We start from the raw sequence: 55,091 nt of genomic DNA on the forward strand, positions 1-55,091 counted from the left end.
TACTTAGGCCCTAAACCTACAGCACCAGCATAAACGGCGCGATCGCCTAGTTCATCTTCAATTCGCAGCAAGCGATTATATTTAGCTACCCGTTCGCTGCGACAGAGGGAACCTGTTTTGATTTGACCGGCACGGGTTGCTACAGCTAAATCAGCGATCGTTGTATCTTCCGTTTCACCAGAACGATGGCTAATTACTGAACGGATACTGTTACGAGTTGCCAAATCAATCGTTTCCAAGGTTTCGGTAAGAGAACCAATTTGATTGAGTTTAATCAAAATGGCGTTAGCGGCTTTTTCCTGAATGCCTCTTTGCAAGCGTGTGGCGTTAGTCACAAATAAGTCATCCCCTACCAATTGCACCCGCGAACCTAACTTTTGGGTGATCAATTGCCAACTTTGCCAATCTTCTTCGTGCAAACCATCCTCAATCGAAACAATTGGATATTGATCGACAAGTTGTCCTAAATAATCAATAAACTCAGCCGGGGCGTGAGGTTTACCATCGTAAACATACTGACCATTTTTGTAAAATTCGCTAGCGGCTACATCCAAAGCCAAAGCTACTTCTTCTCCTGGCTTGTAACCAGCTTTTTTAATAGCAGCAACCAGCAATTCCAAAGCCACCTGATTAGATTCTAGGTTCGGGGCAAAGCCGCCTTCATCGCCTACACCAGTAAGCAAACCCTTTTCATCTAATACCTGGCTGAGGGTAGCAAACACTTCTGCACCCCAGCGCAATGCTTCCCGGAAGGAAGCTGCGCCAATTGGGACAATCATAAACTCTTGAAAATCTACGTTATTTGATGCGTGTGCGCCACCGTTAATCACATTCATCAACGGCACTGGGAGCAAATTCGCCAAAGGGCCGCCCAAATAGCGATATAGAGGAATATCTAGAGATTCAGCGCCAGCTTTGGCTGCTGCTAGGGAAACCCCCAAAATCGCATTAGCCCCCAAACTGGATTTGTTAGGAGAACCATCTATGGCGATCATCGTGCGGTCTAGGAGTTCTTGGTTGAGGGCATCCAAGCCTAGTAATTTTGGTGCAAGTGCTTCCTTGACGTTTTGGACTGCCTTGAGTACGCCTTTTCCCCCATAACGGCTTTTATCGCCATCACGCAGTTCGTGAGCCTCAAAAGAGCCAGTAGAAGCACCACTGGGAACCTGCGCTAGTCCGACAACACCATTGGCTAAATGCACTTCGGCTTCAATTGTCGGTCTACCGCGTGAATCAAGAATTTCACGGGCTGCGATCGCCTCAATTGCAGTATCTAGAAATTTACTCATCTGTAATTTATCCTTTATTGGAGTGTGTTACGCACCCAGTCCAGTTACCTAACTCAATCGCTAGCTTATGCTGTTAAGAGACTTTATTGGCTGAGATTAAAGAAGATTTCCATTGTATGGATAGGGAGCAACACCAGAAATGGTTAAGGGAATGTTTATTTAATTCTTCCCCTGATGGCATTTCTACCTGAAGACTGTCAGCTAGGTAAAATGTTTGCAGAGAATAACACTAAATCAATTACACAGAAAAGGTCAATATGCGATTACTACATACAATGCTGCGAGTGGGCAACCTGGAAGAATCCTTAAAGTTCTACTGTGAACTTCTGGGAATGAAATTACTCCGCCGAAAAGATTATCCAGGGGGAGAATTTACCCTAGCTTTTGTTGGCTACGGTGACGAAAGCGATAACGCGGTAATTGAACTAACCTACAACTGGGGGGTGGAAAAGTACGAATTGGGTAATGCTTACGGTCACATTGCCCTTGGAGTTGATGATATTTACGCTACCTGTGAGGAAATTCGCAATCAAGGCGGTAAAATAGCACGCGAACCAGGGCCAATGAAACATGGTTCAACAGTAATTGCTTTTGTGGAAGATCCAGATGGATATAAAATTGAACTGATTCAACTAGGATCTCAAGGATCGGCAGCTAAACAGGAATCACAAGAGCAACTTGTGAGCCAGTGATTCTTATAAAGGATTTCCCAAAAAATAAATTATCGTTAGGGTGGAATTTCACTTACTTAAGCTGGATTTAGATCCCCGACTTCTTGAAGAAGTCGGGGATCTGGGCAGCAAGTTTTGCTTAAGAGCAAGACGCGCGAGACTTTTCGCTTTTTGCCTCCGCTTTTTAGGCGGGTTAGGGCATATCCTCCGTATTCCTAAGAGCGTAGGCGTAGCCGTCGTAGGGATCGCTCCAATAACATCATCAGGCAAAGTCCGTTCATAACAGTGATTTAGTTTTAAATTAGAAAATAGGTAATGGATTAAACTATCACAAAATTACTAATCCTAAAATTGCCACCAGAGATACACGCGGATATACGCTGAGAATGTTTGGATAATTAAGAACTGGGGACTGGGGAAGAAGCAAGGGAGCAGGGGGACAAGGAGAATAACTATACCCAATTCCCAATTCCCAATTCCCAATTCCCAATCTCCCATTCCCAATCCCTAAACTAAAAATCAAAGTTCCAAAATTCTAAAGATGCAACCTACAGATCCAAATAAATTTACTGATAAAGCCTGGGAAGCAATTGTTAAATCTCAGGATATAGTCCGTGCTTATCAACAACAGCAACTAGATGTTGAACATTTAATTATTGCCCTGTTAGAAGAACCCACAAGTCTAGCAATACGTATTCTGGCTCGATCTGAGGTCGATCCAATCCGCTTCCAACAGCAGCTAGAAGCCTTTACCCAACGTCAGCCCAAAGTTGGTAAAAGCGATCAGCTTTATCTTAGCCGTAGTCTAGATGTTTTACTAGACCGAGCCGAGGAAGCTAGAGTCAGGATGAAAGATTCCTACATATCCGTGGAACACATACTTTTAGGCTTTGCTGAAGACGATCGCATTGGACGAAAGATCCTCAAAAGCTTTAGTGCGGATGCAGCTAAACTAGAAGCTACGATCAAAGCCGTTCGCGGTAGTCAAAAGGTAACAGATCAAACGCCAGAATCGCGCTATGAAGCCTTACAAAAATTTGGTAGAGATTTAACAGAACAAGCAAAAGCTGGAAAACTCGACCCAGTAATTGGGCGAGATGACGAAATTCGGCGGGTAATTCAAGTATTATCTCGTCGGAGCAAGAATAACCCCGTCTTGATTGGTGAACCTGGCGTAGGTAAAACTGCGATCGCAGAAGCTTTAGCACAACGGATGGTAAACGGTGACGTTCCCGAATCTCTGAAAAACCGCCAACTGATCTCTTTAGACATCGGTAGTTTAATTGCTGGGGCAAAATTGCGAGGAGAATTTGAAGAACGCCTGAAAGCTGTCCTCAAAGAAGTTATGGATTCTAACGGCCAAATTGTCCTATTTATCGACGAACTACATACCGTAGTCGGTACAGGTTCCAGCCAACAAGGGGCTATGGATGCCGGAAATCTGCTCAAACCAATGTTGGCGCGGGGAGAACTGCGTTGCATTGGCGCAACTACCCTCGACGAGTTCCGCAAACACATCGAGAAAGACGCTGCTTTAGAACGTCGCTTTCAACAAGTATTTGTCGATCAGCCAAGTGTGGAAAATACTATTTCCATTTTGCGGGGTTTGAAAGAACGCTATGAAGTGCATCACAACGTCAAAATTTCTGATTCGGCTTTGGTAGCAGCAGCAACCCTGTCAGCGCGTTATATTAGCGATCGCTTCTTACCAGATAAAGCCATCGATTTGGTGGATGAAGCCGCAGCACAGTTGAAAATGGAGATTACCTCCAAACCAGCCGAATTGGAAACCATCGATCGCCGCCTCATGCAGTTAGAAATGGAAAAGCTGTCATTAGCTGGCGAAGAAAAGGGTACTGCCCAAACTAAAGAGCGTTTGGAGCGCATCGAGCAAGAAATCGCCAATTTAACCGAAAAACAGCAAATATTTAATGAGCAATGGCAAGGTGAAAAGCAGATATTGGAGGCGATAAGCGCCTTAAAGAAAGAAGAAGATGCGCTGCGAGTGCAAATTGAACAGGCGGAACGTGCTTATGACTTAAATAAAGCTGCTCAACTGAAATATGGCAAATTGGAAGGAGTACAGCACGAGCGCGAAGCCAAGGAAGCGAGTCTTTTAGAAATTCAAAACCAAGGTTCCACGTTGTTGCGAGAACAAGTTACCGAAGCCGATATTGCGGAAATCGTCGCCAAATGGACAGGAATTCCCGTCAATCGCTTATTGGAATCAGAACGGCAAAAATTGCTGCAACTAGAAAGTCATTTACATCAACGAGTTATTGGGCAAGAAGAGGCTGTAGAAGCTGTAGCAGCAGCCATTCGCCGCGCCCGTGCGGGGATGAAAGATCCCTCGCGTCCCATTGGTTCATTTTTGTTCATGGGCCCCACAGGAGTGGGCAAAACCGAACTCGCCCGTGCTTTAGCTCAGTTTCTCTTTGATTCTGATGATGCCTTGGTACGCTTGGATATGTCTGAGTATATGGAAAAACACTCAGTTTCTCGGTTAGTGGGTGCGCCTCCAGGATACGTAGGCTATGAAGAAGGTGGTCAGCTTTCCGAGGCAGTTCGCCGCCGTCCTTACTCAGTGGTGCTGCTGGATGAAGTGGAAAAGGCGCACCCCGATGTGTTCAATATTTTGTTGCAGGTTTTAGATGATGGGAGAATTACTGACTCTCAAGGAAGGACGGTAGATTTTCGTAACAGCGTTATTGTGATGACCAGTAACATTGGTAGCGAACATATTTTGGATGTATCTGGTGATGATTCCCAGTATGAAACGATGCGGAAGCGGGTAATGGAAGGTTTGCGATCGCATTTCCGCCCAGAATTTCTCAACCGCGTCGATGATATTATTCTCTTCCATACCCTAAATCGCACCGAAATGCGGCAAATCATCCGTATTCAACTCAAGCGAGTAGAAAATCTCCTGCGCGAGCAAAAAATCTTCTTTGAGATATCCCAAGCAGCTTGCGATCACCTTGTAGAATCAGGTTATGACCCAGTTTATGGTGCGCGTCCACTCAAACGCGCAATTCAGCGAGAAGTAGAAAACCCCCTCGCCACCAAGTTATTGGAGAATACTTTTATCTCTGGAGACACGATTATCATTGACAAAAATGAAAATGGTCTGTCTTTTAGCAAAAAAGTGGTGTTGAAGGTGTCAGTGCCACAGATTGCTACATAGTCAGAGGAGGCGATCGCTACATGAGTTTATATTTAGTAATTTATGTGCGATCGCTATTAATTTAAGCTGCTTAAAATTGAGGCTTAATATACAAATCCCATACTTCTTTTAAGCACCTTGCATCTGATTCAGAAACTTGCCCGATCTTGGCTAGCAACAAAGATTGGTCTAGACAATCCAATCGAGATAGACGCACAGTTGAAGCAACACGCAAACCACTTGCAGCCCAATCATTCAAAGGTACATCAGTTTGTGTGCGAGGTTTGACAGATGTGACTACTGCGGTTACTACATCATTTCCATCTAACCACAACACAAGTATTGGACGTTTTTTAAAACCTCCACCGCTAGTAAATGGAATATCTGCTACCCAAAATTCACCGGCTTGGATAGTCGTCATAAAGTCCTTCGTCTTGTGGTGCGTAGCCGTTCAAAAAAGCATCATGGCTGCGGGTGCTTTTGGTTTCTTCCGCTTTTTGTTGGATGGTAATTACCCAGTGCCCTGTAGTTATATTTTCCAGTATTGATTCTGGGAGATTCAATTTTTCCCCTGGTTTTAGTTCAATTTCATAAGTCAGAGTAGTCAATTCATTTTGCATAACTGCTAGTTAGGATTTTCATAATGTTAGTGTAATTTAATTTAGGAGCGATCGTTGTTGATTTTAGTTAGTCTTTTCAGTCTAAATGAAAAGGCGATCACTATTGGAAAATTGCTTAGAATAATGTTTCTATCAGCGCTGATGTTGTTAATGTTAAAGACATGAGATCAGCGTCTAATACCAATCACCTTCAATAAACCTATCCAAGCCTGAGTTAATTTCTCCCATCCGAATTTTTGCAACATACTGTCAATAACTTGTTTGTTCTGAGATTTGGACATATCTATCACAAATTTAGGATTGATTTCAGCAGCTTTATTGATACTGTCAAATCCTTCTTTACGACGACCCAATTTTGTCAATATAATGCCTCGATTGTACCAAGCCTCGTGTTTATCTGGTTTAAATTTCAGTGCTTGTTCGTAGGATGCGATTGCTTCTTCATACCGTTCTAAATTCATTAATGCATTGCCCCGATTGTTCCAAGCTTGATGGTAATCTGATTTAAATTTCAGTGCTTGGTCGTAAGATGCGATCGCTTCTTTATTGCGTCCTAATTTGTCTAGCGCATAGCCCATATTGTACCAAGCATCTTGATAATCTGGTTTAAATTTCAGTGCTTGGTCATAGGATGCGATTGCTTCTTCATACCGTCCTAAATTTCTTAATGCAATACCCCGATTACTCCAAGCTACATAATCATCTGCTTGAATTTTAAGTACTTCGTCAAAAGAAATGATTGCTTCTTCATAGCGTTGTAGATTATCACATAGAACAACACCTCTGTTGTTCCAGGCTTCACAATAATTAGAGTTAATTTTCAGTGCTTGGTCGTCCGATGCAATTGCTTCTTCATACCGTCCTAAATTCCTTAATGCAATACCCCGGTTACTCCAAGCGTGGTATTCATTTGGTTGAAATTCCAGTGCTTGATCAAAGGATGCGATCGCTTCTTCATTACGTCCTAAATCCTTGAGCGCAATGCCGCGATTGTGCCATATTGTGTGATCATCTGGTTTAATTTGCAGTGCTTGGTCACAAGATGCCAGCGCTTCCTCATAGCGTCCTAAAGTCCATAACACACTGCCTCTGCTATCCCAAACTTTGCCCTCATCTGGTTTAATGTACAGTGCTTGGTCATAAGATGCCAGCGCTTCCTCATAGCGTCCTGAATTCTCTAGTGCAATGCTTCGGTTGTACCAGGCTTTGTCGTCATCTGGTTTAAATTTCAGTGCTTGGTCGAAGGATGCGATCGCTTCTTCATAGCGTTTTAGGTAATCACATAACACAGCGCCTCGGTAGATCCAAGTTTTGTAGTAATTAGGTTGAATTTTGAGAGCTTGGTCGTAGGATACGATCGCTTGTTCATATTCCTTAGCAGCAAATAGTAAATTTCCCAGTTCAAATAGTAAACTTGCCCGGCGATTCTCTGGCTGATTTTTTTCAGTCAGCAAGTCTTGAATTTCTATGATTTTCTCAATTCTTTGTTCTGGGCTGAGTTTCAAATATTTCTCATAGTCTCCTTCCAACAGCAAGCGATTTGATTCTTGTTCTACTACTTCTGGCGTTGTCGGTAATTCAAACACCCCAGAACGCCAATCAAAAAAATCTGGTGAGCGATGAATAAAATAGTTGATAGAAAATGAACGCAAAAGAAAAACAAAGCTAATGGGAAAATCATCTCTAAAGCGTTCTCGCTGTTGGTTTAAGTGATTTAAAATATGCGGAACACTGGTTAAATTACTAAATTGTCCTTCGGTAATTTCGCCAAAACTTCTTTTTTCATATTTGTATAAAGAATATTCCAGACCTTTAATCAATAAAATATCAACTTGCTTGTCTTTAACAAACTCTGCGACTGGCTGATATAAATTATCAATCGCTTCAACTAACGGCAAAACGGCAATATTTTTTTGTGGAATCTCCTGGGGAAGTTTGACAATGAACTTGTCTGCTTCCCCAGGCGTACATTGGACAAAAAACAAACCAAATCCTGATTTTCGCCTCAGTGCGCGAAGCAAATCTTGATAAGCTTCTTCTGGTTCTGCGGGTAAATCATCATCCCAATCACTTAAATTTGGGTTCATGCAAGTTTCGCTACGGCTTCTTTAAATTCTGGAATTCCTTGAATCAATGGATGAATATCATACCAACGCTGCATTTCTCCATCATCATCCAAATAGCGGTATTCTAAAAGACAACGGTTATACATCAAACTCCGATACAAGTCATCATTAATAATGCGCTTAGAACAAGACACTTCCGCTAACAAACACCATTGATGATTTTCCACAGCGCGGCGATAAGTATCTCTGGCTTGAGTAATTGCTCGTCGCACTGCCTTTTCTGAAACAGGTAACTCTTCAGTGCGTCCAAAGGCATCTTGAGTTAACAATAGCAAATTCCTCACATGACCTCCACTCATTAAACAAAGTCTGTCTAAGGTTTGGGGACTGTCGAAAATTTCCGTTTCTAGTGATAGTTCTGGTGCAATTTGCCGGACTCGCTTGTTAATTACTTCTTTAACTTTTTTGAGTCCTGGCTGGTAAACTTCGCCCTTGAGAGTGTTTACCATAATCATTGGCAAAATTTGGGGGTCGCCGTAGATATCTCTGAGGTCTGTTGCCCTTGTAGAATAGACCATTGAAATAGGGACTGTGTAAATCAAATGGCAATCTAAAGCTTGGAGTTGTTCGCTACGGTCTAAAAAGACTTCTTCATAGTTGGTGCGTTCTCCGTCCTTGACTAACACCATCCGGTCTAAGTTATCGACAATTACCGCCAGTTTCTTGTAACCATTAGGTAAGTGCTGTTTTGCATCCACCAGAAACTCATTTAACACTTGAATTAAAGTGACGGTGTAAGGATCGATTTTTTGGCGAATCTTCTGGCGTAATTCAGGAACAGCCCTTAAATTTGCGGTCAATTTGGCAAATTGAGTTAGCTGTGCTTCTACTCCCAGACTTTCAAATTCTATGGGAGTTTGCGCCAAATCTTTCAAATCTTCCCAACGACCTTTCAACCAGTCGAGTATAGGACGAGGACTAGCAATCTCTTTTAAATCTTTGAGCAAACGGCGGGTGCAGGCGAGGAGTATATCTGTATATTGGGCATCTTCCGAATCGATATCTTCTTCATCAGCAGCAAAATACACAACATAAAATTCCCGATTTTCTAAATATTTCTTTAATCTGAGTAATTCTGTAGACTTCCCCGCACCCCGATGGCCAGAATACAATTGGCAAGTATTTGTATCTGCTAATCGCATCCGATTTCCCAACTCTTGTTCAATATCCGCATCTCCGCGCACATCCTGACAATCTACATATTTTGGGTCGCCTGCGGGTAAGGGTTCAAAGGGGTTAAAGGCATTGTAGAGTTTTGCGAGTAAGTCAGAACTATTAACCATAGGTAAAAAATATAGCAATGATGCTCATAATAATGGAGATTATAAAAAATTGAGGTGCTTGGCAAAAGAACAAAGCATTAAAGGTATAACCTAGCACTAGTAAGGCTTTAGCCATCGAAGCAAGGTGCTGTTATTTTCATTAGTTTTGCGGGAATCCTAGTAATTATATACCCACCAAATTAATGAATCCATCAGGTTAGGTAGGCAGTATTTATGCAACTCATCACCTCCTTAGATATTAGAAATTCGGAATATTTATCAAAAAATCGGCTGATTAGTTATCACCACCAGTTGCGTCTAATTTTTGCGCTGGGTACTCAGGTAAAAAATGTTCTGGAAATTGGGATTTTTAATTCTCTGTTAACAGACATGTTGAAGAACAATGGATACAACGTCACTACTGCTGATATCGATCCCAACCTGAAGCCACAAATAATTTTGGATTTGACCACAGATTTTTCATTACCCAAAGATAAATTTGATGCGATTGTCTTGTTTCAAGTGCTGGAACACTTACCTTATGAACAGTCAGAAGAAGCGCTGAAAAAACTCGCAGAAGCAACAAATAAATTTTTGGTGATTTCGATTCCTTATTGCACTCAATACTTGTCAATTCAGATCAAAACCTCTTTCTCAGGCAGGCCAAGGCATTTGTTATTCAATGTGCCAAAATTCTGGAGTACAACGCCAGTATGTGACGAGCATTACTGGGAAATGGGTTTGAAAAGATATCCCAAAGAGCGGATTTTAAACTCTGTTGCCAACGCTGGGCTAACTGTCAAGCAAGAATTTATCGATCCTAATTATCCGTATCACTATTTTTTGGTGTTGGAAAAAAACTAACAATACTTAAATGGCAGTCTCAACTAGGCTGATTAACCTGCGTTGAAAATCGGGAGTAGGGAAATCCGAATCAGAAAATGGGGGCAAACAATCCTCAAAAAAGGTGCGATCGCCTAAGCTATGCTTTTAAAATCCTAATTGGTATCATGCCCTTCTGTGTTCTCCGGGTTTATCCTGGAAAGCAGAGGGCTAGGTTGTATTAGCCACTATCATCATTTCAGATACTAACATCGGAAATTACCAATTATGCTAGAACAAGGCACTATCAGTATTCATACTGATAATATTTTCCCGATCATTAAGAAGTCTCTTTACTCAGATCACCAAATCTTCTTGCGGGAACTGGTATCCAATGCTGTAGACGCTATCCAAAAGCTGAAAATGGTATCCCGCGCCGGAGATTACGCTGGAGAAATCGGCGAACCGGAAATTGAAATTGCCATTGACAAAGATAAAAAAACTCTCTCCATTTCCGATAACGGTATCGGGATGACCGCAGATGAAGTTAAGAAATATATCAATCAGGTTGCCTTCTCTAGTGCTGAAGAATTTATTCATAAGTATGAAGGCAAATCAGATCAACCCATAATTGGCCACTTCGGTCTTGGTTTCTACTCTTCCTTCATGGTGGCGCAAAAGGTAGAAATTGATACCTTGTCCTACCAAGAAGGAGCGCAGGCGGTTCACTGGACTTGCGATGGTTCTCCAGCTTTCACCCTAGAAGATTCGTCCCGGACAACTCGCGGTACTACTATTACCCTCAGCCTGGAAGGAGAAGAGGAGGAATTTCTAGAGTCTGCACGGATTAAGAATCTTGTCAAGACTTATTGCGATTTCTTGCCAGTACCAATAAAACTCGACGGTGAGGTAGTAAATAAGCAAAAAGCACCGTGGCGAGAGTCTCCAAGTAATCTGAGTCAAGAAGAGTATTTAGAGTTTTACCGCTACCTGTATCCTTTTCAGGAAGAACCTCTGTTGTGGGTGCATTTAAATACTGACTATCCCTTTATCATCAACGGGATTCTGTATTTCCCCAAAATGAGGCCGGATGTAGATGTTACTAAAGGGCAGATCAAGCTATTTTGCAATCAAGTTTTTGTCAGTGACAACTGCGAAGAAATTATTCCGCAATTTTTGATGCCGATGCGGGGTGTGATTGATAGTACCGATATTCCGCTAAACGTATCGCGGAGTGCCTTGCAAGGCGATCGCACCGTGAAGCGAATTGGTGACTACATTGCTAAAAAAGTAGGCGATCGCCTCAAAGAACTTTTCCGCGATAATCGTGAACAATACATCAGTGCTTGGAAAGACCTCGGAACCTTTGTAAAATTCGGCGTTCTCAACGACGATAAATTCAAAAAGCAAATCGAAGATATCATCGTCTTTCGCACCACCGCCAAGCTGACAGAAAAAGTTTCGGTTGAAACTCCAGTGGTTGAAGTCCAGTCTTCAGACGGCGATGCTTGGCAAGATGTGACTCCTTCGCCCAGTGCTGAAAACTCAACACCCACCGCACCTTACACCACACTGAAAGAGTATCTAGAACGCAACAAAGAACGTAACGAAAACCGGGTTTTCTACAGCACCGATGAAACAACCCAAGCTACATACATAGAACTACACAAAAATCAAGGCTTGGAAGTCCTATTTATGGACTCCTTCATCGACACCCACTTTATCAACTTCCTAGAGCGGGAATATCAGGATGTCAAGTTTACGCGGGTAGACTCAGATTTAGATAATACCCTGCTAGAACAAGATAAAGCTACGGAAATTGTCGATCCCAAGACGAACAAAACCCGCAGTGAGACGATTAAAGAGTTATTTGAGAAATCTCTCAACAAACCCAAACTCAACATCCGTACCGAAGCTTTGAAATCAGACGATCCTCAAGGTACACCTCCTGCGATGGTGCTTTTACCAGAGATTCTTCGCCGCCTGCGAGAAATGAACGCCATGATGCAACAGGGGACAGCAGAGTTTCCTGAAGATCACATTTTGCTGGTGAATACTGCTCACCCGCTAATTCAAAATCTGGCAAATCTGAACCAAGGTAGTATTATCCAAGGTGACGGTCAATCAACTACCGATCAGTTAGTGAATTTGATTTGCCAACACGTCTATGATTTAGCGCTGATGTCTCAGAAAGGCTTTGACGCTGAAGGAATGAAATCTTTCGTCGAGCGATCGAATGAGGTACTAACAAAGCTGACGGAACAAGCTAGTAAATAGTTGGGAATGGGGAATTGGGAATGGGGAATTGGGAATGGGGCATGGGGCATGGGGCATTGGGAATTGGGAATTGGGAATTGGGAATGGGGCATGGGGCAATAATTCTTCTTCCCCTGCTCCCTGCTCCCTGCTCCCTGCTCCCTGCCCCCTGCTCCCTGCTCCCTGCTCCCTGCTCCCTGCTCCCTGCTCCCTGCTCCCTGCCCCCTGCCTCTTCTCCCCACTTCTGTTGTCTAAGACATAGAATGGAAAGGCTGTATTAAAATAACAATCTGGAGATAGTTGCTATGTCTCGTCGCTGTGAACTAACTGGTAAGAAGGCAAATAACGCTTTTGCTGTTTCCCACTCCCACCGTCGCACAAAACGCCTTCAGCACGCCAATCTGCAAGATAAGCGGGTTTGGTGGGAAGGCGGAAATCGCTGGGTAAGATTAAAGCTATCTACTAAAGCAATCAAAACCCTACAAATTAAAGGGTTAGAAGCAATGGCAAAAGAAGCTGGTATTAACCTGAATCATTACTAAGTAACGTGGGATTTTAGAACCGGAGACTATGTACGGGAGACAGGATAAGCGGCTTTGGCCGCTGTTCATCCTGGTTCCCTACGAATATCACACTGAAGTTAGGCGGCTCATTACCCAAAATTAATTACGAATTACGTACAGCCCTTTGGGCATGAAAACCGCGTAGCGTGCCGGAGGCTCTATTACGAATTACGAATTATTCCTGTTGTATCTGCTTTTGTACCCAAAGACGAAAAGCTTTGAGGGTTGAATTTCTGCCTGCTGTTGTACTTTGCTCAAGATATTGGGGAATCGCCTCAACTAGGTTAAATCTAGGAAAATTCAGGCTTTGCTGAGACTCTACATAATGCCCATCTTGCAGAACATTAATTTGGAGCTTTCCTTTATCAAAACGCCAAAGCTCAGGTACTTTTAAAGCTTCATAAATATTAGGATGAGTACGAGAAGTAATATCAATTTCTAGAGCTAAATCTGAAGGAGGATCTACTGTTAAATCTAGTCGCTTCTTGCCGCGAATCTTAGATTCATTTTTTATATAAAAACACTGATCTGGTTCTATACCTTGAGCCGTTGCTTGGTTTTTGAAAGTGGTAGAACCAAGGCATCTAAACTCAATATCTAATTCTTCCAGAAGCGCTTTGACTAAATCGCTAATAATTTCTTTATCGTCTTCATGTTCTGGCAGTGGTGCCATAATCTCCAATATTCCCCTGTCATAAGCAATTCGTGCTGCACGGTGTTCCCCCAAATCTTCTAGAATTGTTTCCAATTCCTGCCAGGTTACATCTCGCAATAACACTCTTTGTCCTGGTGGAACATGGATGCGCTTTAATTCCAACAACATCATCTTCACTCCCAGTAGCTTATACCTGCATTTAGCTTACTCTAGTTGACTAATGCACTGCGACAATTTTTGCTGCGATATCGCCACAGTTTAAAGAAAAAACCTCTGGAATCCCCAGAGGTTTTGGTTCCTGATTTAGTTTCTAGTTGTTACTACAATTTGTCCTTAGTCATTTCCCGATAAAGAAGCAAATTATTTTATTTGACTAGAGACGCGATAAATTGCGTCTCTATTTATCGTTACGATCGCAGTTTGTGATTAATTCTTCACCCGTGGTTTCGAACCAGGAATCGTTACATCTATTGGTATCACCTTTGTTGCTAGCTGTGTCAATGGCGGTTGAATGGCGGCTTGATTCCCGACTACTAGAGTCACAATCTTGTCGGGCTTGAGGTATTCTCGTGCTACCCGTTGCACGTCAGCTGCTGTGGTGGCGGCGACGGCTTTTTGATAGCGAAAGAGAAAATCAGCCGGATAGCCGTAATATTCGTATCGCATCAACCTTGATAAGGTTTGGCTGGGATCTTGAAAGTTGAATACAAAGGAGTTGAGTGTAGATTCTTTCGCAAAAGCCAGTTCTTTTGCTGGCACTCTTTGAGTTTGAATCCGCTTGATTTCAGCTTGTAAGGCTTTGACAAACTGCACGGTAGCATCCGATCGCGTTTGTCCACCAGCAATAAACATGCCAGGATAGTCGTAGCGGGGACTCCACTGGCCATAGACAGAGTAAGCTAAACCTTGACGCGATCGCAATTCATTAAATAAGCGTCCACCAAATCCATTTAACACTCCATTCAATACATCCAGCGCGGCATAATCGGGACTGTCGAACCGTCCGCCTAAATGGCCGATAAGTACGCTACTTTGGGTTAATTGTGGCTGATTGACAAAAAACACTCCACCTGTATTAGCTGCCGAAACCGATGGTAATTTGGGTTTAGCAATACCTGGGTTGCGGTTCCAATCGCCAAACTTAGCTTGAATGAGCGATCGCATTTTCTTAGAGTCAAAATCCCCCACAATCCCCAAAATCATATTGTTGGGGTGGAAATATTGCTGATAAAAGTTGATCAAATCCTCACGCTCAACGTTATCCACCGTTGCATACTCTATCGTGCGAGAGTATGGACTATCTTTCCCATAAATCAATTTCTTAAATTCTCGACTAGCAATGTCATCTGGATCGTCATTGCGACGAGCAATGCCACCCTTAGCTTGCGTCTTAGCCAAGTCTAGCTTTTCTTGAGCAAATACTGGCGATCGCAGCACCTCGGCAAATAACCCAAACACCGTTTCTAAATCTTCACTCAACGCATCAAAACTAGCACTACCAGAACCTTCGCCAATACCAGCTTCTACAGATGCCGCCCGTTGTTCCAACATCTCATTGAGTTCATCAGCCGAATGTTGCTTAGTTCCCCCAGTTCGCATTACTGCGCCTGTAAAACCAGCTAAACCAACTTTCTCCATTGGTTCCAAGCGATTTCCTGTCCGCACAAACGCCGTACCATTCACCAACGGCAATTCGTGATCCTCCATCAAATAGACAACCAAGCCATTTTGGAGAACAAACCGCTCATATTTCGGTATCTTAATCTCAGGTAACGGTGGCAACTGCAACTCACTATAATGCTTTGCCTCAGTCGTCGCCGCCAGAGAAAAATTACAAGTTAAAAGTAAACACGCAAAAACAGCAACCAAAGCATAAATTAAACCCTTCCCATTTTTGATTTTCAACCCCATCCACCTTTTACCCTTCACCTTGTACCTCTGCATATCTTTTCTTCCTTCGCGCCCTTTGCGCCTTCGCGGTTCGTTTCTCTTATCCTTCTTTCGACAACAACTTACCAATCGTGCGATTCCCCGGCGTAAACGTCTCTTTCGCCACTCTTTGAATATCAGCCGTTGTCACCGCCGAAATATCATCCAACTGCTTAAACAAATTCCGCCAAGAGCCAGTTTTCACCTCATATTCCAACAATTGTTGAGCCATCCCCATATTGGAATCAAGGGTACGTAACAAACCCGCCCGTGCTTGGGTTTTCACCCGTTCCAAATCAACCGCCGCTACAGGCTCAGTTTTTAATTTGTCAATTTCTTGGCGCAAAGCCACCGCCACTTCATCAACTGTATGACCAGGAGCCGTGAGAGCATAGAAGAATATCAAGTTTGGGTACTTATCTCCAGGAAATCCACTGTAACCTTGAGCATTTAGCGCCAAACGCTGCTTTTCTACCAAAGACTTATACAACCGCGACGTGCGCCCATCGCTTAATAAACTGCCAATGATTTCATAGACTGCATTATCTGGATGAGTAACAGCCGGACGATGATAACCTTCTAAATACCAGGGTTGAGAAGGTAGTTGTAAAGTAACTTCCCGTGTTTGTTTTTGTGGCGGTTCCACCGGGATTTGTGCAACAGCTTTGGTTTTTGCTTTATAGCGGCCAAAATAAGTTTGCGCCAGTTTTTTCACTTCAGCCGGGTTTACATCTCCGACAATTGCGATCGCTAAATTACTTGGTACATAGTGAGTATCAAAGAAATTCTGGACATCATCTGGTGTCAGATTGCGGATATCTTGGTCATAACCAATCACCGGACGCTTGTAAGGATGGACTTTGTAAGCAGTATCGATAAACTTTTCCACCATTTGTCCAATAGGTGAATTCTCTACCCGCATCCGTCGTTCTTCTAAAATTACATCTTTCTCTTTATAAAATTCACGACGAATTACCGGATCGAGAAATCGTTCCGACTCCAGCGACATCCACAGTTCCAGCTTATTGGCAGGAAAACTGTAAAAATAACGGGTAGCTTCGGTAGAAGTATTGGCATTTAAACCTACACCTCCCGCTTGTTCGACGATTTGCCCCAATTCGTTTTGCTTGACAAGCTTACCTGCTTGTGATTCTACTTGCTTGAACTCAGCTTCTAACCGCGCAACCTCATCTTTTTTGCCATCGGCTTTGGCTTTTTTAATTTGAGTATCTAACTGCTCCAATCTATCTAGCAGAGGTTTTTCTGCCTTGTAGTCTTCTGTGCCAATGCGCGTTGTACCTTTAAACGCCAAATGTTCTAGAAAGTGAGCTACACCAGTTTTACCATCTGGCTCATCCACACCACCGACATTTGCATAAGTCAGGAAGGAAACCACAGGCGCTTGATGCCGTTCTAAGACAAGGAATTTTAAACCATTGTCGAGGCGAAACTCCGTTAACTGTTTAATGACTCGATCCAGATAAGGTTGGATTGAACTTTGAACTGGTGGAGTTTGAGTTTTGGTTTCTTGAGGAGGTGCAATTTGAGTTTGAGCCAGAGCAATTTCTGGTAGCAATCCCCACCAGAGGACGATCAAAGCCAACAAAGTGACAAACAACCGCCGTAATAAATCCAAAATTGACCGACTGATCTGGTTCATAAGCAAAAATTAAGATAAAGTTACACTACCTGAGAAACAGGATACTTAGCAAAAGGACGTTAATGTTGTATTAAGCTTGTTGAGCTTTTTTACTTGACGTTAGACAATAATGCTACAAATCGTGTTCCGCACATTTCACCATAACTGTTATGCGAGTTTTTAATTCTTCCCCACCTTCAGAGGCTCAGACGCGCACCCGAATTTTACAAGCAGCACAAAGGTTGTTCGCCTCTCAAGGATTTGACGGCACTACCACCCGTGATTTAGCGCAGGCGGCAGGTGTAGCTGAAGGCACTTTATTTCGTCATTTTCCCAATAAAAAAGCAATTTTAGTAGAAGTAGCCACGAGTGGCTGGGTAGAAATTCTAACTGATTTGCTGACAGAATTAAGTGAAATGGGCAGCTATAAAGCCGTAGCTCAAGTAATGCGTCGCCGGATGTGGAACTTTCAAAAAAATGCCGATTTGATGCGCGTTTGTTTTATGGAGGTGCAGTTCCACCCCGATTTGCGCGATCGCATTCAATTAGAAGTCATTACCAAAATGACCGATGTGGGCGAAGCATTTTTCCAAACAGCGATGGATAAAGGCGTTTATCGCAAAACGGATGCCAAGCTAGTTGCGAAAGTTTTCTTGGGAATGTTTGCGATCGCAGGTTTTTCTAACAACACCATTATGGAACCTGACGCTTCCCCCCAACAAATGCAGGAAATGGCCGAAGGACTCGCTGATATCTTCCTCAATGGTGTCTTAGTTAAAGATTAGAGAATTGGGCATTGGGCAAAGACTTACTCCAACTTCCCCCCATTCCCCATTCCCTATTCCCCATTCAGCACTATTTTCGCTTGCTGACTCCACTGTTGTACTAGCTCAATTGCTGGACACAAATCTCGTCGCTGCATTGTTGCCACTTGCAAGCGCATGATTTGTTGATGCAATCTGTGAGTGGGAGTCTGTGCTAACTGGGTTACAGAACCAATACCTGCGTGAAGCAATAAACCACAATATTGCACGCCTACGCTGGGAATACGCGCTAAGTCAGCTAAAGCCATCCATTTATTTACATACTGAAGATGAATTTGTAATTTATTTGCTAAGGCCAGCCGCGCCTCTAGAGTCTTGCCTTGTTTGACTAGCGCTACTGTGGTATCGATCCCACAATTTTGCAGTTGTGATTGTTCTTCGTTGGTCAGTCCAGGTAATTGCTCGATTGGCCAGTCACGAGATGCAACCAGATTTCGATTATTTGTATTTTTAGTAGACATTTTAAAACTAAATATTGCCATTGCATCGACTGACAATGTGATTGTTTTGATTAACAATGTTATTGCATAGACTAACAATGCGATTGTTTTGACTAACAATACCATTGCATCGACTGACAATCTCATTGTATCGCCTGACAATGCGATTGTTTTGACAAACAATGCCATTGCATCGACTAACATTAAATAAAGATGGGCGTGATAGTTAAAATCTAGTTACTTCATAGTGGATTGCACGAAGTTCATGACACCAATTCCGAAAAATACAGCCCAGTTGTATGAAATAGACTTTGTAGCATGGACAGAAAAGACTGTACAACTCATTCGTGCTGGACAATTTGAACAGGTAGATTGGGATAGTGTGATTGAGGAAATTGAAAACTTGGGACGGTCTGAACGGCGAGAATTGAAAAGCCGCCTGGAAGTATTATTACAGCATTTGCTAAAGTGGCAATATCAGTCCATTATGCGAAGTGGCTCGTGGCGAAATACGATTAATGAGCAACGCAACCGGATTGCAGATTTGTTGCAAGAGAGTCCCAGCCTCAAATCATATCCAGAAGAAGTTTTAGCCCAATGTTACGATCGCGGATTAAAAGCTGCTAGTAACGAAACTGAACTACCAATAAATACCTTTCCAGTGGAATGTCCTTATCTCATTGCCCAAGTTCTCGATGCTGAGTTTTTGCCGGATGCGATTGATTTGTAATCTAGGCTTATGCGTTAATTAACTCACCTTGCATAACAGTTACCGCTTGTCCAGCGAGAAAGACGCGATCGCCTCCGGTATAGCGGACTTTTACGACTCCACCGCGACTGGATGCTTGATAAGCCAATAACTCATCTTTGTGTAAGCGATCGCGCCAAAAGGGAGCGAGACAACAATGAGCCGCCCCAGTCACAGGGTCTTCATCAATCCCTAAACCCGGTGCAAAGAAGCGAGAGATGAAATCATATTCAGAATCAGAATCGGTAAGGCTGGTGACAATGATTTCAGAAGTAGGCAATGTTTTCAGTATTTGGAAATTTGGCTGTATTTGCCGTACCAAATCTTCAGATTCCAATTCCACTAAATAGCCCAAGGAATTCAAGTAAACAGATTTGTAAGGTACACCCAAAGCAACTTTGAGTTCTTGCGGGGCGACTGTTTCTTTTGAGTGATTGACAGGAAAATCTAACTCAATCCACTCACCTTGTAACTTAGCAATCAGCACTCCGCTTTTGGTATAAAAACGCGCAACTTCATCAGGTGACAAATGCCCTTCTGACCAAAGGACATGGGCGCTAGCTAAAGTTGCGTGACCACAAAGCGGTACTTCTACCGTCGGCGTAAACCAACGCAGATTGAAGCCATCATCTTGTCTAACTAAAAAAGCCGTCTCAGATAAATTCATCTCCTGCGCTACGTTTTGCATCCAACGTTCATTTTGGCGAGTGGGCAGAACACAGACAGCAGCAGGATTTCCTGCGAAAGGTATATTGCTAAAAGCATCAACCTGAGTAACGGTTTGTCCCATTAGAGTCACCTTAAAAGTTAAACAGCAATATATTTATCAAGAGTGTATTAGAGATTTATGCCGTTAGTTAACAATGCTGTTACATCCAAACCAGAACCGCCATATACAGTAACCTTATAAATTAGGAATACAATTTTGTTCAAGCAAAACGGGAACATGAGGATAAAAAGCTTTAGAAGCATCTTTGCTGCTGTCAACTTAGCGTTAATTTTTGGAGGATTAGTTAGTTGTGCTGTTGAAGTACCGCAACCACTTGCACCAACTGAGCAACAAAAACCAGTCCTGCAACCCAACCAGAACGATAATGATGATGATGATGATGGCGATCGCAGAAATCGCAATGATGATGACGATGATGATGATGATGGCGATCGCAAAAATCGCAAAGACGATGACGATAATGACTAAATAAGTAGATGGGCGTGAATAAATGTCATTGCGAGCAAAGCGAAGCAATCACAAAGTCTCTGGGATTGCTTCGCTTCGCTCGCAATGACATCTTAATATTTAATTATGCCTACCTAAATAAAGGCAAAACTATAACCTGAAGTTTCTATTTATGCTTATTCCACAAACTTCTACTTCCCTCGTCGATAATTTACGCCTCCGACGGCAACGACTAGCCAAACTCATTGATTTTCCCGTAGTTCTCTGGTCAGGTAGCAACAGTCCGCGCAATTTTCCGGCAAATCCCTTTCCGTTTCGCGCTAATAGTCATTTCCTCTATTTTGCCGGACTGCCATTATCAAATGCAGCAATTCGTTTAGAAGCAGGCAAGCTAGAACTATTCATCGACGATCCATCACCCAGCAGTGCCCTTTGGCATGGAGAAACGCCAACGCGCGAGGAGATAGCGCAGAAGATTGGGGCAGATGTAGCAAGGCCAATGGCAGAATTAGAATCTTGGCTAGAAGATGCCGTCACACTTGCCGTACAAGATGCAGCGACATGGACGCAACAATCGCAGCTATTAAATAGATGGGTTTTACCCCAAAGTCCTCCCCAAGGAATTGATTTAGATTTAGCTAAAGCGATCGCTTCTATTCGCCTCACCCACGATGAAGCTGCATTAACTGAGTTGCGAAAAGCTGCTGCTGTAACTGTTCAAGCACACAAAGCTGGGATGGCAGCAACACCTCAAGCCAAGCTAGAAGCAGAAGTTCGTGCAGCGATGGAAGGAGTAATTATTGCCCACAATATGACCACTTCTTACAACAGTATTGTCACTGTTCACGGCGAAGTTTTGCATAACGAACACTATCACCACCCATTGCAACCAGGTGATTTACTCCTTGCTGACGTTGGCGCTGAAACTGAGATGGGTTGGGCAGGTGATGTTACTCGCACGTGGCCAGTTTCCGGTAAGTTTTCATCTACCCAAAGAGATATTTATGATGTGGTACTGGCGGCTCATGATGCTTGCATTGCCAAAATACAGCCTGGTGTAGAGTATGAAGATATTCATCTACTAGCTGCCACGGCGATCGCTGAAGGTTTAGTGGAGTTAGGCATTTTACAAGGAAATCCCCAAGATTTAGTAGAGATGGATGCCCACGCGCTGTTTTTCCCTCATGGTATCGGTCATCTACTGGGTTTAGATGTCCATGATATGGAAGACTTGGGTGATATAGCTGGGTATGAAGAGGGACGTTCTAGGAGCGATCGCTTTGGCTTAGGCTACCTGCGTTTAAATCGTCCCCTGCGCCCAGGAATGTTAGTCACAATTGAACCTGGTTTTTATCAAGTACCAGCAATTTTAAATGATACCAATGTTCGCTCAAAATATCAAAATGTAGTTAATTGGCAGCGTTTATCTGAATTTGCCGATGTGCGCGGAATCCGCATCGAAGATGATGTTTTAGTTACAACAGAAGGTAGCGAAATTTTAACAGCTGCATTACCAAATGATGCTGATACTATAGAAAATTTAGTAGGTCGTTAATCTGTGCATCATGGCTTGCTAATTGATAGCGTAAACACATAGGATGTTTCCTTATGAGAAAAAAAACCATAGGATTACTACTCAACGGAGTTATTGTAAGCTTCGGACTATTGCCATTATTAGCTCAAGCACAGCAGCCAGTAGCGGTTTCTGATACCCAAATTGCAGCGATGGTAGAGTCATTGCGACAGGCTGCACCGCAGACAAAAAATCCCAACGATGGATATTACAGCGAATGGCAAGTGAAACCAGAAACCCTCAAAGGTTGGTCAAGAACTTGTCTCAAACGAGAACTAACACCGACGCAGTTTGAAAACAATCCTGCGATCGCTCGCCAAGTTGTCTCTTGCATTACCCGCCGGGAGTTAAGCAATCAGTTCCGCGCCACTAACAATAATGAAATTGCATCTGTGCGTGGTGCAGCTTGTTGGTGGATGACTGGTAGCTATACAGGTTGTAACAAAGGTTTCACTGCTGAGTATGTGCAAAAAGTTGTCCGTTTTTATCAACAACAGCGTTTAAAACCGACGACTCGTTGAGAAAGAATTAAGATAATTGCTTTACCTTTTCGACAACCCAATCAACGCGATCTTTTCCCCAAAATCTCTCGCCTTCGACTACCCAAGTCGGGACTCCGGGACAGCCAAACTGTTCGTATTCTGCCAAAGCTGCGACTGCTGCAAGTTTGGCTGCTTCCTTGTGGATTAACTTAAGAATGCGATCGCCATTCAAGCCGACATCATTATTTTGATATCAAATTTGGCTTTTAACCCATTGGCGAAATTCTTTAACTAATTCCAAATAATCTTTTTCTTCCACCTGCTGTAAAAAATTAGAAATTTCTGTTAATGGCAAATTAGGAAATGCTAAACTTTGGTCAACAGCTATATATTGGTCATCTCGTAATATATTTATACTAAAAATAGTGCCATCATAACGCCAAATCTCTGGTACACCCATATCAGCATAAACTTGAAAACGATTTTGGGAACTGCTGGTAATATCAATTTCTACTACCAAATCTGGCGGCGGATCTTGTTGCAAATTAATTCTTTTTTTGCCCTTAATGAACTTGACATTTTTAATATAAAAGCATTCATCTGGTTCTGCGCCACTCAGTTCTGGACGTTTGAAAGTAGTAGAACCAAGGGGCTGAATCCTAACTTTTAGTTCTTCCGCTAGAGTTTCGACAAATCGACCCACAATTTTTTTATAACTTTCATGTTCAGGTGAAGGAACCATGATTTCTAAAGTACCTCGATTGTAAGTAAGCCGGAGGCGGCGACTAGCGCTAAGTTCAGTTAGCAAGTTTTCATAAGTTTGCCAACTGATACCCGATAGGTGGACGATTTCTGTGGGTTGAAGCAGTGTGTTGCTAGTCATAGCGATATGTGATGTAGGTTCTCGCTGTACAATAGCCTTTCTTGCCTTCATTGTACTTTAAGCTCAATCTTCTATAAAGCTAGGTATCTGGTTGCTACAGTCGCGGTGAAAACTACTAAGCTGGTAAATAGCACGTTTAAAATTTAGCGGAAATTCGGAATCGCATTTATCGGCGGTTCAAGATTCCTCATTGGCGAACTACCTGTAATTACATTATGTTTGATGCTCTATCTGACCGTTTAGAATCCGCCTGGAAAAAACTGCGGGGACAGGACAAAATTTCTCAATCCAACATTCAAGATGCATTGCGCGAAGTGCGCCGCGCCTTGTTGGAGGCAGATGTCAATCTCCAGGTAGTCAAAGATTTTATTAGCGAAGTCGAAGCCAAAGCCCAGGGAGCCGAGGTGGTTACTGGCGTGCGACCTGACCAACAGTTCATCAAAATTGTCCACGATGAACTGGTGGAGGTGATGGGAGAAGAAAATGTTCCGATCGCAGAAGCCCAAGAAAAGCCGACTATTGTGTTGATGGCTGGTTTGCAAGGTACTGGTAAAACCACAGCTACGGCTAAGTTAGCCTTACATTTGAGAAAATTAGATCGTAGCTGTTTGTTGGTGGCGACAGACGTATATCGCCCAGCCGCGATCGACCAGTTGCTGACGTTGGGTAAGCAAATTGATGTACCAGTATTTGAACTAGGAAGCGACGCAGATCCCGTAGAAATTGCAAGGCAAGGTGTAGAACGCGCTAGGGCAGAAGGTGTAAACACAGTAATTATTGATACTGCTGGTCGCCTGCAAATTGACGAAGATATGATGGCGGAATTAGCCCGCATCAAAGCAACTGTCCAACCCCATGAAACTCTGTTGGTGGTGGACGCGATGACTGGTCAAGAGGCAGCAAATCTGACTCGCACCTTCCACGATCAAATCGGAATTACTGGGGCGATTCTCACCAAAATGGATGGTGATAGCCGTGGTGGTGCTGCGCTTTCGGTGCGAAAGATTTCGGGAGCGCCGATTAAATTTGTGGGCGTGGGTGAGAAAGTCGAGGCACTGCAACCCTTTTATCCCGATCGCATGGCATCCCGAATTTTGGGAATGGGCGATGTGCTAACCCTGGTAGAAAAAGCTCAGGAAGAATTCGATTTAGCCGATGCTGAGAAAATGCAGGAGAAAATCCTGTCAGCAAAGTTTGACTTTACAGACTTTCTCAAGCAGTTGCGGATGCTGAAAAATATGGGATCTCTGGGAGGCTTCATCAAGATGATCCCAGGGATGAACAAGCTTTCAGATGATCAGCTAAAGCAGGGAGAAACCCAGCTAAAGCGCTGTGAAGCGATGATTAACTCCATGACTCGCCAAGAACGCCACGACCCCGATTTATTAGCCAGTTCTCCCAGTCGGCGGCGGCGGATTGCTGCTGGCTCCGGTTATAGAGAGTCAGATGTGACTAAATTGGTGGGTGATTTCCAAAAAATGCGATCGCTCATGCAGCAAATGGGTCAAGGTGGCTTCCCTGGAATGCCGGGAATGTTCGGCGGTGGCGGCGGTATGGGCAATGCCTTCGCAGGTGCTGGCAATCGTCCCGCAGCCCCCGGATGGCGCGGCTATGGTGGCGATGCAGGTGCGAAAAAGAAAAAACCCAAAGACAAAAAGAAAAAAGGCTTCGGCAATCTTTAGTTATTGGGCATTGGGCACTTATACTGAGCGGAGTCGTTGGCGCAGCTTCTCGTAGAGAAGTATGGGGCATTGGTAATTTACAAATGACTAATGACTAATGACTAATGACTAATAGCAGCAAATGCTAGGCAGTGCTAAAATTAGCATTTCGACCTCAGAATTTATCAGCAGAGGAAACTAACCCTCAATTTCTCGGCAATAGCCAGATTTAGGTTACTTCTTCGCCCACTAGTTGCTAATTAATATCTAAACAGGAGAATGATTCTTCAACCATGATCAAACTGCGCTTGAAACGATTCGGTAAAAAACGGGAAGCAAGTTACCGTATCGTCGCCATTAACAACCTCGCTCGCCGTGATGGCCGTCCCCTAGAAGAATTGGGATTTTATAACCCCAGAACTGATGAAGTGCGATTAGACGTTCCCGGTATCGTCAAGCGACTACAACAAGGCGCTCAACCCACTGACACCGTACGTCGCATTCTAGTAAAAGCTAATGTTTTTGAACAGGTCAGTGCAACAACAGCCGCATCATAATTTCGGAACAAAATTGCCAACAGCCAGTCCCAACTATGTTGATCTGGTTCGGTTTTTGGTGCAGCCATTTTTGGAATCTCCAGAGACTTTAAGCGTGGATTGTGAAATATCTCAGGCCCTCAACCGGGTTTGGGTTCGCATCGCCTTTGAAAGCACAGATAAAGGGAAAGTTTTTGGTCGAGGGGGACGCAATATTCAGGCGATTCGTACAGTAATTGCCGCAGCCGCAGCCGCAGCTGGGCAATCAGCATACCTGGATATTTACGGCAGTACCACTCCGGGCCGTGAAGGTATGTCTTCTGATGAAGACACAGAAGAGCGATCGCCACCGCCGGCTAGAAGAGAAGTGCGTGGAAATGATGGGCCTAAACCCATTGTTAAACCCCGCCTCCGCTAGGTTAAAACTAGAGAACAAATCTGAGCGGTTGTAGTAACCTCCGCTCAGAATTTTTGTAAACATGGAAAGTAGTAAAAAGATCGTTGGGTCTTTTTTTGAACTATTTAAAAGTAGGGACGTACAGATTTACGCCTCTACGGCCGATTCATTTGTTGGAAATATTTTTCTAAAATGTAAGTAAAAAGCGTAATTTCGTTTTTAGCGAAAAAATATTAACCTTTGTCAAAAATAGATCCTTACGAATTAAAAAATACTATGGCAGGTGCTTTAACAATTCAGCTGCCTAATGTTGCTAGTGCGATCGCTCTTGGGGGAGATGGAGAAGAAAATCTCAAAACACTATCTCGCCAAACAGGTGCGACTTTAGTCTTACGCGGACAAGAATTATTGATTTCTGGTACTGAAGGGCAAATTGATCTGGCTTCTCGATTAGTGCGATCGCTTGAAAGTCTCTGGATTAAAGGCAATACCATCACCAACGCTGATATTTTAACAGCCCGTCAAGCCATAGATAGCGATCGGCAAGGGGAACTGCAAGATTTACAGCGAGATGTCCTTGCCAAAAGTCGCAGGGGCGAAGAAGTCCGTGCCAAAACCTTCCGCCAGCGCCAATATATCGACGCACTCCGTAGGCGCGATCTTACCTTTGGGATTGGGCCTGCTGGTACTGGCAAAACTTATCTCGCCGTTGTTGTCGCCGTACAAGCACTCCTCGCCAATCAAGTTGAAAAGCTAATTTTAACTCGCCCTGCTGTCGAAGCTGGTGAAAAACTCGGTTTTTTGCCTGGAGACTTACAGCAGAAGGTTAATCCCTATCTTCGCCCACTTTACGATGCTATCTACGAATTCATCGACCCAGAAAAAGTACCCAGTTTAATGGAACGCGGTGTGATTGAAGTCGCGCCACTTGCCTATATGCGGGGACGCACCCTCAATAACGCCTTTATCATTGTCGATGAAGCTCAAAATACTACACCCGCTCAGATGAAAATGGTTTTGACTCGTTTGGGTTTCCGTTCGCGGATGGTGATTACAGGCGATATGACACAAACTGATTTACCACTTCACCAACAATCAGGTTTAGGAGTGGCTTTACAAATTTTAAAACACGTTGAAGGTATTGCCTTTTGCGAATTTTCCCAAAAAGATGTCGTGCGCCATCCTTTAGTTCAGCGCATTGTCGCTGCTTATGAACAATACGAAAAATAGAAATTGGGAATTGGGCATAGGGCATTAATTAGGACTCATCGTTTAACCAACGACAAATGACAAAGGACAAATGACAAATGACCACAACATTGAAAGAATTTTTAGAAAGTTGCGAAACTCTTGGAACCTTGCGTTTAATTGTTACTAGTAGCGCGGCTGTATTAGAAGCAAGGGGCAAGATTGAAAAGCTATTTTATGCAGAACTACCAAAAGGTAAATATGCGAATATGCACACCGAGGGCTTTGAATTTCACTTGAATATGGATAGAATTATTCAAGTAAAATTTGAAACTGGTGAAGCGAAAAGAGGCAACTTTACAACCTATGCTATTCGGTTTTTAGATGATAAACATGAGCCTGCTTTAAGCCTATTCTTGCAATGGGGTAAGCCAGGAGAATATGAACTAGGGCAGGTGGAAGCTTGGCAAGCTTTACGGGAGCAATATGGGGAAGTTTGGCAACCTTTACCAGCAGATATTTAATGTTGCTCATTGGTATGTTAAAAACTGCGGTTAAGCTAGATGTATTAATGAAATAATCACTATTTTGATTAAATTATACACTCGTAATAATTTGGGAAAATAAGCTAACTTGAAAAAAGTCTCTATATAAAATGTTTCCAAATATTGGAGATTTTTAGAATGAAATGGACACTTGATGAAGCCCAAAAACAGCTGCCCTCAATAATTAATGCGACTAGTCAAGAACCTCAGCTAATCTATACTGAAGAGGAATTGGTGGCCGCAATTCTAGATCCTGAGCTTTTTCAAGAATTTTTAAACTGGCGACAAAAAGCTACGAAAACATCTCTAGCTCAAGTCTTTAAAGAACTCCAGCAGTTATGTACTGAAGAAGATTATAGCTTAGAGATACCACTACGAAGCGACCGTAACAATCCTTTTATTGAAGACGAGGATGAGTAATCTTTGTGACACTAATATTATCAGTGAATTGACTCGTCCAATTCCAAATTCGGGGGTAATAACATGGAGCGGCACTGTGACATCTATTAACTTAAGTGTTATTACAATTGAGGAAATTTATTATGGTTTAACAGCGAAGCCTAATTCTAGAATCCAAAACTGGTTTGAAAACTTTCTTACAAATCACTGTCAAATTTTCCCTATCACCTCAGAAATTGCCAAGTGTTCTGGTGAATTGAGAGGCTTTTTGAGGACTCAAGGTAAACCCCGTTCGCAAGCTGATATACTTATTGCAGCAACAGCCAAAATACATTCCATGACTCTTGTTACTAGAAATATTAAGGATTTTGAGGGTTGTGATATATATACATTGAATCCATTTAAGCTATAACAATTGTGGCAATAGAATAGTCTTATTAAGATTATTAAGACTGCCTTGAGTCACTCTCACTAAAATCAATAAGAGTCGATACTATAGATTAATCTGTAACCAATAAATAATAAACGTTAAATATAAAATTGCTAATGTTTTTTATAAAAGCGATTTGGAGTTTTTGCTTAATTGCTTTTTTCCTGCTATGGAGTGGAGAAGCTGAAGCAGGAGAGTTATCTGAGCAGTTAGCAAATTTTCCCCAGTGGGAAAAATTAACTTCAGTACAATCGGCTTCGGGTGACTTAGTTTACCCGGAATGGATGTCTGGTTCTTGGCAAATTACCAGTACTTTGGTAGATTTAGCAGCACCTTTAGCACCAGATATCATAACTCCAGGGTTTGAAGGTAATCGCCGACAATTAAATCAACCTGTGAGTTTTGTAGTAAGATTTGTAAAGGCTCAACCAGATATATCCAGTTTAAAAATATTTCCTCAGATAGATAACAAATCTTCAAGCTTAGTGGCAGATAGAGCGTTTAATAGTTTGAATTTGGCACGGGCTTATTTAGGGGATGAAGCAGTGTTATCAGTCAAAGTAGATCCCGATTCACCTAATCGTCAGATTACATTTTTGCGTAGCAGTCGCCAATTAGTTTCCATTGTGACTGCACGCGCTACAGAAACTACCTCTGATGGCAAGTTCATCACCACAGAAGTGTTTCAACAATTATTTAAAGGTGGTTCACGCCCCTATTTAAACTCTGTAGAATCTACCACTGCTTATCATAAACTTCCAACAGCAAATCCGGCGATTGATGCAGATCAAGTTACTGCTGTCTATCTTTCACCCCAAGATCCAGATTACTTTAAAGCTGGTTCTCGACCAGTTGCTCTTTATCGCTATCGCCTAGAATTTGTCCCAGTGCAAATGCCTAGCACTCAAAAGCCATGATTTCAAGCTAATAGACCTTGACTAACTTGTATTACATCTGTAGTATATAAATTCCAAGCTCACGATCGCGCTCTTGGACGGTGTGCATCATGGCCAAATTTCAAGATATTGTCAATTACTTTCGTTCTGACTGGAAACTGAGTGTTTTCAGTATTACAGCATCTAGCATTTACGAAATTATTGATTTAGTTGTACCTTACGCGATTGGGCAGATTTTAAACGTTTTGTCTGCTCAACCTTTAGATAAACCAATTCAAAGTGCGATCGCAACTTTTTCGGATATCACCAATTATCCAGCTAATAAAACTCTATCTTTGGGTGTATTACTGGGCTTAATTTTTCTTGTCACCGTAGTGAAAGCGCCAACACAACCCTGGTTAAGCAACTGGTTTCATTGGGATATAGCTTTCAGATCGCGTCGAGAAAAAACCGAAACAGCGATCGCCAAAGTTCTGACTCTGCCATTAGAATTTTATGATGAAAACAACCCCGGACGGATTGCCGGCAGAGTAGCTAGAGGTGTTGCTAACCACACTTGGGCATATCCCGAAATCGCCGGACAGTTGATTCCTAAGCTGGCTCGTGTACTGGGGATTTTTGTGTTTATCTTGTTCATTGAATGGCGGATTGCAATTGTATATCTAATTTCTTTTGTAATTATTCTTAGCTTCAGCTTGAAGCATTTACAGCAGTTGATTGAGTCTGAAAGACGTGTGGATAAGTATGGAGAGGACACCGAAAGCCGCACTTCTGAATTAATCACCAATATCAAAACGGTAAAAGCATTTGCTACAGAAGCCAATGAACTCAAACGCCAAAAGCAACGTTTGAATCGTGAACTAATGGTGCTTAATTATCGCATCCACAAAGGTTATACGAAACTGGGTACTTGGCAAAGAACCGTAATTCAGTTTTGTGTGTTTACAATACTGGGTTTGACTTTAGCAGCAACAGTAAATGGGAAAATTTCTCTCGGTCACTTTGTCATGACCTTAACTCTTTCTAGTATGGCTTATGCCGAACTAGAACCTATTAGCAGCTTGGCAGAAGTTTTTGCCCGTCGTTATTCTTCCATGCTGCGGTTTCACGAATTTCTGCAAGAGCCAACTGCATCTGATTCAGCAACTCTTTTAGATAAGAGCAACCAGACAGAATCACCTTATAAATTTACTGGAAAAGTTGAGTTGTCACACCTCAGTTTTGGATATGATGCCAACCGCCAAGTTTTACAAGACATTAACTTGTTGATTGAGCCATACCAAACAGTGGCATTAGTGGGGCGTTCCGGTTCTGGTAAGTCTACTTTAGTGAAATTGCTGTTGCGATATTTTGAACCTCAATCAGGTCAAATTTTGATCGATGGTCAAGATATTCGCACTTTGGATGTGGGTAAGTATAGACGGAGATTAGCGATCGTTCACCAAGAAGTAGACGTTTTCAACGGTACTATATTGGATAATCTTATCTATGGCAGAACTAATGCCAGTTTAGAGCAGGTTAAGGAAGCCTGTAAAATTGCGAGAGTCGATGAAGTAGTGCAGCAGTTACCTAAAGGTTATTACACCGTTGTAGGGGAACGAGGTGTCAGGTTATCTGGAGGACAAAGACAACGGTTAGGAATTGCGAGGGCGTTGTTAGTGGAACCAGACGTGCTGATTTTTGACGAAGCCACCTCTAGCTTAGATTATGAATCTGAGCGTTCAATTCAGCTAGCGATGCGATCGATTCAGGGTACTTGCACCACAATTGTGATTGCTCACCGTCTAAGTACAGTGCGGGAAGCAGATAAAATTGTAGTTCTGGAGCAAGGAAAGATTGTAGAAGTGGGTAGCCACGATGAGCTCTTGCGTCACGAGGGCATTTACCGCCGCCTACACTCCTTGCAAGAAACAGGAGAACTTCTAAGTTAGGGAACATAGACATTTGGGATTTTACATTGATCCCATAAATCAATATCCTTGATTAAATCGACCTTATTGTATTGTCAACAAGGTCGATTTTTCAGTTGTCCCAACAGTATTTTGTACAAAACTAAAAATTCTCAGTCACCAGTCATAATGTATACAATATGTGATAATAGATTTCAGATAAAAATTATAGTCTGCTGAACTATGTCCGCTTAAGTAATGCAAGAAGCGAGGCTTGCAATTTTCGTATCTTAAGTATATAAACTGAGTTTTGCTATTGCCATTTTATATGGGGATGAAAGCGCTGATTACATTTGCTAGGTATCTATGCAATAAGTCTTATTAATTATTTAATTAAATTATATTATCTGTGAATATAACTAAAATTACTTCTGGACAAACACTTACTTCTACACAAAAAGTTGGCTTAGATTTAGTTGCTGTTTTGGGTGGCGGACGAGATGTTGTCTTGGCTATTGATTTGACAGAAAGTGTAGGCTTGAATGATGAAGGTCGTATCCGCTTACGTCAGATCATTCAAGATAGCCTTAAGCCTGGAGATACTGTCTACATTATTCCTTTTGCTCAAGATGTAGTTTTAAGTGAAGTTAAATCGGGTGTAAATCCGTTGGGAACACCCATCTACTTCATTAGTAATAATCAAGAAAATATTGACAAAATTTTAGCAAGAATACCTTCGCCAGATTCAAAATACTATGGTACAGATATTCAGCAAGCTGAATTTACTATTTATCAAGGTCTAGCTCAGATTAATCAAAATCGTCTGCAAGAAAACCAATCTATAAAACCACAATCAGTAGTTTGGGTTACAGATGCGCCTTTATTTACCGAACCAGGAATTACATCGCAAATTTGGATAGAAACGCCTGCTGGTAGTCCTTTTAGGGTTGCAGATTCTCCCGAAAGTCAACAGCGACAAGCTTGGATTAAAGATTTGCCCATTCAGAAGCGATCGCTATCAATTAAAACACAAAATAATCAACAGTATAAACTCACGGTAGTCGATATTGCTCCTACAGTCCAGGAATTTTGTACACCAGCGCCAGGTAATCAAGAAACTTGTTTAGTCACACCTTATTTAATTAGAAAGTTATGGTTGCCTGGATTAACTTCAATATTAATCCTAATAGGTCTATTCTTAGCTGGACTAAAATTATATCGTCTCCGAAAAAAATGGGAACTTATAGTTGATTTTGAAGCAACCGCAAAACCAGAAGATCAGAAATGCAGCTTGCCAAACAATAAACGAATTGCAATTGGTGAATATGACTCTACTTGTATAGATTCTATTGATTGCCCAGGCGTAGAAATTAGAGGATACTTAGAACGCAAAGGTGAGAAACTTTATTTAGTACCAACTAATTTAATACCAATTTATTACAACGATCAAGAAGTTACGTCACGTCAACTTATAGATAAATCTAAATTTCGCCTAAATTGTCCAGATTCTCGCAAGCGCGACTACGAGATTATTATTAAACTCAAAAAATAAAAAATAATATTAATTCAGGTGCATAGAATGAGTCAATCAACTACAAATGAACTTCAATATCGGGGAATCAACCGCACAATTTGTATAGGTTTAGGCGGTACTGGACGCGATGTTTTAATGCGAATCCGGCGGTTAATTGTTGACCGTTATGGAGATTTAAGTAATCTCCCAATTGTAAGTTTTGTTCACATTGACACAGATAAAGCCGCAACCCAAGTCACCGGTATTCGTACAGGAAGTACTTATCATGGTGTTGACCTCAGCTTTAAAGAGGCAGAAAAAGTCAGTGCTACAATGTCCTCCAACGAAGTTACTATGTTTGTCGAAGGATTGGAGCGGCGATCAGAATATACTCGTCATGGCCCATACGACCATATTGGCAGATGGTTTCCACCACAACTATTGCGAAATATTAAAGCAGTTGAAGAAGGTGCAAAAGGCATTAGACCTGTAGGTAGATTAGCTTTTTTCCACAATTATCAAAAGGTTAAAACAGCAATTGAAAGCGCAGAGAGGCGCACCAGAGGACATGATTCTTTATTGCTGAAAGCTGGCTTAAGAGTCGAACCAGGACTAAGCATTTTTGTTGTCGGTTCTCTTTGCGGCGGTACAGGTAGCGGCATGTTTCTGGACATTGCTTATAGCCTCAGACAGCTTTATAGCGATCAAAGCGCCAAAATTTTTGGCTATCTAGTGATTAGTCCAGAATTGTATGGTAATGCTCCTAGCATGAGCGCTAATACTTATGCTGCTCTCAAAGAATTAAATTATTACAGCACACCGGGCACAAAATTTGAAGCATTTTATGACTTGCAAAATTTAGTTTTTATCCAAGAACAGCGTCCACCATTTGACTATACCTATTTAGTATCAAGTCAAACAGCAGGTGAGTATTCAATTTTGGTTCAAGGTAAACTATGTAATGTTATTGCCCATAAGATTGCTTTAGATTTTTCTAGTGAATTAGCACCAGCAATTAAAGGCAGTAGAGACAACTTTCTGCAACACATGATTCAATGTGATAAACACCCGCGTCCCAATAGCCAACGGTATTTAACATTTGGATTGGCGGCTATCTATTTTCCCCGCGATACTATTGTACAAATAGCTTTAAACCGCGTTAGTTTAGAGCTAGTAAAATTTTGGTTAAACGGCAAAGGTCAAAGTCCAGATCCCGTAAAATTAATTGAACAATTCCTTATTCAGTATCATTGGCACAACGACCCAGAAAATAAGGATAATTTCACTACAAAACTAGCAGAATCAGTTCAAGAGAATAATAAGAGTTTTCGTAATACTATTAGTACTTGGAGAAATAAATTAGAACGGCAAATTTCCGATTGTCAAAAACGCGAAAATCGCAATGATATTCGCGGACAGTTGCCAAGAGAATTTAGAGAACAATTCCGCAAAGTTCAGCCAGGTGAAACTGAAAGTACTAGAGGAATTTGGCTCACTAGGTTACTACAAATTTCTCCCAATATTACCAAGGAACTAAAGACTAATATTGATGATTATTTAAGTCAATTGCTCACACCCACAGATTCTAATTTTTCTATTAAAAGTACCCGTGACTGGCTAGATGGTTTGCAACATGAATTGCATAACTATCAACTAAACTTGCAAGAAAAAATTACTGACCGTGGTGGCATGAAAATCTTGGAAGATTTAGAGAGAAAATGGCGAGATACTGAACAAACAATCGAGGATATTGAACAGAAACCTGGAATTCCACTTTTAAATAATAAAAATAGCCAATTCCAAGATGAAGCCAGAAAATCAGTACAGGAAGTCTGTAAGATTATTCAACATAACTTTGATGTCACAGTCGTTCAAGAGTCGCTAAAAATTGTTAATAACTTACAAAAGCATGTTCAAGAGAGAACAACTCAAGTCGCTGCCTTTAATAGCTTAGTAGAAGATTTACAAAGTTTTTATGAAAAGCAAGATAGAGACTTGAGACAATTAAATTTTGATGAAATGAGCGGTGAAGCAATATTTGATGGTGAGGATATTGACCGATGTTATCAAAATATTTTGCCAGAAGAGGATTTACGTCGCCAGTTTGTGTTAGTAAGTTCGACAATTACAGAACAAACTGGTAGAGGGCAATCTTTAGCAAGTTTTATAGACAGAGAACGCACCACTCCAGACCAATTACACAAAGAAATTGACTTGAAAGTTGATAAATTATTTGCTTCTCGGAGTATTAATATTGTCAACTCTGTAATTAAACGTTTTATGCAAAACTACTCTTTAGCAGTACGTTCAACTCGTTTAGCACAAGTTATGCAAGAAGCTGAACCTCTCTTGCGTTTGAATTTAACTGACCCCTATTTTCGGGAAGATGCTGCCAAAAGTAGTAAATTAGTTGGTTTTAAGGATACAGATGAGTTAGAAGTCCGACAATTTAAAACTTTGCTTACACAAGATATAGGAGTGGAACCAAGTGTCTTAAAAGCAACTCAAGCTGAAGATGAAATTTTAATTGTGAATGAGTATGCTGGTTTCCCTCTCAGACTAATTAGTAGTTTATCAAGAATGAGAAACCCTTACTTACGCGAACAGCATTCTCCGACATCTTTTCTTCATAACGACTATAACGTTTCATTTCCTGATATTATTCCACCTGATGCCAGGAAAATGGAAGAACTGGAAGATATTTTTTATCCTTGTTTAGCATTGGCTTTATTAGAAAAAAATCAGGGGAATCAACAGTTAGAATTTCAATATCACGATCCATTGCGCGATAGTTATACCACTGCTTCTTTAAGTCCAGAGTGGAATCAAGCTTTGGAGGAACTTGCTAACCGTAAGGATATGACTGAAGCTTTACAACAGCTTTTAGATGATGAGATTGCTGGAATAGAAAGACAACCGGAACTTTGGGAAAATAACTATTTAGTTAAATTGCGGCAATTTGTCAAAGAAGTTGATGAATTTCCAGAAGATAGTGCCAATTATCCATACAAAGCAGCAGTAGCTGGAACTCCTACAAGTACTGATCCTGTAGCTAAAGAGGGAATTATCAATCGTTTTCGGAGAAAGATGGATGAGCGATTTAAAAATTCCCAAATTCAAAGCAGAGATATAGGAAATAAAAAAGCTATCGTTGGTGAGATAGTTGTTAATTTTCCTGTAGAATCTACTGATAATTTAGCAAAAAGGCGTTTAGAACTGGATCGACTAAAGCAAGATTTAGCGGACGATTTGATGAGTGAAGAAGAGTACGATCGCCAAAAACAAAAAATCTTTGCTAAATACCCAATTTAGTCTTTTTAGGAAAAAATCATACTATCAAGGTGTTTTTGATGCCACCAATCCCAAGTTATTTAATATTTATTACTCTTGTACTTGTCGTTCTCCCATCTATAGCTACGATTTTTATCCGCTTGGCTCTGTATCAACATCTATTTTTATTGGAAGAGAAAGTAAGAAGGCTAATTAATAGACAATCAACTGGACAGAAACCAAAAATCCTAGAAGAACTAGAACGAAGGTTTAGAGAAACTAGTAAAAGCTTAGATCAGGTTAATACAGCAGCGTTAATCGACCAAGTTTATAGCCAAGAAAAAGTTTGGGGATTTACTTGTGAACAAATCGATTACTTTTGTCGTATTCTTCCTAATTTACTCTTAGCCTTTGGTTTACTTGGTACTTTTCTAGGTATCACACTTAATTTAGGCGTACTCAGTCAAACTATCAATCAAACTAATACCAGCAATGTTGGCAGTTTAGTTGCTGAATTAAAGAAACCATTAGAAGGAATGAGTATTGCCTTTACTACCAGTTTAACTGGACTTTTTTTTAGTACTTTTTTAACACTATTTAACTGGTTAAAAAATACTAGTTTTGCTAAATATAGACTTATTTGTTCTCTCGAAGATTACCTAGATAATATTTATCATCCCCAGATTCAAGGTGATACTCGGCTCGATAAAATAGTTAATAAAATGGTATCCCAGCAGGATGAATTTTTAACTCGCTTTGGCGATACTGTGCGGGATGCAGTGGAAAAATCTATAGGAAGTGTGGCAAAACAAATTGCTGAAGGGAATAAGGAAGCTACCGATTTAGCAAAACAAGTTTATGAAGGTTTTTATCAGGCTGCTGGCACTATATCTGGTGCTGCTAGTGAATTTGAACACACTATTGCTGAACTAAATACAAAATCTCACATATTTAAACAGTCTGCTGAAATATTTGCTAGTAGCCAGTTTCCTCAAAAATTATCAACAGCTACAGCCAATTTGACTACCATGCAAGAAAGATTTTCAGAATCTGCTGCAAGTTTGGCACAAACAACCAAAGTAATTGAAACATCAGTAATAGAAGTTCAGCGATGTACTCAAGAATTGACTAATTTGGCAGGAGAAATAAAAAAAGCTAATCAAACTTCAATTCAAGTTTTAGAGTTACATCAAAATAATCAAAGCTCCCTTAGTGAGATTATTCCTCAACTCAAGCAAGGAGCTAGTAGTTTTTCCAAAGCGATTAACAAACTCGATAAATTAGAGCAAGGGATTGCTAGTAAAGCTAATAGTTTGACAGAGTTAATAGAAGTTGTTAAAAGCTATACAGAGCAACTTAATTTAGCAATTGAAGCTTTAGGCGATCGCTTGATTTTAAACTTATCTCAACAGATGGGTTCTAATAACCAACAAGTTAAAGCTGCTATTACCAATTTTGAAGAATATGCTAATCAGTTAAGCATTAAATTCGATATGTCTAAATCAGATTTTATAGATGTTATCCACAAAGATAATGAAACTTTTAATAATGAATATAAAAATGTCAGCGCTCTCATCGTTAAAGGAATTATTCAGCAAACAGAAATAAATAAAAAAGGACTAGAAATGTTAATCAATAATATTCAAGAATTTAATCAAGATGTCAACAATATCAAAGATGAAATTTCTCGATTAAGGCAGGGGATGGAAAAGCAAGTAGAAAGACTCTAACTGATTACATTGACATTATTTGAAATTAAAATCTTAAATTATGGCTCGTCGATCGCAGCATAGTGGCTACAACGAAGATTTAAATATTTGGCCTGCTTTCACAGATTTAATGTCTAATGCTTTCATGATACTGCTACTATTATTATTAATAGCCACTACAAAGTACACGATATCGCAAATATCTAATCCAGGAACGCCACCAATTTTATTGATTAAAGATGAAAATTCCAGGTTTGATCCAGGTAGCGCAGTAATTCCAACAACAATGTTAGATTACATCAAAAATAAACTTGTACCTGATATAGAAAAAAATACAAAATCTTACAATATTAATACAGTTGAAATTATTGGACACACTGATGAACAACCTATTGGCATTATTAGCAGCAATCTAGACTCTAATTTAGAGGTAGCTGCTAGTCAAGGTGGCTCAGTTAGTACACTTAAGGCAGGTTCTAATGCTGATTTAGGATTGATGCGTTCCCTTGCAGTGGTTAAAGAATTGCTGAAAATCCAGCAACAGAATAAGATGCCAGGAGTTCAATTTCGCGCTTATTCTGCGGCACAATTAATATTACCAACTGGTGAATTTGCTCCTATTCCCCAAGACAAGCGTCACCCAGAATCGAAGCGGCGACGCATTGAAATTCGTTTTACCCGCTTAGGTGAAGTGCGAGAAGTAAAGTAAATAATCCATTCACCACTGCTAGAACACTAATTCAAGAATTGAAGTCTTCCAATCAGAAAAAACTAAGATTTACTCTTATCAGCTTCTTTCTGCGCCGCTTCACTGTATTTCTTATATAGTTGAGTGCGAATCTTAGCTTCCTGATAACGGCTGTGTTTTTGTGGTACTGTACTCATTAAATCTGAAGCCCGTTGCCACTTAGCAGCGATTTCTAACCACTGAGTTGAGGTTGTGGCTGTTTTACCAGATGTAGAAGCAAGATTTGCAATTCGCACAGATGTTGCAAATGGATCATCAGATTGCTCAGAAAAGCTATTGTTAGGAACACTAGATGCTACCTTGGCTTTACTATCATTAGTATTTGTAGTTAAAGATTTGGAAGTTTCTAGTTGCATTAGGCTTTTCATTTTATCACCTAACTGGGCATAAACAACCCAACTAAGCAACAACAGTGAGCATAAACCAGCTGCTGCTAATATCTTTTTTTGAGGTTTACTTTGGTGTTTTTCTTTGTTAATAAGTACCAAAGGACGAGAGACTTGAGGTTTAGGGAAATTTGGTTTTCCTAGATCGGCTTGGGCTTCTGTGAAATCTTTAATTAGTTGCTTTACGATATTGGGCTGAATTAATGCAATTTCTTGTGACCAAAGCAATTGATTTTCGCGATCGCTATCTATTTCTTTTAACCACAGTAATTGTTGTTCCCGAACAATTCGACCGTTGATATTAACCCGGCGAATGTGACGTGGGGCAATCGACTCAAGAATTTGCTGGATTTGTTCTACAAGCGAAGATTGCTCAAGTTGCTCTGTCCTAGCCGCCTCGCACAGAAGTTGTAAGACACCATCAGAAAAAATGGCTCTAGTTCTGACACCAGACTTAGCTAGTTTTTCGTTCAATAGCTGAATAATTGCAGCAACGCTACCTTGGTGAGCTTGCCAACCGATATCGTTTATCCGATCTACCATCTGAGGTTTGGTGATAACTCTTCCACCTTGACTGATTAATGTATTCATTAATTTAGGAACTCTTTTCTACTGACCTTGATCTTGTCTTCGATTTTACGAGTAAAAAGATAAGTTGCCAAATAAAATCACAAAAGTCGAGCCTCCCTTCTCGGTTCGGTAAAGATGCTCGATCGCGCTCAGTTAAGTTGACACTCCTACGCCTTAAAAGTCTAGGATTATTGAATGTAAACAGCGCTTTCAGGTTAACGCCGATGCTGGCGGACGAGCTACTGTTTGACATAGTACATTATCATGTCTTTTAGCGATCGCAAGTCCCTTAAGTTGAGGTAACTAAAGAGTATCAGGCTCAACACCAAGCGATCGTAACTGTTCCTTCAACCTTTCTACCTGCGATTCTGCTTGTCTTGCTTGCTCTTGAGCTTGTTCCCTGGCTAATCTTTCCTGTTTCAGCGCCTCTGCCAACTCCTCTGGAATCAGCAACTTTTCTCCAGTGTCTTCTCGATAAAAACCAATCAGTTGCCCCTCTATTTGCAACCGCAGCTGCAAAGGTTCACATCGATTATCTGTAATTGGTTCATACACCTCGCCTCGTAGCCGATACCCTTGCAATTGCTCCTTAATCCACTCTCCCTTGGGGTCAAATAACCAGTATTCCAGTACCCCTAACTGCTCATACAGTGTTTTCTTAAAGCCCGTGTCCTGGTTTTTAGTGCCTTCCGAAGTCATTTCAAAGATGACTACGGGTACTTGTCCCTCTTCCCATATTTTGTAATTATCCCGGCCTCCAGGAGCAACATTAAAAATCACCATTACATCTGGAGCTACCCGTAACCTCGGAAAACCCTGAGCATAGTAGAGAAACTGGTTACTCAAAACCGTTGCTTGCTTACCCAGTAAATATTGCCTCAATACTTCTAAAGTTGCCAACAAAGCGCATAAATGAACATAACTTTCTGCCAAAGGTTCACCATCCGAGCTTGGGTAAAAAACTTCTGTTGATTGAGAACTGGGTAAGAGGCTAGTCATAATTAGCCACCTGATTGAGAAGATGGGTACATGACTATATTATCTCAGAGACTTTCGCTGATATTTCTGGAACTGTCACGCTATTATCAGGATAAATTTGTGAGTAATTATCACTTTTTTTGCCATTTTGTCAGAATGGCAAGACTATTTAGTAAAGCGATCGCTACATTAGAAGATATATATAAATAAAAATCATTATTGATTTTTTTCGTTCGCAGTTCACACAAAACCATGAGTGCAAGTACCATTATTTCCGACAATCCCCTACTTCAAGGCGTTGGTTTACCTCCCTTTGCAGAGATTAAACCAGAACGAGTAGTACCAGCCTTCAATCAGTTATTAGCAGAACTTGACGAGCAACTTACCACCTTAGAGGCAAGTGTACAGCCTACTTGGAGTGGTTTAGTAGAACCCTTAGAAAAGCTGACTGAACGGCTTACCTGGAGTTGGGGGGTGGTGAATCATTTAATGGGTGTTAAAAACAGCCCGGAACTGCGCGAAGCTCATGAAATTGTACAGCCACTAGTTGTACAATTTATCAATAAGCTTGGTCAAAGCAAACCCATCTACAATGCTTTTAAAGCACTTCGTAGCAGTGATAATTGGGCAACTTTAGAATTAGCCCAACAGCGTATTGTAGAAGCTGCCATCCGAGATGCGGAACTTTCTGGTGTTGGCTTAGAAGGAGAGGCAAGAGAGCGTTTCAACGCCATACAGATGGAGTTAGCAGAACTTTCTACCAAATTTTCTAACCATGTACTTGATGCCACTAAAGCCTTCAGCTTAACCCTAACAACAAAAGCGGAAATTGATGGTTTACCACCAAGCTTAGTGAGTTTAGCAGCCCAAGCCGCTCGTGCAGCTGGCGAAAGCAACGCTGCACCAGAAAATGGCCCCTGGCGGATTACTTTAGACTACCCCAGCTTTGGCCCTTTCATGCAGCACAGCACCCGTCGGGATTTGCGTGAAAAACTCTATAAAGCTCATATCACCCGCGCTTCTGCTGGCGATTTGGATAACAACCCCTTAATTAAGCGTATTTTGAAGCTGCGCCAAGAACTGGCAGATATACTAGGCTTTAAAAGTTTTGCCCAATTGAGCCTCGCTAGTAAAATGGCTCCCAATGTTGAAGCAGTCAACGCTCTATTAGAAGAACTACGCCGTGCTAGTTATGATGCTGCTGTCAAAGACTTGGTAGAACTTAAAGCTTTTGCAGCAGCACAGGGAGCAGCAGAAGCTGAAGATTTAAAACACTGGGATATCAGCTTTTGGGCAGAACGCCAACGAGAAGCAAAATTTGCCTTTACTGCTGAAGAATTGCGTCCCTACTTCCCGCTTCCCCAAGTGTTAGACGGTTTATTTGGGCTAGTCAAGCGGCTGTTTGGTGTTACTGTCACCTCTGCCGATGGTCAAGCCCCAGTATGGCATGAGGATGTCCGTTATTTCCAAATTGCTGATGAAACTGGTTCTCCTATAGCCTACTTCTACTTAGACCCCTATAGCCGTCCAGCCGAAAAACGCGGTGGTGCTTGGATGGATGTGTGCATTAATCGGGGTAAAATAACTGAAAATGGTGTTAATGCCATCCGCTTACCAGTAGCTTATTTAGTGTGTAATCAAAGTCCTCCCATAGATGGTAAACCTAGTTTGATGACCTTCTATGAAGTAGAGACTTTGTTCCACGAGTTTGGACATGGATTACACCACATGCTCACCAAGGTTGACTATCCTGGAGCCGCAGGCATCAATAATGTGGAGTGGGATGCAGTAGAACTACCTAGCCAGTTTATGGAAAACTGGTGCTATGAGCGACCCACTTTGTTTGGTATGGCGAAGCATTACGAAACAGGTGAAGCCCTACCGGAGCATTATTATCAAAAGCTGCTAGCGGCGCGTAATTATATGAGTGGTACTGCTATGTTGCGGCAGGTTCACTTGAGCAGTCTTGATTTAGAATTACACTATCGCTATCAACCTGATAGTAATGAAACTCCATCAGATGTGCGCCATCGCATAGCCAAGACTACTACTGTTTTACAGCCACTTCCCGAAGATTCAATTTTATGTGCTTTTGGACATATTTTTGAGGGTGGTTATGCAGCAGGCTACTACAGCTACAAATGGGCTGAGGTACTGAGCGCTGATGCTTTTGCCGCTTTTGAAGAAGCTGGACTAGAAGATGAAGAGGCTGTAAAAGCTACAGGTAAGCGTTATCGGGATACGATACTAGCACTCGGTGGTGGTCAGCATCCAATGGAGGTGTTTAAAAGTTTCCGGGGTCGTGAACCAAGTACGATCGCTTTGCTCAGGCACAATGGTTTAGTCAGCGCTGCTGTAAACTAAAAAACGTCCCTACTCGCATCAAATTTTTAATCCACAGTTAGCGATCGCCAACCTGCGGAACAATATAAGCTGTAGGGTGTGTTATGCCGTAGGCTAACGCACCATCTTAGATTTTCGGTGCGTTAGGACATTAGTCCACAACGCACCCCAACAGATTCTAAGAAAATTGATGAAAAAGAATAGCTCGTCTGCGCCGGAGTCTACAACTACAAGCTTGGAAGTACGCCGTTTCCGATTATCCTTTCTTTATGCCGTGCCAATAGGTTTGTTAGGAGGACTGATTGGCTTGGGAGGTGCAGAGTTTCGCCTGCCAGTCCTTGCTGGTACATTGGGCTATTCAGTGCGACAGGCTGTGCCTCTAAACTTGGCTGTCAGCTTGATTACGATTGCTGCATCCTTGGTAATCCGGGGCAATATGCTTTCCTTCAACTCCGTTATTTCATTGCTGCCTGTAATCCTCTCCTTGATTGCCGGAGCCGTTATCACTGCTTTTTTTGGGGCAGCGATGGCGGGAAAGCTCTCAAATGAACAGCTTGAGACAATCATTTTAGTACTATTGGTAGTCATTGGCATTGCCTTGATAGTCGAGGGTTTTTTACCTCAACAAATACCAGCCCTTCTACCCCCTGCTTTAAGTTGGCGCATTTTGGCAGGTATCTTATTTGGACTAGCAATTGGGCTGGTAAGCAGTCTACTTGGGGTTGCAGGGGGTGAAGTGATTATCCCAACACTTGTTTTCGCTTTTGGTGCAGATATTAAGACAGCAGGTACAGCCAGTCTTCTAGTTAGCTTACCAACTGTACTTGTAGGGGTTATTAAATACGCTAATCGAGGTGCATTTGTGGATCGTACAGCCTTGAGCAATACCATAGCGCCTATGGGAGTTGGTTCGGTGATTGGAGCCATCATTGGAGGAATGCTTGTTGGCATTTTTCCAGCATCGGTACTCAAGATTACACTAGGGATAATCTTGAATATTTCCGCGTTTCGGGTCTTTCACAAAGCCAAGTCCTCTAATGAAAAGCCTGAAAGATAGACATAGCAAGAATTTTCAGCCTAAATTACACTTTTTACACGGATATTCGATTCAACCCCAATAAGAAACCCCCTCTGCTTTCGTCATAGTTAAGATAATTACAAGGCAGAAGGGGTTCATTTTTTATTTTTGTATGGCAGATTTTAAAGATAATACTGGCAAAAAACCAGTTTCTCTGATGTTGTGTTTATTTTAACCTGCCTAGCTAGTTGAGCTTAGTCCCAATCAGGAATATTAGCATCTTCTCCACCAACCCCGATTCCAGTGTTATAGATATCGGCATCAGTTAGATTTAGATCGTTCATTGATGCTTTATACACATTAGAATCGTGAATTGTCGCGCGAGTAAAATTTACTCCGTTGAGATTAGTTTGCTTTAAATTCACGTTGGTTACATAAGCTGATGTTAGGTTAGCACCTGCCAAGTTTGCACCTGTTAAGTCAGCACCTTCGAGGTTAGCCCCTACAAGATTGGCTCCTTGCAGCTTCGAGCCTCTCAAGTCAGCACCAATTAAATGAGCGCCACTCAGATTAGCTCCCGATAGATTGCACTGGATACATTCCCCAGTTGAAAGCAGCTTTTGTAAATCCTGCGGATTCTCGGCTTTAACCGAGTTAGCGAAAAATAGGGGAGTTGCTAAGGCCATGGCCGCTAATAGCTGGAGTTTCATATATTTTCCCCCTTAATAATCAAGTTGCGTCCGTTCTGTCCCTCACAACTCTATTATCTCACTAAACTTCGTGAGGTCAATCTGTCTATGTACTAACAAGTTGGTTGTGATATAAATCAGCTATAATCGGAAGATAAAAAATGCCATATATCCTCTTTATGGCCGATTTTTAGCCAATAAATCCTAAAAAGCGGACAGTATTAAATCTCTGTTAAATCTTTTTAAGGACTCGTACTACTCGTCATAATTTGGCTATTTTGATAAGCATTTATACTTATTAAAAGATTTGATCACAAATTAGGTTAAGTCTTTAGAAATTCTCGCATATACTGATTAACCAGTTCAGGCTGTTCTTGCTGCACCCAATGACCACAATTAGGAATGTATTTGATCTGAAAGTCCCGGACAAAAGTTGCGGTATTGTAGGTTAATTCTTTGCCAAGTGCGGTGTCATTTTCTCCCCAAATCATCAGCGTTGGTACTTCCAGCACGCCCCAATTTGGATTTAGCATTCTCTGTTGAAAAATATTGCGGTAGTAGTTCAACATTGCTGTGATAGCACCGCGTTTTGCAGCAGCATCTTTATAAGCGTTAATATCCGCTTGTGTGAAAGCACTCTTGTTAACTGCTGTACCTTTAAAAGCTGTTTCAATAGCTTGGTAGTCTAAAGATTGTAAAAGTAGTTCTGGTAGCCACGGTAGTTGAAAGAAAAATATATAGTTGCTACGTAACAACTGTTGAGGAGTGCGTAACCCTTGAGCAAATTTAGCAGGATGAGGCAGGTTAAGGATAATTAGTTGCTCTAACATTTCTGGGTGAGCGTATGCAAAATTCCACGCGATCGCACCTCCCCAATCATGTCCAACTAATACACATTTTTGGTATCCTAAACCTTTAATTACTCCCTCAACATCTTTGATAAACTCATCCATTACATAAGCTGATTGCTCATTTGGTTTATCACTATCGTTGTACCCACGCAAGTCAAGGGCGACAACTTTGAAATTTTGGGCAAATTCTGGTATTTGATGCCGCCAAGAGTACCAAAACTCAGGAAATCCGTGCAACATCAACATTAAAGGGCCTTCACCTTGGGTAACGTAGTGTAGTTTTACCCCATTCGTAGTTATATATTCGTGTTTCCAAGAAGTTTCTATTAAAGACATAATTAATCTAAATTCAGCATTAAAAAACACTAAATAGTAATACTCTACTTAATCAGTGTAATATCATGTTGAGTAGCCTCACATCTATTAAAAGGCAGTATTACGATAGTGATTTTTTGCAAAAATATTAGACAATTTGCCTTGGGATAGATGTGAATCGTGGGTAAATTTTGGTAAAAGGTAAATATAATAATTTTCCCCAACTACCATGACACAACAGTTGACAAACCACGCCTCATTATGGGTTGAGCGACTGGGACGATTTGGCTATGTTTCTAAGGGAGTAGTTTACGGTATAGTTGGGCTACTGGCAGCACAGGCGGCTTTTGGCAACGGTGGTAAAACAACTGATACCCAAGGCGCTCTCCAAACAATCGTTAACCAGCCATTTGGTAAATTTTTGCTAGCTTTAGTTGCAATTGGCTTGATCGGATACGTAATCTGGCGTTTTGTACAGGCAATTAAAGACCCAGAAAATAAAGGTAATGATGCCAAAGGTTTGGCAGTGCGAATCGGTTACGCAGTTAATGGCTTGATTTATGCAAGTTTAGCCTTAAGTGCTGTGAAAATCGTTATGGGTACAGGCGGCGGTAAAAATAGTAGTGATTCTACTGAAGATTCGACAGCACGTTTGCTTTCTCAACCCTTTGGTCAATGGTTAGTTGGAACTGCGGGGGCATTTGTAATTGCTCTAGGTTTCTATCAGTTTTATCAAGCTTTTAGTGGGAAATTTCGTAAAGAACTCAATTTAACTGAGTTAAGCAACAAAGAAGCCCAATGGGTAATGAGGATTGCCAGATTTGGTTTAGCGGCACGGGGTATAGTATTTTGTATTACCGGCTGGTTTTTAATCGAAGCTGCTAGGCAATCGAACGCCGCTACCGCAGTAGGTTTGGATGAAGTGTTACAGACGCTAGCGCAACAGCCTTATGGAGCATGGCTTTTGGGTATTGTGGCGTTAGGTTTGGTTGCCTATGCCATTTACACAATAATACAGGCGCGGTATCGTCGGCTAGTCAATGTTTAGATGGTGCAGCGCCGAGAGTTTCAATTTATAGAAATGGCAATAATAGAAACCCGTGGTGTCTGGCTGACTACTACTGATAGTAAGGTTCTCAAGTCAAAGCAACGCATTGCTGAAGCGATGAATTTGCTGGCCGAGACGGGATTTAATGTGGTGTTTCCCGTTGTTTGGAACAAGGCAGTAACTCTGTATCCCAGTCAAACTATGCAGCAGACATTTGGGGTCGAAATTGACCCTATGTCTGTAGGCCGTGACCCCTTAGAAGAGGTGGTAGTTGAGGCGCGGCGAGTTGGGTTGAAAGTCATTCCTTGGTTCGAATACGGTTTTGCCAGTTCCTACAATTTGAATGGTGGTGTACTTTTACAAAAAAAACCAGAATGGGCTGCGCGTGATTGTAACGGCAACTTACTGAAGAAAAACAGCTTTGAGTGGTTGAATGCACTCGATTCACAGGTGCAGGAATTCTTCTTGAACTTGGTGCTGGAAGTTGTAAAGAATTATGATGTGGATGGTGTTCAAGGAGACGATCGCTTCCCAGCATTACCCTCTGAAGGTGGCTATGATGAGGGAACTGTCAGCCGCTATCGCCAGGAATTTGATCGCAATCCGCCACAGAACCCCAAGGATAAACAATGGTTACAGTGGCGTGCAGATATTCTCACTGATTTCTTGGTGCGTCTCTACTGGGAAGTGAAAGCGGTGAATCCTAATTTATTAGTAGCGATCGCACCTAATATCCATGATTGGGCATTCCAGGAATATCTGCAAGACTCACCCGCATGGCTGAAGCGGGGAATAGTTGATATGATTCAGCCGCAGATTTATCGCCGTGACTTTAGGAGTTACGCTGCGATCGCTGATAAACTAGTAAACCAGCAGTTCACAAATGCGACACTACCAAAGTTAGCACCGGGAATACTGATGAAACTTGGTAGTTATTGTATTAGTCCAGAATATCTGGTGCAGGCAATTGAATACAATCGCCAACTTGGCATTCAAGGAGAAGTATTCTTTTTTTACGAAGGTTTGCGCGAAAATAACAATACCCTAGCTAAAGTTTTGCGAAATGGCCCCTATGCTAAGTCTGCATCATTTCCCACTCTGTCAGATTTGAATACGGGTAGCGTGAGTAACAAGAGGACATCTTCTATTTGGGAACGGTTGTTAAAAAAGATTTTTTAAGGGAAAAGGCGCGTGGAATCTCAATTATCGGTGGAACGGGTAATTAAAACTCTAAAAGAGGATTTACCAACACTTTTTGAAAAAGATATTTCATATCACATTTATACAGACGATATCTACTTTAAAGACCCAGTAAATACATTCAAATACAAATTTAACTATCGGATTATATTTTGGACTTTGCGATTTCACGCTCGGTTATTTTTTACCCAAATTTATTTTGATGTACATGAGGTTTATCAGTCAGCCGAAGATACGATTTTAGCAAAGTGGACGGTGCGGGGAGTGTTACGCGTTCCTTGGAAAGCAGGTTTGCTTTTTAATGGCTATTCAACGTATAAGCTCAATCAAGATAATTTGATATACGAGCATATTGACACTTGGGATAGAAAGCCAGGGGAGATTTTACAACAGTTTTGGCAAAGAGGAGGAGAGAGCTAATTAGATACATAATGAGTTAAAAATTTATCCATAACAAGCAGACAAACGCCGAAATAACAAATTAATGCATGTCATCAGTCGGAAAAAGCTACGACAATTCGGCCAAAAACACGCTGATTGCTGTGAAGCACTTGATGACTGGTACATAACCGCTAGTAAAGCAGACTGGGGGAATTTGCTAGAAGTTCAAACTATTTATCCTCAAGCCGAAGCAGTAAGCAAGTTTATAGTTTTCAACATTAAAGGTAATAAATACCGCTTAATTGCTAGTATTAATTATGAAAAGCAGGTCATCTATATAAAATATGTCTTAACTCATGCCGAATATGACAAAGACTCCTGGAAAAATGACCCTTACTTTTAACTCAGATATTTACAGCGAATTGCTGTCTCAACATCAACCTCGGATTATCAAGACAGAAGAGGAAAACGAGAAGTTTTTAGAAACTGTTGAAGAACTGCTTTATCGTTCTCATCTGACTCTTGAAGAAGATGCTTTGCTGGAATTATTGGTAAAACTGATTGAGGATTTTGAAAATAAGCACTATCAGCTTAATTCCTCAACACCTTATTCAAGACTCTTGCATTTGATGGAAGCTAGGGGTTTGGAACAAGCTGATTTGGTAGAAATTCTTGGTTCGAGCGAGATTGTTACTAAAATCATTAATGGCAAATTAGAAATCACGAAAGAACAAGCTGAGGCTTTGGGAGAGTTTTTTCACGTTGATGCAAGTTTGTTTATCTTAGGATGAGCAATCGATTAAGCTCATGCTGCTACAATAAAATTAATTTAAATATTTTATAGTAGTAGAATTATAAAAAAGCACAGAGTTACTTTCAACGTAAATATTATTACTTATTTTCAATAAGTAATAGCCAATCTACTAATTCTTGGTAAGCGCCAGATAGTTGATTTCTGAGAGCATCACGCTCATGCCAGTCAACTGGGTTTGTTGGATCTAAAATTTTATCCAACCTAGTATGAGCCTCTGTACTTGATGATCTCAACTTATGACACTTGAGTAATGCACTAGCGAATATCATAAGTCTTTGTTCTTTACTATGAATGTGCTGCATTCTGCTTGGCAAAGGCATTTGTACGACATCTTCCCTACAGGCTTTCAATTTTAATTTGTCTACAAGTATGGGATAGAGTAATTCTTCATGAAACAAATCCAATTGAGACACATATCGCGAAGGATTAGAAAGATATGATTTGTCGGATTGCCATAAAAAATCAGATGCACGATTATACTCTGAGCCAAGTAGAGTATGAAAATCTATTGGCTTAGACAACCTGACTCTGTAAAATCTAGTGAAAATAGATCGTATGTAGCATGTTTGAAGATGAGGTAACGAATTATCATATCCTCTGGCATAGGCAATACAGTATTCACTTAGTTGTTGACTGTCATCAAGACCTAATTTTTGAATTGTTAGACCATGTTCAACATATAGCTGATAGAGCAATGTATCAATCACAATTGGGGCTTTATCATATACACCTTGTTTTAGAATACATAAAGCTTCGTATTCATCATTTGCTAGTCGCAAGGCTTGAATTATGGCTGTACGTCTTACTGATGGACTGTATAAAGGAGAAGAAATTACGTTAAGCAGGACACTCATGTTATCTTGATTATCTCCCAGTGCCATTGTCGCAGCGCATAGTAAAGGCCAGTCCCGCTTATTTTCAGTTAGCCATTTCCGAAATAAACCATGATGAAAACGAAGTGAAACCCCTTGGCGGATAAGAGTTTCAATAGCAAATGTTACAGTACTATCATATACACTGTGTGTAGCAATGATATTGTTGTCGATAAACTCAATAGCATTTTTATCAAGCTTGCATTTTCTTAGGTATTGATGTAACGGTTCGGTGAGCCAAGGTCGATCTATTAAGTAAGGTAGTATTGCAGTTACAATTGCAGGATTCGGATCTAAACGATACAAACAAAACTTTAAATGACGTTCAGCGAATGGATCACTAATATTATCATCAATGGACTTTTTTGATTTCCAAAACAACTCAACTAAATCTTTTTGCAATCCTGAAGCAGCTATTAATAAATCAATGTTTCCATTTCCCACATCACAATCCTCACCCAAAAGAGCAACATCATGTAATGATGGTGTCGTAAGAGAATCAGCTAATGTTGTATCTGGTACATGACTTAATTCACGAAATCTGCGATCTACTTCTGATAGTTTAGATGCCATTCGATCAGCTTCTTCCTCAAAATTGCTAATTTCGCGTACTGTGGTTTTATTAGTTTGTATAAGTAGCCCTAAAGTTTTTAAGGTTCTATCAATTCGGATAAGCCCTTGCTGAACTGCTTCTCTTGTCTTGGCAAGTAACCTGATATCATCTACATATCGAATATAGTGGTACTCTTGGACAGAAAGCTCCTTGTCAAATTCATATAAGAAAATATTTGCCAAGAAATCTGATGCCAAGCACCCTTGTGGAAGTCCACGATTTATTGGTTCTCCTGCTTTAACTGAAGCCCAGAGGGGTAAGTATGTGCCGAGAAGTTCAGCAGTTGGGTCATCAAGTAGCTGTTTTTCACGTAGATACTTGATCAACATGGCTTGATCTATCGTTTCATAAAAAGCCGCCATGTCTGTTTCTGCTAGCCAGATATTACCTTCTTCATAAAGAGTTTGAAACTTTTTTTGGAAGAGATGATACTGTGTTTTCCAGGGTATAAACATAGGTTCCTGTCCTGGATCTGACAAAACGTTGGCAAAAGACTGTCGATTAGCGACAGTAGACAGCATTGGTCTAGCTTTTTCAGCTACAACATTAGCTATAGCCTGATATACAACACGATCGCTGATTGCCAGTATTGCCATTGGACGCAGAGTTTGAGATGCTTTGGGTAAATACTTAATTTCTGGGTATGAAGCTTCAAACGTTCTCCCCTTCAAAGTTTGCCTAAGTAGTTCAAGGTTGTGGTCACGATTGGCAGCGAATACTTTTAGCCCAATCCAATCTCGCGAGTCTGGGCGATCAAAGTAGCGAACACGCTGCCAAGCAAGTTTGAGATTATCGAGACTTATAAAACTATTGTATATTGAATTACTAATGTTCATTAGAAAAAATACTTACTTGCAGGCAGCTTCAATTATATTGTACTACCATCATACTACAAGAAAATATTTTAAGTGCCGATGCGAGTAACAAGGTAACATTTTAACTACTTACTTAAGGTAAGTTACCTTTCATGAAAGCATTTTAAGCTAATTATCATTCATTTTTCCAGACTGATTCGCTCGTAGTAAGCGGCTCTAGCCCTGATTTCATGCAACTTAAATGCTCTTTAGCTTACTACTTTTTCACCGCCGGATACTGTTTCAATACCTGCTTTAAATATTGCCCAGTATAAGACCTGGGATTTTTCGCAACTTCCTCCGGTGTCCCTACAGCAATCAATTCTCCCCCTTTGTCGCCACCTTCTGGCCCCAAATCTATCACCCAGTCAGAACAACGAATTACATCTAAGTTGTGTTCAATTACTAATATTGAATTACCTTTATCTACCAATCGTTGCAACACATCTAATAATTTATGGACATCGTAAAAAGATAACCCTGTTGTCGGTTCATCTATTAAATAAAGTGTCTTACCTGTGGCGCGTCGAGATAGTTCTGTTGCCAGTTTTACCCGTTGCGCTTCACCACCAGATAAGGTAGTCGCAGGTTGTCCTAGTTGGACATAACCCAACCCGACATCAAATAAAGTTTGCAAACGCGCGATCGCTTTGGGTATATTCTGGAAAAAGTCTAAACTTTCCTCAACTGTCATTCTCAGTACATCAGAAATAGACTTATCTTTGTACTTCACCTGCAATGTTTCGCGGTTGTATCTTGCACCCTTACAAATTTCGCATTGCACGTAAACATCTGGGAGAAAGTTCATCTCAATAACATTCACACCTTGTCCGCTACAAGCTTCGCAACGTCCACCTTTAACGTTGAAGGAAAATTGTCCGGGTTTGTAACCCCTAGCTTTGGCTTCTACTGTTTGGGAAAATACATCCCGAATAGCATCGAAAATTCCTGTGTAAGTTGCAGGGTTAGAACGTGGTGTGCGCCCAATGGGAGATTGATCGATAACGATCGCTTTATCAATCGCGTTTAATCCCTGGATTTTATCCAAATGTCTAGGTAAAGGAACTTTCTTAGTTAAATGGTGTTGCAGAGATGGATAAAGTAACTCATTAATCAGGGTAGATTTGCCAGAACCAGACACACCAGTGATGGAGACGAGTTTACCTAATGGAATGTCTACATCTATATTCTGTAAATTGTTCCGATGGGCATTTTTAATTCCCAAACTGCGCCCATTTCCTTCTCGGCGTTCTGCTGGTGTAGTAATTACTCGTCTTCCTGATAAATATGCACCCGTCAAAGAATCTTCTGCTGCTAATAATGCCTCAAAATCACCTTGGGCGATAATATTTCCGCCGTGAATTCCTGCACCGGGGCCGATATCAACAATATGATTGGCTGCGCGAATTGTTTCTTCATCGTGTTCAACGACAATTAATGTATTACCCAAATCGCGCAATTTCGTTAAGGTTTTGAGCAATCTGCCATTATCTCGTTGATGTAAACCAATACTCGGTTCATCTAAAACGTAGAGAACTCCTGTTAATCCAGAACCAATTTGCGTTGCTAGACGAATCCGTTGGGCTTCGCCACCGGAAAGGGTCATGGCGGGACGGTCAAGGGTGAGATAATCTAAACCAACATCTAATAAGAATTGCAATCTTGCTTTGATTTCCCGGAGGACTAAATCAGCAATTTGTAACTGGCGATCGCTCAACTTGAATTGCTCAATTCTCTCTCGACAATCTCGAATTGATACGGTAGTCAATTCTAAAATTCCATACTGCCCCAACTTCACCGCTAAGGCTTCCGGTTTTAACCGTTTTCCTTTACAAACTTCGCACGGTTGATCGATTAAATACTGTTCTAATTTTTGCTTAATTAATTCAGAACCACCCTCATACTGCCGTTGCAAAATTGGAATAGCACCTTTAAAACTCTGCTTTCTTTGTGCTTCTGCGGCTCGTTCGTCTTTCTCTCCAAACAAAATAATTTGCTGCTGTTCTTCTGTCAGCTTGCTCCAATTTGTTTGTAATTCAAATCCATAAATCTGTCCGACGCTATAGAGTAATTCCAGATAATAAGAATTATCTTTTTCTGACCAAGGCGCGATCGCAGCATAAACTGGCGCTTCCCAGTCCGGTACTATCAAGTCTGGCGCAAATCTTCTTAAAGTCCCGATGCCATGACAGTGCGGACAAGCACCATAAGGCGAGTTAAAGGAGAACAATCGCGGTGATAGTTCCTCCATTACCGCGCCATGTTCTGGACAGGCAAAGTTTTCCGAAAATACTAACTCTTCTTCTTTTTCTTGTCCGTCGTCACCAAGCAGACTCACCAGAATGGCTGCAATCCCACCCGATTGCTTGAGACACGTAGACAGGGAATCAACCAAACGTTCCTGGATATCAGCTTTTTTCACCAAGCGGTCAATTACCACTTCGATGGTGTGGGTAAAATTCTTATCCAATTCAATGGAATCTGAGAGTTCGCGGATCTCGCCATTGATCCGCACGCGGACAAAACCTTGGGATGCCAGACTTGACAAAAGCTTACGGTGTGTGCCTTTTTTCCCTCTGACAACGGGTGCAAGAATTTGGAAGCGGGTGCGATCTGGTAATTCCATGATGCGATCGCACATCTCATCGATTGTCTGGGGTGCAATACAGCGATCGCATATCGGACAATGGGGTTCGCCAGCCCGACCAAACAACAGCCGCAAATAGTCGTAAATCTCTGTCACCGTACCCACAGTGGAACGCGGGTTATGAGACGTTGACTTTTGGTCAATAGAAATTGCTGGACTTAAGCCTTCAATCGCTTCTACATCCGGCTTATCCAGTTGTCCTAAAAATTGCCGTGCGTAGGCGCTGAGGGATTCTACATAGCGACGTTGCCCTTCAGCGAAAATGGTATCAAAGGCTAGGGAAGACTTACCAGAACCAGAAACGCCAGTGAATACGATTAGGCGATCGCGTGGCAATTCCAAATCAATATTTTTCAGATTATGCTGCCTAGCACCCCGAATCCGTATGGTATTCTGGCTGTTGTGGCTGGGGTACGGAAGATGGCCATTCAAGGATGCTGCTAGCTGTTTGTCTGACATATTGGGCGGCGAAGAAGGAGTTTCTTATGAAACAGTCCTTAATAATACTATCTTTAATCACTTTATAGTAGAACAATCGTACTGTTTTAATTAGTTCTTCTGCCAAATTCATGCCGCAGACATACTTAAGAGCCTGCTAATTTGGAAACATCCCGATTTCTAGCCTTCTGAAGGCGAAGCTATCGGATCGCAAATCTAAGCGCCGACTCAGCCATATTCCCCTCTCACCTTTGCTAATGTGTGCGCCTGAGTTAATCGCCTCGTGGGTTTCGCAAAAATATAATTTCTAGCATCTGTCAGGAACGAAGGATGGAAGGCGTAGCAAGATACTTGTTGGCGATCGCACTCTGAATTGTTGATGGTGCGTTACGCTAAAGCGATAGCACCCTAAAGGCTAACAGCATTTTCCGCGTAGCAACCACAGCGATCGCTCTTTAGTACTGCAAGTAAAGATAGATTGAGTTTATCAAAAAATATGAGGTTTCAAAATCGATTATTTAAACTCATTGCTTTTGTACTGTCAACGATAGTAATTATTGGACTGAATTTTATCTTGTTTAAGTCAAGTGTAGATTTAGTAAGAATCGTAAATGTGACTTTTCCTGATTATTCTTTATTTCAATTAGTTAAACATACTTTAAAGCTTTTTGGAGTAACTATAGTTGAAGTGGCTTTGATCGGATTATTAGTAATTTTAAATACTATGTCTATACGAGCGGGTTCAATCATTACTTTGGTTCTGCTTATCTT

The 55,091-nt window shown here is 41.4% G+C and carries 49 protein-coding genes; 31 read left to right on the forward strand and 18 right to left on the reverse strand.

Going from position 1 to position 55,091, the window contains the following annotated elements:
- On the reverse strand, positions 1–1,289 hold a 1,289-nt coding region (eno, locus tag VB732_RS00840), incomplete at its 3' end, for a phosphopyruvate hydratase (RefSeq protein WP_323228921.1).
- Positions 1,290–1,546: 257 nt separating this feature from the next.
- Here eno and gloA point away from each other — a divergent pair.
- Together gloA and clpB are read left to right on the forward strand one after the other, a co-directional pair.
- Positions 1,547–1,981, forward strand: a complete 435-nt coding sequence (gene gloA, locus VB732_RS00845; protein ID WP_185580330.1) for a lactoylglutathione lyase — start codon at positions 1,547–1,549, stop codon at positions 1,979–1,981.
- Positions 1,982–2,501: 520 nt separating this feature from the next.
- A complete protein-coding gene (gene clpB / locus VB732_RS00850) occupies positions 2,502–5,144 on the forward strand; it encodes an ATP-dependent chaperone ClpB (RefSeq protein WP_323228922.1) in 2,643 nt (880 codons plus the stop codon).
- 70 nt (positions 5,145–5,214) lie between these two features.
- Here clpB and VB732_RS00855 read toward each other — a convergent pair whose 3' ends face one another.
- The 4 genes from VB732_RS00855 to VB732_RS00870 form a co-directional block, all read right to left on the reverse strand.
- Entirely contained in the window at positions 5,215–5,544 is a 330-nt protein-coding gene (locus VB732_RS00855; RefSeq protein WP_323228923.1) for a type II toxin-antitoxin system PemK/MazF family toxin, read from the reverse strand.
- Positions 5,522–5,743 (reverse strand): hypothetical protein, encoded by a 222-nt coding sequence (locus VB732_RS00860; protein WP_323228924.1) that lies wholly within the window; start codon positions 5,741–5,743, stop codon positions 5,522–5,524. Before VB732_RS00860 ends, VB732_RS00855 begins: the two co-directional genes overlap by 23 nt.
- 167 nt (positions 5,744–5,910) lie before the next feature.
- Positions 5,911–7,830, reverse strand: a complete 1,920-nt coding sequence (locus VB732_RS00865; protein WP_323228925.1) for a tetratricopeptide repeat protein — start codon at positions 7,828–7,830, stop codon at positions 5,911–5,913.
- Positions 7,827–9,152 (reverse strand): ATP-binding protein, encoded by a 1,326-nt coding sequence (locus tag VB732_RS00870; protein ID WP_323228926.1) that lies wholly within the window; start codon positions 9,150–9,152, stop codon positions 7,827–7,829. The genes VB732_RS00865 and VB732_RS00870 overlap by 4 nt, the downstream gene beginning before the upstream one ends.
- Before the next feature lie 213 nt (positions 9,153–9,365).
- Here VB732_RS00870 and VB732_RS00875 point away from each other — a divergent pair, with 213 nt between their 5' ends.
- From VB732_RS00875 to rpmB, 3 genes are all read left to right on the forward strand, one after another.
- Entirely contained in the window at positions 9,366–9,995 is a 630-nt protein-coding gene (locus VB732_RS00875) for a class I SAM-dependent methyltransferase (protein WP_323228927.1), read from the forward strand.
- A 246-nt stretch (positions 9,996–10,241) separates the two neighbouring features.
- Complete coding sequence (htpG, locus tag VB732_RS00880; protein WP_323228928.1) at positions 10,242–12,230, forward strand: molecular chaperone HtpG; 1,989 nt, start codon at positions 10,242–10,244, stop codon at positions 12,228–12,230.
- A gap of 284 nt (positions 12,231–12,514) precedes the next feature.
- Entirely contained in the window at positions 12,515–12,751 is a 237-nt protein-coding gene (rpmB, locus tag VB732_RS00885; RefSeq protein WP_323228929.1) for a 50S ribosomal protein L28, read from the forward strand.
- Positions 12,752–12,947: 196 nt separating this feature from the next.
- On the opposite strand, the gene VB732_RS00890 is transcribed toward rpmB, so the two are convergent.
- The 3 genes from VB732_RS00890 to VB732_RS00900 all read right to left on the reverse strand — a co-directional run bounded on the left by VB732_RS00890 (position 12,948) and on the right by VB732_RS00900 (position 17,016).
- The gene (locus tag VB732_RS00890; protein WP_323228968.1) at positions 12,948–13,595 is read right to left on the reverse strand and encodes a Uma2 family endonuclease; all 648 of its coding nucleotides are present in this window, start codon (positions 13,593–13,595) and stop codon (positions 12,948–12,950) included.
- A 258-nt stretch (positions 13,596–13,853) separates the two neighbouring features.
- Positions 13,854–15,371, reverse strand: coding sequence for a pitrilysin family protein (locus VB732_RS00895; RefSeq protein ID WP_323228930.1), 1,518 nt, complete (start codon positions 15,369–15,371; stop codon positions 13,854–13,856).
- Positions 15,372–15,417: 46 nt separating this feature from the next.
- Positions 15,418–17,016 carry a pitrilysin family protein gene (locus VB732_RS00900; RefSeq protein ID WP_323228931.1) on the reverse strand — a complete coding sequence of 533 codons (1,599 nt, stop codon included), beginning with the start codon at positions 17,014–17,016 and terminating at the stop codon, positions 15,418–15,420.
- Between the two features lie 149 nt (positions 17,017–17,165).
- On the opposite strand from VB732_RS00900, the gene VB732_RS00905 reads away from it, so the two are divergent.
- On the forward strand, positions 17,166–17,780 hold the full coding sequence (locus tag VB732_RS00905; RefSeq protein ID WP_323228932.1) for a TetR/AcrR family transcriptional regulator: 615 nt from the start codon (positions 17,166–17,168) through the stop codon (positions 17,778–17,780).
- 53 nt (positions 17,781–17,833) lie between these two features.
- Here VB732_RS00905 and VB732_RS00910 read toward each other — a convergent pair whose 3' ends face one another.
- Positions 17,834–18,280 (reverse strand): DUF4332 domain-containing protein, encoded by a 447-nt coding sequence (locus VB732_RS00910; protein WP_323228969.1) that lies wholly within the window; start codon positions 18,278–18,280, stop codon positions 17,834–17,836.
- 244 nt (positions 18,281–18,524) lie between these two features.
- On the opposite strand from VB732_RS00910, the gene VB732_RS00915 reads away from it, so the two are divergent.
- Entirely contained in the window at positions 18,525–18,989 is a 465-nt protein-coding gene (locus VB732_RS00915; protein ID WP_323228933.1) for a DUF29 domain-containing protein, read from the forward strand.
- A gap of 7 nt (positions 18,990–18,996) precedes the next feature.
- On the opposite strand, the gene VB732_RS00920 is transcribed toward VB732_RS00915, so the two are convergent.
- Positions 18,997–19,797, reverse strand: a complete 801-nt coding sequence (locus VB732_RS00920) for a PhzF family phenazine biosynthesis protein (RefSeq protein WP_323228934.1) — start codon at positions 19,795–19,797, stop codon at positions 18,997–18,999.
- A 156-nt stretch (positions 19,798–19,953) separates the two neighbouring features.
- On the opposite strand from VB732_RS00920, the gene VB732_RS00925 reads away from it, so the two are divergent.
- From VB732_RS00925 to VB732_RS00935, 3 genes are all read left to right on the forward strand, one after another.
- Complete coding sequence (locus tag VB732_RS00925; protein ID WP_323228935.1) at positions 19,954–20,205, forward strand: hypothetical protein; 252 nt, start codon at positions 19,954–19,956, stop codon at positions 20,203–20,205.
- 151 nt (positions 20,206–20,356) lie between these two features.
- Entirely contained in the window at positions 20,357–21,739 is a 1,383-nt protein-coding gene (locus VB732_RS00930) for an aminopeptidase P family protein (RefSeq protein ID WP_323228936.1), read from the forward strand.
- A 53-nt stretch (positions 21,740–21,792) separates the two neighbouring features.
- On the forward strand, positions 21,793–22,278 hold the full coding sequence (locus VB732_RS00935; protein ID WP_323228937.1) for a hypothetical protein: 486 nt from the start codon (positions 21,793–21,795) through the stop codon (positions 22,276–22,278).
- Positions 22,279–22,285: 7 nt separating this feature from the next.
- Here the strand turns inward: VB732_RS00935 and VB732_RS00940 are convergent, their stop codons facing one another.
- Together VB732_RS00940 and VB732_RS00945 are read right to left on the reverse strand one after the other, a co-directional pair.
- Positions 22,286–22,471 carry a DsbA family protein gene (locus VB732_RS00940; RefSeq protein ID WP_323228938.1) on the reverse strand — a complete coding sequence of 62 codons (186 nt, stop codon included), beginning with the start codon at positions 22,469–22,471 and terminating at the stop codon, positions 22,286–22,288.
- A gap of 21 nt (positions 22,472–22,492) precedes the next feature.
- The gene (locus VB732_RS00945; protein ID WP_323228939.1) at positions 22,493–23,173 is read right to left on the reverse strand and encodes a Uma2 family endonuclease; all 681 of its coding nucleotides are present in this window, start codon (positions 23,171–23,173) and stop codon (positions 22,493–22,495) included.
- A 164-nt stretch (positions 23,174–23,337) separates the two neighbouring features.
- Here VB732_RS00945 and ffh point away from each other — a divergent pair, with 164 nt between their 5' ends.
- The 13 genes from ffh (at position 23,338) to VB732_RS01010 (ending at position 38,264) form a co-directional block, all read left to right on the forward strand.
- Positions 23,338–24,804 carry a signal recognition particle protein gene (gene ffh / locus VB732_RS00950; RefSeq protein WP_323228940.1) on the forward strand — a complete coding sequence of 489 codons (1,467 nt, stop codon included), beginning with the start codon at positions 23,338–23,340 and terminating at the stop codon, positions 24,802–24,804.
- A gap of 272 nt (positions 24,805–25,076) precedes the next feature.
- Complete coding sequence (rpsP, locus tag VB732_RS00955) at positions 25,077–25,340, forward strand: 30S ribosomal protein S16 (RefSeq protein WP_094328165.1); 264 nt, start codon at positions 25,077–25,079, stop codon at positions 25,338–25,340.
- The gene (locus tag VB732_RS00960) at positions 25,300–25,737 is read left to right on the forward strand and encodes a KH domain-containing protein (RefSeq protein ID WP_323228941.1); all 438 of its coding nucleotides are present in this window, start codon (positions 25,300–25,302) and stop codon (positions 25,735–25,737) included. The genes rpsP and VB732_RS00960 overlap by 41 nt, the downstream gene beginning before the upstream one ends.
- A gap of 255 nt (positions 25,738–25,992) precedes the next feature.
- The gene (locus tag VB732_RS00965; protein ID WP_323228942.1) at positions 25,993–26,946 is read left to right on the forward strand and encodes a PhoH family protein; all 954 of its coding nucleotides are present in this window, start codon (positions 25,993–25,995) and stop codon (positions 26,944–26,946) included.
- Positions 26,947–27,023: 77 nt separating this feature from the next.
- A complete protein-coding gene (locus tag VB732_RS00970) occupies positions 27,024–27,428 on the forward strand; it encodes a ChuX/HutX family heme-like substrate-binding protein (protein WP_323228943.1) in 405 nt (134 codons plus the stop codon).
- Between the two features lie 159 nt (positions 27,429–27,587).
- On the forward strand, positions 27,588–27,869 hold the full coding sequence (locus VB732_RS00975; RefSeq protein WP_323228944.1) for a prevent-host-death protein: 282 nt from the start codon (positions 27,588–27,590) through the stop codon (positions 27,867–27,869).
- A complete protein-coding gene (locus tag VB732_RS00980) occupies positions 27,862–28,260 on the forward strand; it encodes a type II toxin-antitoxin system VapC family toxin (RefSeq protein WP_323228945.1) in 399 nt (132 codons plus the stop codon). The genes VB732_RS00975 and VB732_RS00980 overlap by 8 nt, the downstream gene beginning before the upstream one ends.
- A 134-nt stretch (positions 28,261–28,394) precedes the next feature.
- Positions 28,395–29,195 (forward strand): DUF6816 family protein, encoded by an 801-nt coding sequence (locus VB732_RS00985; RefSeq protein ID WP_323228946.1) that lies wholly within the window; start codon positions 28,395–28,397, stop codon positions 29,193–29,195.
- An 89-nt stretch (positions 29,196–29,284) separates the two neighbouring features.
- Positions 29,285–31,105 carry an ABC transporter ATP-binding protein gene (locus tag VB732_RS00990; RefSeq protein WP_323228947.1) on the forward strand — a complete coding sequence of 607 codons (1,821 nt, stop codon included), beginning with the start codon at positions 29,285–29,287 and terminating at the stop codon, positions 31,103–31,105.
- Between the two features lie 367 nt (positions 31,106–31,472).
- Complete coding sequence (locus VB732_RS00995) at positions 31,473–32,615, forward strand: VWA domain-containing protein (RefSeq protein WP_323228948.1); 1,143 nt, start codon at positions 31,473–31,475, stop codon at positions 32,613–32,615.
- A 27-nt stretch (positions 32,616–32,642) separates the two neighbouring features.
- Positions 32,643–35,888 (forward strand): tubulin-like doman-containing protein, encoded by a 3,246-nt coding sequence (locus VB732_RS01000; RefSeq protein WP_323228949.1) that lies wholly within the window; start codon positions 32,643–32,645, stop codon positions 35,886–35,888.
- Between the two features lie 38 nt (positions 35,889–35,926).
- On the forward strand, positions 35,927–37,576 hold the full coding sequence (locus tag VB732_RS01005) for a hypothetical protein (RefSeq protein ID WP_323228950.1): 1,650 nt from the start codon (positions 35,927–35,929) through the stop codon (positions 37,574–37,576).
- 40 nt (positions 37,577–37,616) lie between these two features.
- Positions 37,617–38,264, forward strand: a complete 648-nt coding sequence (locus VB732_RS01010; RefSeq protein WP_323228951.1) for a flagellar motor protein — start codon at positions 37,617–37,619, stop codon at positions 38,262–38,264.
- 62 nt (positions 38,265–38,326) lie between these two features.
- Here the strand turns inward: VB732_RS01010 and VB732_RS01015 are convergent, their stop codons facing one another.
- Together VB732_RS01015 and VB732_RS01020 are read right to left on the reverse strand one after the other, a co-directional pair.
- Positions 38,327–39,280 (reverse strand): hypothetical protein, encoded by a 954-nt coding sequence (locus VB732_RS01015; RefSeq protein ID WP_323228952.1) that lies wholly within the window; start codon positions 39,278–39,280, stop codon positions 38,327–38,329.
- Positions 39,281–39,562: 282 nt separating this feature from the next.
- Entirely contained in the window at positions 39,563–40,258 is a 696-nt protein-coding gene (locus VB732_RS01020; RefSeq protein ID WP_323228953.1) for a Uma2 family endonuclease, read from the reverse strand.
- Between the two features lie 30 nt (positions 40,259–40,288).
- Here VB732_RS01020 and VB732_RS01025 point away from each other — a divergent pair, with 30 nt between their 5' ends.
- The 3 genes from VB732_RS01025 to VB732_RS01035 all read left to right on the forward strand — a co-directional run bounded on the left by VB732_RS01025 (position 40,289) and on the right by VB732_RS01035 (position 43,637).
- Positions 40,289–40,447 (forward strand): hypothetical protein, encoded by a 159-nt coding sequence (locus VB732_RS01025; RefSeq protein ID WP_323228954.1) that lies wholly within the window; start codon positions 40,289–40,291, stop codon positions 40,445–40,447.
- 42 nt (positions 40,448–40,489) lie between these two features.
- Complete coding sequence (locus tag VB732_RS01030; protein WP_323228955.1) at positions 40,490–42,601, forward strand: M3 family metallopeptidase; 2,112 nt, start codon at positions 40,490–40,492, stop codon at positions 42,599–42,601.
- A 169-nt stretch (positions 42,602–42,770) separates the two neighbouring features.
- Positions 42,771–43,637, forward strand: coding sequence for a sulfite exporter TauE/SafE family protein (locus tag VB732_RS01035; RefSeq protein ID WP_323228956.1), 867 nt, complete (start codon positions 42,771–42,773; stop codon positions 43,635–43,637).
- Between the two features lie 215 nt (positions 43,638–43,852).
- On the opposite strand, the gene VB732_RS01040 is transcribed toward VB732_RS01035, so the two are convergent.
- Positions 43,853–44,308, reverse strand: coding sequence for a pentapeptide repeat-containing protein (locus VB732_RS01040; RefSeq protein WP_323228957.1), 456 nt, complete (start codon positions 44,306–44,308; stop codon positions 43,853–43,855).
- Positions 44,309–44,610: 302 nt separating this feature from the next.
- Positions 44,611–45,474 carry an alpha/beta hydrolase gene (locus VB732_RS01045; protein ID WP_323228958.1) on the reverse strand — a complete coding sequence of 288 codons (864 nt, stop codon included), beginning with the start codon at positions 45,472–45,474 and terminating at the stop codon, positions 44,611–44,613.
- Positions 45,475–45,682: 208 nt separating this feature from the next.
- Here VB732_RS01045 and VB732_RS01050 point away from each other — a divergent pair, with 208 nt between their 5' ends.
- From VB732_RS01050 to VB732_RS01070, 5 genes are all read left to right on the forward strand, one after another.
- Complete coding sequence (locus tag VB732_RS01050) at positions 45,683–46,501, forward strand: DUF1206 domain-containing protein (RefSeq protein WP_323228959.1); 819 nt, start codon at positions 45,683–45,685, stop codon at positions 46,499–46,501.
- Positions 46,502–46,534: 33 nt separating this feature from the next.
- On the forward strand, positions 46,535–47,680 hold the full coding sequence (locus VB732_RS01055) for a glycoside hydrolase family 10 protein (protein ID WP_323228960.1): 1,146 nt from the start codon (positions 46,535–46,537) through the stop codon (positions 47,678–47,680).
- Between the two features lie 12 nt (positions 47,681–47,692).
- Complete coding sequence (locus VB732_RS01060) at positions 47,693–48,121, forward strand: DUF2358 domain-containing protein (protein ID WP_323228961.1); 429 nt, start codon at positions 47,693–47,695, stop codon at positions 48,119–48,121.
- Positions 48,122–48,185: 64 nt separating this feature from the next.
- Positions 48,186–48,485, forward strand: coding sequence for a type II toxin-antitoxin system HigB family toxin (locus VB732_RS01065; protein ID WP_323228962.1), 300 nt, complete (start codon positions 48,186–48,188; stop codon positions 48,483–48,485).
- Positions 48,469–48,873 carry a transcriptional regulator gene (locus VB732_RS01070; protein WP_323228963.1) on the forward strand — a complete coding sequence of 135 codons (405 nt, stop codon included), beginning with the start codon at positions 48,469–48,471 and terminating at the stop codon, positions 48,871–48,873. The genes VB732_RS01065 and VB732_RS01070 overlap by 17 nt, the downstream gene beginning before the upstream one ends.
- A 100-nt stretch (positions 48,874–48,973) precedes the next feature.
- Here VB732_RS01070 and VB732_RS01075 read toward each other — a convergent pair whose 3' ends face one another.
- Positions 48,974–51,217, reverse strand: a complete 2,244-nt coding sequence (locus tag VB732_RS01075) for an RNA-directed DNA polymerase (protein WP_323228964.1) — start codon at positions 51,215–51,217, stop codon at positions 48,974–48,976.
- A gap of 235 nt (positions 51,218–51,452) precedes the next feature.
- Positions 51,453–54,341: an excinuclease ABC subunit UvrA gene (gene uvrA / locus VB732_RS01080; RefSeq protein ID WP_190962864.1), complete on the reverse strand. Its 2,889-nt coding sequence runs from the start codon at positions 54,339–54,341 to the stop codon at positions 51,453–51,455.
- Between the last annotated feature and the right edge of the window lie 750 nt (positions 54,342–55,091).

It is taken from the genome of Nostoc sp. UHCC 0252 (assembly GCF_034931145.1).
Lineage (GTDB): Bacteria > Cyanobacteriota > Cyanobacteriia > Cyanobacteriales > Nostocaceae > Nostoc.

Bases quoted from the DNA above. Each gene is read 5' to 3' on its own strand.
- VB732_RS00915 (WP_323228933.1), top strand. From the start codon at position 18,525: ATGACACCAATTCCGAAAAATACAGCCCAGTTGTATGAAATAGACTTT.
- VB732_RS00920 (WP_323228934.1), bottom strand. From the start codon at position 19,797: ATGGGACAAACCGTTACTCAGGTTGATGCTTTTAGCAATATACCTTTC.
- VB732_RS00935 (WP_323228937.1), top strand. From the start codon at position 21,793: ATGAGAAAAAAAACCATAGGATTACTACTCAACGGAGTTATTGTAAGC.
- VB732_RS00900 (WP_323228931.1), bottom strand. From the start codon at position 17,016: ATGAACCAGATCAGTCGGTCAATTTTGGATTTATTACGGCGGTTGTTT.
- VB732_RS00985 (WP_323228946.1), top strand. From the start codon at position 28,395: ATGTTTTTTATAAAAGCGATTTGGAGTTTTTGCTTAATTGCTTTTTTC.
- uvrA (WP_190962864.1), bottom strand. From the start codon at position 54,341: ATGTCAGACAAACAGCTAGCAGCATCCTTGAATGGCCATCTTCCGTAC.
- VB732_RS00865 (WP_323228925.1), bottom strand. From the start codon at position 7,830: ATGAACCCAAATTTAAGTGATTGGGATGATGATTTACCCGCAGAACCA.
- VB732_RS00895 (WP_323228930.1), bottom strand. From the start codon at position 15,371: ATGCAGAGGTACAAGGTGAAGGGTAAAAGGTGGATGGGGTTGAAAATC.
- VB732_RS00970 (WP_323228943.1), top strand. From the start codon at position 27,024: ATGACCACAACATTGAAAGAATTTTTAGAAAGTTGCGAAACTCTTGGA.
- rpsP (WP_094328165.1), top strand. From the start codon at position 25,077: ATGATCAAACTGCGCTTGAAACGATTCGGTAAAAAACGGGAAGCAAGT.
- VB732_RS00860 (WP_323228924.1), bottom strand. From the start codon at position 5,743: ATGCAAAATGAATTGACTACTCTGACTTATGAAATTGAACTAAAACCA.
- VB732_RS00855 (WP_323228923.1), bottom strand. From the start codon at position 5,544: ATGACGACTATCCAAGCCGGTGAATTTTGGGTAGCAGATATTCCATTT.
- VB732_RS01075 (WP_323228964.1), bottom strand. From the start codon at position 51,217: ATGAACATTAGTAATTCAATATACAATAGTTTTATAAGTCTCGATAAT.
- VB732_RS00945 (WP_323228939.1), bottom strand. From the start codon at position 23,173: ATGAAGGCAAGAAAGGCTATTGTACAGCGAGAACCTACATCACATATC.
- VB732_RS01050 (WP_323228959.1), top strand. From the start codon at position 45,683: ATGACACAACAGTTGACAAACCACGCCTCATTATGGGTTGAGCGACTG.
- ffh (WP_323228940.1), top strand. From the start codon at position 23,338: ATGTTTGATGCTCTATCTGACCGTTTAGAATCCGCCTGGAAAAAACTG.
- VB732_RS01055 (WP_323228960.1), top strand. From the start codon at position 46,535: ATGGCAATAATAGAAACCCGTGGTGTCTGGCTGACTACTACTGATAGT.
- VB732_RS01010 (WP_323228951.1), top strand. From the start codon at position 37,617: ATGGCTCGTCGATCGCAGCATAGTGGCTACAACGAAGATTTAAATATT.
- VB732_RS00875 (WP_323228927.1), top strand. From the start codon at position 9,366: ATGCAACTCATCACCTCCTTAGATATTAGAAATTCGGAATATTTATCA.
- VB732_RS01035 (WP_323228956.1), top strand. From the start codon at position 42,771: ATGAAAAAGAATAGCTCGTCTGCGCCGGAGTCTACAACTACAAGCTTG.
- VB732_RS00980 (WP_323228945.1), top strand. From the start codon at position 27,862: ATGAGTAATCTTTGTGACACTAATATTATCAGTGAATTGACTCGTCCA.
- VB732_RS00870 (WP_323228926.1), bottom strand. From the start codon at position 9,152: ATGGTTAATAGTTCTGACTTACTCGCAAAACTCTACAATGCCTTTAAC.
- VB732_RS01025 (WP_323228954.1), top strand. From the start codon at position 40,289: ATGACTATATTATCTCAGAGACTTTCGCTGATATTTCTGGAACTGTCA.
- rpmB (WP_323228929.1), top strand. From the start codon at position 12,515: ATGTCTCGTCGCTGTGAACTAACTGGTAAGAAGGCAAATAACGCTTTT.
- VB732_RS00960 (WP_323228941.1), top strand. From the start codon at position 25,300: ATGTTTTTGAACAGGTCAGTGCAACAACAGCCGCATCATAATTTCGGA.
- VB732_RS01000 (WP_323228949.1), top strand. From the start codon at position 32,643: ATGAGTCAATCAACTACAAATGAACTTCAATATCGGGGAATCAACCGC.
- VB732_RS00925 (WP_323228935.1), top strand. From the start codon at position 19,954: ATGAGGATAAAAAGCTTTAGAAGCATCTTTGCTGCTGTCAACTTAGCG.
- VB732_RS01045 (WP_323228958.1), bottom strand. From the start codon at position 45,474: ATGTCTTTAATAGAAACTTCTTGGAAACACGAATATATAACTACGAAT.
- VB732_RS01065 (WP_323228962.1), top strand. From the start codon at position 48,186: ATGCATGTCATCAGTCGGAAAAAGCTACGACAATTCGGCCAAAAACAC.
- VB732_RS00990 (WP_323228947.1), top strand. From the start codon at position 29,285: ATGGCCAAATTTCAAGATATTGTCAATTACTTTCGTTCTGACTGGAAA.
- htpG (WP_323228928.1), top strand. From the start codon at position 10,242: ATGCTAGAACAAGGCACTATCAGTATTCATACTGATAATATTTTCCCG.
- clpB (WP_323228922.1), top strand. From the start codon at position 2,502: ATGCAACCTACAGATCCAAATAAATTTACTGATAAAGCCTGGGAAGCA.
- VB732_RS01015 (WP_323228952.1), bottom strand. From the start codon at position 39,280: ATGAATACATTAATCAGTCAAGGTGGAAGAGTTATCACCAAACCTCAG.
- VB732_RS00930 (WP_323228936.1), top strand. From the start codon at position 20,357: ATGCTTATTCCACAAACTTCTACTTCCCTCGTCGATAATTTACGCCTC.
- gloA (WP_185580330.1), top strand. From the start codon at position 1,547: ATGCGATTACTACATACAATGCTGCGAGTGGGCAACCTGGAAGAATCC.
- VB732_RS01040 (WP_323228957.1), bottom strand. From the start codon at position 44,308: ATGAAACTCCAGCTATTAGCGGCCATGGCCTTAGCAACTCCCCTATTT.
- VB732_RS00905 (WP_323228932.1), top strand. From the start codon at position 17,166: ATGCGAGTTTTTAATTCTTCCCCACCTTCAGAGGCTCAGACGCGCACC.
- VB732_RS00965 (WP_323228942.1), top strand. From the start codon at position 25,993: ATGGCAGGTGCTTTAACAATTCAGCTGCCTAATGTTGCTAGTGCGATC.
- VB732_RS00910 (WP_323228969.1), bottom strand. From the start codon at position 18,280: ATGTCTACTAAAAATACAAATAATCGAAATCTGGTTGCATCTCGTGAC.
- VB732_RS01030 (WP_323228955.1), top strand. From the start codon at position 40,490: ATGAGTGCAAGTACCATTATTTCCGACAATCCCCTACTTCAAGGCGTT.
- VB732_RS00890 (WP_323228968.1), bottom strand. From the start codon at position 13,595: ATGTTGTTGGAATTAAAGCGCATCCATGTTCCACCAGGACAAAGAGTG.
- VB732_RS01020 (WP_323228953.1), bottom strand. From the start codon at position 40,258: ATGACTAGCCTCTTACCCAGTTCTCAATCAACAGAAGTTTTTTACCCA.
- VB732_RS00975 (WP_323228944.1), top strand. From the start codon at position 27,588: ATGAAATGGACACTTGATGAAGCCCAAAAACAGCTGCCCTCAATAATT.
- VB732_RS01005 (WP_323228950.1), top strand. From the start codon at position 35,927: ATGCCACCAATCCCAAGTTATTTAATATTTATTACTCTTGTACTTGTC.
- VB732_RS01070 (WP_323228963.1), top strand. From the start codon at position 48,469: ATGACCCTTACTTTTAACTCAGATATTTACAGCGAATTGCTGTCTCAA.